Here is a 57671-nt window from a genome sequence, read left to right on the forward strand (position 1 = left end):
AACACAGAATGAATTATTCTTGGAAGATGCTCAGGCTTTGGTTGCTAACGGTGTCTTATGTATTACGGAGGCTGCCAACATGCCTTCCACTTTGGATGCGATTAATTATTTCTTAGACAGCAAAGTTTTATTTTCTCCAGGAAAAGCATCGAACGCTGGTGGTGTAGCAACATCTGGTTTAGAAATGACTCAAAATTCAATTCGTTTGAACTGGTCGTCTGAAGAGGTTGACGCAAGACTGAAAGAAATTATGATCGGCATTCATAAAGCTTGCAGAGACTATGGTAAAGAAGAAGATGGCTACGTAAATTACGTGAAAGGTGCGAATATCGCAGGCTTCGTGAAAGTTGCCGAAGCAATGTTAGCCCAAGGTGTCGTATAAAAATAGAAGCCAGAGTTCACCTCTGGCTTTTTTCATAAAACCTGTCCCGGGTCAATGGGAAAAAGTAAAGTGAAAGGATAAAAAGCATTGAATACTCAATGCTTTTTATTTTTATTTCGGTGGATAACTTATTATCTTTTCAACGGTCTACCCTTTCATAACAGGTTGAGTATTGAGCGTATCCTCGGTAGCTTTCGCATCGTCATTATTTTTCATTTTCATTTGCTCTTCTTTTTTACGATCATCAGCTTTGATTTCTTTTTTCTCGGTTTTCATCATCTCCTCTTCCTTCTTCATTTCCTCTTCCGTCATCATTTCTGTGGATTGCACCTTCGCATCTGATTTTTTCAGAGTCGCCGTTTTTGGCGCTTTTTGCAATTTCGTTGCCTCTTTTTCCTGAGCAGTTGCAAAGGTAATTCCGGCCGCTAAAAACACGATTGCTAACATTGATTTTTTCATAATGATATTTTTTTTTGTTTAATACAGAACAATAACGCAAAAATAAAATTATCTGCACTTACGCTAACAAAGTTTAACGAACTTTAATATAATTTAAGAATCTTTATTTTTTATCTAAATTCTTTTGAAGACGTTCAACAAATTCAAAGGCTGCTGGACAAATAAATGTATTTTGCAAGGTTAGATTGTTAATTTGATAAATCTTTTTTCGGTCTGTATGCGGAAATTCTCTACAAGCTTTCGGGCGTATCTCATAGATTGAACAGGAGTTGTCTTCATTTAAAAACCAGCATGGCAGACTTTGCAAGACCTGATCTTGATCCTCATCAGTGCGTAGGAATTTATCTTCAAATTCGGCAACTTTCATTTTAAAATGCTTGGAAATTCGCTCTACATCTTTTGGTGTAAAAAGCGGCCCGGTTGTTTTGCAGCAGTTGGCGCATTGCAAACAATCTATTTTCTGGAAGACTTCGGTATGAGTTTCCTGAACTTTGTAATCCAGATTTTTAGGAGGTTTCTTTTTCAAACTCTCCAAAAACTTTTTGTGTTCTTTTTGTTTTTGAAGCGCCTGAGTTTTGTAGAATTCTAAATTCATTTTACAAAAGTAGGTGAATTTCTTTTTTAAATTAAAACTTTGTAAAGGTGCAAAATCTGCGGCCGTGATAGTAGTGGTTACCCCGCAAGGAGCCGGCGGAACGAAGTGGAGCAGGCGACTGAGGAGTAGGAACGGATAGCACGAATTGTCCGCCCAAATAAAAAATAATGATTGCAGTCATAATCGTGTGGTTAAATTTTGCCTAATTTTGACCTATGAAAAATTTGGAGACGCGACAGGATATTGAGGATTTAGTGAACCGTTTTTACGATAAAGTACAATCGGACGACACGATTGGTTTCTTCTTCAACGACGTGGCAAAGGTGGATTGGGATCATCACTTACCAAAAATGTATTCTTTCTGGGAAACTCTTTTGTTTGGTCAAATTTCATACAAAGGAAATCCAATGGCCGTTCATTTCCCGATTAACGCTGAAGTGCCCATGGAGAAAGCTCATTTTGAACATTGGGTTAAATTATGGACGGCAACCATTGAAGAAAACTTCGTAGGTGAAATGGCAGAAATGGCTATTTATAAAGCCACGAATATTGCCAACTTAATGAGTCACAAAATGGAAGTTGCGAGAAGGGTTCGTTAGAAGAAATAATTTTTATTTTAAAGAAAGGACGCTATCAAATTTTGGAATGTAAATAATCCTGACGAAGATTTTCATCCAGCCGTTCAATCGCATACCGAAGCGTAGTTCTGGGCATTTCTAGATAGTGAAGGTTTAAATAATCTAAAAGTTCTTGCTCATCTTTTTTTCCCATTTCCCGTAAAAGCCAACCATTTGCTTTGTGCATTAAATCGTGTTCGTGGTTTAGGTTTTTGATTACTAACTTTTTAAGCAAATCAAAAGAAGCTTTTTTCACATGAAACATGGTGGAAACTACGGCAATTCTTTTGCTCCACAGATTTTCTTCCTCGGCCAAGTTTAAGAGAATGGAGTCGTCTTGAATTTCAAAACAGTATCTGCCTAAAATTTTGTAGCAAGACGTATCAACCAAATCCCAATTATTAACTTGATGTTTATTGGATAAATAAAAATCTACTAAATGTTTCTTCTGTTGAAGATCCTTTGACTGCTCAAATTTTGAAACCAAAATCAATAAGGCACAGTGACGGTATTCATGAATGGGTGAATCGATGAGTGTCTGTAATTCTGCTAAGGAAACTTTATCTCTGAATTCTTTGGCAACAAGCCGAAGATTAGGAACGGTGACGCCAATAAATTGGTCGCCTTCTGCATATTCTCCTTTTCCGGTTTTAAAAAATCTTTGTTGAATTTCTCTCTTGTCTAGATTAGATAAGCTTTGTAAATGCTTTTCTATTTGTGAAACAATTGCGGCCATTCAAAATTATTCCGTCAGATTTTCATTCTCTTCGTCATGATATTCGAATAAGAAATCATTGTACGGGAATCGGGCAATGTGAATTTTCAAAACCTCATCGTAAATCATTTTTTTCATTTCGGGGAAATTTTCTTTATTTAAGGCTGAAATAAAGACCGTGGGATATTGTGATTTCGACATCCAGGTTTTCATCCATTCTTCCAGAGAAATATTTTTTCTGGATTCTGGTGTTAAATCATCTTCCTCTTTTTTCTCGTAAGCGAACGCGTCAATTTTATTAAAAACCATAATCATTGGTTTTTGATGCGCGTTTATTTCCATTAATGTTTGATTCACAGAATTAACTTGGTCTTCAAAACTTTCATGCGAGATATCGACCACGTGAATTAATAAGTCTGCTTCGCGAACTTCATCTAAAGTTGATTTAAAACTTTCTACCAATTGCGTCGGTAATTTTCTAATGAATCCAACTGTATCGGTTAACAAGAAGGGTAGGTTGCCGATCACCACTTTTCTGACGGTGGTATCTAAAGTCGCAAATAATTTATCTTCAGCAAAAACATCAGACTTAGAAATGGCGTTCATCAAAGTTGATTTTCCAACATTGGTGTAACCAACCAAAGCGACACGAACCATTTTTCCTCGGTTTTGTCTTTGTGTCGCCATTTGCTTATCTATTGTTTTCAGTTTCTCCTTTAATAAGGTGATTCTGTCGCGAATAATCCTTCTATCCGTTTCAATTTCTGTTTCCCCAGGACCACGCATTCCGATTCCCCCTTTTTGCTTATCCAGGTGAGACCACATTTTACTCAATCTTGGGAGTAAGTATTGATATTGAGCTAGTTCCACCTGGGTTCTGGCGTAAGAGGTTTGGGCTCTTTGGGCGAAGATGTCGAGAATTAAATTGGTTCTGTCGAGAATTTTAACGTCTTCCATTTCCTTCCCAAGATTTTTCAATTGAGAAGGTGAAAGTTCATCATCGAAAATGACGGTTCCTATATTATTTGATTTTACGTATTCCTTGATTTCTTGCGCTTTACCGCTCCCAATAAAAGTTTTGGGATCCTGTTGCGTCAGTTTTTGAATAAATCTTTTGTCAACGGATGCGCCGGCAGTTAAAGCCAAGAATTCTAATTCATCAAGATATTCATCCAGTTTTTCTTCACTTTGATTTTGAGTAACTAAGCCGACTAACACGGCCTTTTCGTATTGGTGTTCTTTTTTGTCTAACATAAATTTCCTTTCGGCATTTGTACAAAGATAATACTTTGAGTTTCATCACTGAAAAATCTCAGCTGAAATAATCTGAGACTCTAACTACTGTTTATAAATTCTTAATCCCAATCAGCAGCCACGAATTTCATTTTCTTTCCGGCAGCATTGCTCAACGTAAGATAATGTCCTTCAACTTTATAATTGGTCATGGTTGGGAGCTCTTTCGAGAACGCGGTTTCTAAGTCCATATTTTTATCGCAATACATCATTGTACTTCCTACATCAGAGAATTTCACTGTTCCGGTAGCACTGAAAATTACTTTGCCAAACATATTGTTACAACCCATATTTGCCGAAAATCGATTCGGTGATGTTTGTTGAGTTAAATTTAGTTGAGCTTTGTTAGTCATCATTAACTCTTTAGTAAAATCCTGAAACTCCACCAACATCCACTCCCGTTTTGTATCTTCCGGGACTTTAATTTGAGTAGCGCAATTTGCTAGAAACAGTAATGTAAATAAAGCTACGAAGGCTGTTATTATCTTTTTCATTTTTAAAAATTTCCTTTACCATTGCTATTTGTGTGCCATGTTTTATTATTTTTGATGAGTGAATTTTTTCATTTAAAGGCATTTCAATTTCACGAAATAATTAAATAAATCAAATGAAAAAGAAAGTAATCTTCGAAACTGAAAGACTTTTTCTGAAATCTGTGAAAATTGAAGATGCACACTTCATTTTAGAACTTTACAATTCTCCAAAATTTTTACAATTTGTTGGCGACCGAAATATTAAAGTAGTTGAAGATGCCGAAAAACACATCAGAGAGAAATTCCTACCACATTACGAAACGCATGGATTTGGAAGTTATATTATTGCTCGGAAATCCGATTCGAAAAAAGTAGGAAATGTAGGAATATCTAAAAGAGATGGTCTGGCCGCTCCAGATATTGGCTTTTCATTGTTACCAGAATTTGAACGCCAAGGTTACGGCTTCGAGTCTTCTAAAAGATTGCTGGAGGCTGGGTTTCACGAGTTTGGTTTGGCAAAAATATCGGCGATTACCATTAAAGAAAATATCGGTTCTCAAAAACTGATTGAAAAACTGGGGCTTCAATTTAAATCCATTATCCAGCTGCCAGACTATCATGAGGAATTGATGTATTATGAAATTGAAAAACCTTAATTTTTGAAATAAAAAAAGAACGTTCCAGTAGAAACGTTCTTCATTATATTTAAAACTAGTTTTAGTTTGGTTTCCAATCTACCACTGCTCTAATAAAAGCTTCGGCATTTTCCAGAGGAATATTGGGTAAAATTCCATGTCCTAGGTTTGCGATATATCGATCTTTTCCAAAACGGTTTATCATCTCGTTTACCATTTTCTTAATCGTCTCCGGTGAAGAATGCAATCTGTTGGGATCAAAATTCCCTTGCAAAGTCATGGTGTGATTGGTCAATGTTCTCGCCAATTCTGGTTTAATCGTCCAGTCAACGCCTAAAGCAGAAACTTTAGACAAAGTCATTTCTTCCAAGGCAAACCAACATCCTTTACCAAAAGCGATCACGTGAGTCAAAGGACTTAACGCTTCGATGATTTGATTGATGTAAGGCCAGGAGAACTCTTGATAATCTTCTGGAGACAACGCGCCACCCCAAGAATCAAATATCTGCACCGCAGAGACTCCCTTCTCTACTTTTCTTTTTAGATAAGCAATGGTGGTATCTGTAATTTTTTGTAATAATAAGTGCGCAGCTTCTGGGTTTCTGAAACAGAAACTCTTTGCAATATCCCAGGCTTTCGAACCTTTTCCTTCAATACAGTAGCAAAGAATCGTCCAGGGTGAACCAGCGAAACCGATCAAGGGAATATCGTTATCTAATTTATGCAACGTCATTTCGATCGCCTCGAAAACATATCCTAAAGTATCATTAACATCAGGAACAATTACATTTTGTACATCTTCTAAAGTGCGAATCGGTTTTTCTAACCAAGGTCCAATTCCGTCTCTCATTTCGAAATCGATTCCCATGGCTTGAGGAACAACTAGGATATCTGAGAATAAAATTGCAGCATCCAACGGATATCTGCGAATTGGCATCATGGTAATTTCTGAAGCCAGTTCAGGCGTGCGACATCTGGTGAAAAAATCATATTCATCACGCATTGCACGAAACTCTGGCAAAAATCTGCCGGCCTGCCTCATCATCCAAACAGGTGGCCGCTCTACGGTTTCACCTCTTAATGCCTTTAGATATAAATCATTTTTAATCATATTCTTTTTAAATTAAAACCGGGAATTGTGGTTCCACATTTTATATTAATCTTTTTTTTCTTCTTGCTTAACGAGTAACAGCAAAGCATTTAAATCATTGTCTTTACCCGTAAATATTTTCTGCGACGTATGCTTACTTATTTCTAAACTGGTAGTTTCACCAATAGAAAAAATATATTTGAAATCCAGCGGATTATTTTGCACGAAACTGCGCACACCACTTGGTGAGAAAAAAGCAATCGCGTCATGCTTTGTTTCTAGTTTTGGATAAATAAGTTCGGTGTCGTAAACAACGACCTTACGATAACCGATATTTTGCAAGGGTAACTTTTTTTGAAGAATATCCATGGCTAGATTTCCACAAAAATGCACGAAACTTTCTTTCGCACAATTTTCAATAATGAATTCTGAAAGTTCTTTTGCGTTCTTTTTCGTCTTAAAAACACCAAAACCATATTTTCGAAGATGTAATTTGGTTTTTTTACCGACGCAGTAAATTTTACTGTAATTTTTTTCGGCGAAGTTTTCATTGGCCTTAAAACCGTTTTTAAAAAACGACTCTACTCCATTTACGCTGGTAAAAATTAAAGATTTTCGCTCTAAGGGAAACGGCGCTACCGTCTTAAGATTGATTTTTATAACTTCTAAGAAGTGAGTTGAAAATTCTGTCCCTAGAATTTTAGAAACTTCTTTGTCGTCTAACTTTTTTGTAAACAGAATATCCATTAAAAATAAATTATCAATAATTTCTATTATTTAATATGAGTGCGAAGTTTATTGAAGATGTAATTTAATTTCTTGCATCAAAGTTCTTCCGCCGTCTTCTAAAACTTTTTGTCCTAAGATTTCTCCAAAATTATCTTGGTCATTCCAAGTGAATATTTCATCAATTTCGATGGATTGTTTACCATCAAGCGAACATAATCTCCCTATAAATCGTACTTCATCTTTTTCATTAATTTCTGCGAAAGCACCAATTGGCGCCGTACAACCTCCTTCTAACGTTCGCAGGAAATTTCTTTCAATGTCAATACAAATTCTGGTTTCACGATGATCAACGTCTTTGAAATATTCTTTGATATCTGCATCATCAGCTCTTGCAGTTACAGCAACTACGCCTTGCGCTGGAGCAGAAATCATGATCGGAAGAAACTCATATTCAATTGATAAGCTCATTCTTTCAATTGCTGCCAAAGAAAACAAAGTAGCATCAAATTCTTGATCTTCTAATTTTTGGAGGCGCGTTTGCACATTTCCTCGGATATCAAAAAATTCAGTTTCCGGATAATGCTTTGCCCAGAAAGCTCGTCGTCTTAAACTGCTAGTCGCAATTTTTAACTCGTGCAATTCCTTATTTTTGGAAGTCGATTTTCTTACCAATACATCTTGTGGATAATCACGCTTTAAAACTGCGATAATCTCTAAATTTTCTGGAAGTTGCGTAGGAATATCTTTCAAAGAATGAACGGCAATATCTACTTCTTTATGCAGTAAAGCGATGTCTAAATCTTTGGTAAAAATACCAGTGATTCCCATCGTATAAAGCGGTTGAGTCAGATTTTTGTCTCCTGATGATATGATAGGAGTGATATCTGTTTTGTAATTATTGTTTTGCAAATTTCTGGCAACTTCCCGTGCCTGCCATAAAGCGAGCGGCGAGTTTCGGGTGCCTATTTTAATGCTTCTCATTGAACTCTTTATTTGGTTGTTCTACTAAAATCTCGTGCATTAATTTACTAATTTCTTCAGCTTTCCAAGGATTATCAATAATAAACTTGGCGAAACGATTTGTAATTTTCTGAATCATTTTGTCAGAAAGTTGCATATCATCAACCTCGACATATTGATGCTTCTTGTGAATTTTATGCATTTCATTTCGCTCCATATTCTTCAATATTGCTTTGAAATGATGAATATTTGGAGCCAATTTTCTTTTCTTTTCCCAGTCTAAGAAATCCCTCGTCATCTCCTTGATAATTATTTCAGCTTTAGGAATTTCCTTTTGACGTTGCACCATCGTCTCATTGATGTGAAGAGATAACTGATCCACATCGACCAAACTTACATTTTCATTATCGGTAATATCTTTTTCCACATTATTTGGAATCGAAAGATCGATCACCAACGTTTCTTTTCCATTGGGGAAATGAGATTTATTAATAATGGGATGCTGAGCGCCAGTCGCGACAATCAAAATATCTGTTTTGCCCAACTCATCTTGAAAACTGTCAAATTCTATGTAAGGAATTTTATATTTTTCAGCGATTTTTTCAGCTTTATCAGAAGAGCGGTTGGCTATTTTAACTCTTGGCTTGTACACATGCTTTACTAAATTTTCCACGGTATTCTGACCAATCTCTCCTACTCCAAGAAGCAGAATGTTTTTGTCGGAAATTTGGGTTTGATTTTTTAGAATATAGTGAACAGCAGCGTAAGAAACTGAGGCTGCACCGTTGGATATCCCAGTTTCGTTCTTAATTCTTTTGGAAATTTGAATGGCTGAATTAATGGCCCTTTCCATAAAAGGATTCGAATATTTTTTTTCTTTTCTAAAACGATGGTAAGCATTTTTAATTTGTCCGATTATTTCAAAATCACCAATGATCTGACTCTCTAATCCAGCAGCCACCCGAAAAAGATGATTAAGTGCTTCTTCTCGTTTTAGAATATGAACATATTGCATAAAATCTGTCAAACTTACGCCGACAATTTTGCAATATAATTCGGCAATCAAAAGATAATTTTGAGTGGTGGTATAAATTTCGGTTCTGTTGCAAGTGGAAACCACGAAAGCATCACCCAAATTCATATCATGAATTTCGTTCACAAAATATTTTACATTGTCATCAAAAAAAGCAAATTTGCCCCGAATTTCCGCATCGGCTTTTTCAAAACTGACGCTGAGAACGGCGAAATTAGCGGTTTGATGAATGTTAGTATCCTTAATCATAGAGCAATCGCAAATTTAAGGTTTTAAATTGAATTGGTAAAGGATCTAAAATATGAAGATTATCACCAAAATCAATGATTCACAGTTATTAACTACTAAAATTTTGTTAAGAGTGAAATATTTTGATAATTAAAAAGTTATCATAGAACAGCCGTGAAATTTTATCAAAATTTTAACCAAAATTAGCAGCAATCTAATTTTTAGAACGGTTCTAAATTTATATCTTTGTACACTTAAAAAAATTAGGACAAAATGGGGTTATTTGATATGTTTACGCAAGATATTGCGATTGACTTAGGAACGGCGAACACACTTATTATACACAACAATAAAATTGTAGTTGATCAGCCATCTATTGTGGCGATTGAGCGCTCAAGTGGAAAACCAATTGCTGTTGGAGAGAAGGCAAAACATATGCAGGGTAAAACCCATGAAGATATAAAAACGATCAGACCTTTGAAAGATGGCGTAATCGCTGATTTTCACGCGTCTGAGCATATGATTAAAGAGTTCATTAAGCAAATTCCTGGTATTAAAGGAAAGTTTTTTCAGCCAACGCTGAAAATTGTAATTTGTATTCCATCTGGCATTACTGAAGTTGAAAAGAGAGCGGTAAGAGATTCTGCCCAAAAAGTAAACGCGAAAGAAGTTCGTTTGATTTATGAACCAATGGCTGCAGCGATCGGTGTCGGAATTGATGTACAAAAACCAGAAGGCAACATGATCATCGACATAGGCGGTGGTACTACAGAAATTGCGGTGGTTGCCCTTGGAGGAATCGTTTGCGACAAATCTGTAAAAATTGCTGGTGATGTATTTACCAATGATATCGCTTATTATCTAAGAACGCATCACAATTTATATATTGGGGAAAGAACTGCGGAGAGAGTGAAAATAGAAGCTGGTTCAGCTGTTGAAGATCTTGACGTGGATATTGAAGATATTCCAGTTCAAGGGCGTGATTTAATTACGGGTAAGCCAAAAGAAATTATGGTAAACTACAAAGAAATCGCCCGAGCTTTGGATAAATCAATTATCAGAATTGAAGATGCCGTAATGGAAACCCTTTCATTAACTCCACCAGAATTAGCTGCTGATATTTACAAAACAGGAATTTATCTTGCTGGTGGTGGCGCATTATTAAGAGGACTTGCAGATCGTCTTCACAAAAAAACTGGTCTACCGGTTTTCGTAGCTGAAGATCCATTAAGAGCCGTAGTTCGTGGAACGGGAATCGCTCTAAAAAACATGGATAAATTCAACTTCTTAATTAGATAATTATAATTTTTTACGAAATTAAAGAATGGGATTTTTGCTGAGATTATTTTCGAAGAACAGTTTATTTGTCTTCTTTATATTTCTGCAACTCATAGCTATCGTATTGATTTTCAGCAGAAACTCAATGCAACAGTCATGGATTGCGGGACAATCTGCGGCATTCAACTCGTGGGTTTCTGGGTATATTGACGAAGGAACATCTTACTTAAAATTGAAGCAAACCAATGATCAATTGGTAGCTCAAAACAAAAGTTTGATGTTGCAACTTTACGGCAAAGAATCTGCAACAAATCCCGAATTTAGAAAGGTTCACGATACCATAGGAGGCGGCCAAATTTACACTTTTGTCGATGGTGACTTGGTTTTCAATAGCATCAACAGAAAAGATAATTACTTTACGATTAACCGCGGAAAGAGAGATGGCGTTATGCCAAAGATGGGCGTGATGGCACCAGGCGGAATTGCAGGAATTGTCATCAACACCACCGATTCTTATTCGTTGGTACAGTCCATTTTAAGTTTAAATAAAATTAAAATTAATGCCTCGTTGAAAAAGTCCGGCTATTTCGGAACCTTAACCTGGCGAGGTGACGATTCCAGATTGATGCATTTATCTGATGTCCCGAAATACGTTCCCTTACAAATTGGTGACACGATAGTTACCGATGGAAAATCAGCTATTTTCCCTCAAGGAATTATGATTGGTAAAGTTGCCGGTTACGAAGTAGACAGCAAAACAGGCTTTTGGGATATCTCTGTAGAACTGAGCGAGAAAATGGGGAACTTGAGTAAAATATACGTCGTGAAAAACCTTAGAAAAGCAGAGGTTCGCAAAATTGAAGATACTTTGCAAGCGACCATCAAAAGAGAGAAATGATAAGTAGAACCCTTTTTACAGATATTCTGATTATTGTTTTGCTTATTGCATTGCAAATTTTTGTGTTGAATAGAATTACGCTTTTCGGAAAATACACTCCAGTTCTATATCCGGTTTTTGTGATGTTTTATCCCTTCTTCAGAAATAAATATCAATTCCTGGCTTTAAGCTTTATCTTAGGATTAGGAATTGACGCCTTTCTTTATACTTGGGGGATTAATGCCTTCGCAACTGTTACAATCGCTTATTTTAGAACGGTGATTTTTAGAACTTCCACAGATACTTCTACGGATTTCTTCTCGTTCCAATCTTTGCAATGGACACAATTTTTGCTCTTTATTTTTGTGAGTATATTCCTTCATCAAGTGCTGGTGCAATATCTCGAAATCTTTAAATTCAGTAAGTTCTTCGATATATTTTTGAATGTTTTGGCAACCAGTGCCATTTCGTTTATCTTTATTTTTATTTACGCTTTGGCATTTAAAATCAAACAAAAAGTTTGAAACCACAATTTTTAAAAATTACCATTCTTCTATCTGTTATTGCTATTATTTTCATAGCACGGCTTGCCTATTTGCAGCTGTTAACAGATCGCTATGCCTTGAACGCGGCCAACACTTCAATTAAAACTGAATACATCATTCCGCAACGTGGAGTTATATTCGATCGAAATGGCAAAATCATGGTGGGAAATCAACCAGCTTACGAAATTTCTTTCACCGAAGCTTTAATGAAGCCTGATTTCGACACCTTAGAATTTTGCAATTTGGTTAGGATTAGTCCTACAGATTTCATTAAAACCATTAAATCTATTAAAAGCGAAAAATACTATTCGAAACTGACTCCAATGACTTTTATGAAAAATATGAGTCGAGAGGAAATTGCAAGAATTCAAGAAATCATTTTTAAATATCCAGCTTTTAGTATCGTTTCGCGACCTCAAAGACAATATGAAGTTTCTACTTCCGGAAATCTCTTAGGTTACACCAATGAAGTCAACGAAAGGGAGTTAAAAAAGGATTCTATCTATTATCTTCCAGGGGATTTCATCGGTAAAACAGGAATTGAAAAGTCTTACGAAAATGACCTTCGCGGTACCAAAGGAATTCAATACATTCAAAAAGATATTCGCTTACGAAGTATTGGCTCCTACAAAGATGGCGCCTTAGACAAAGATGTTATTACGGGGAAAGATATCACGCTGACTATTGATTACGATCTACAACGCATGGCAGAAGAGATGTTGGTCAATAAACAAGGCGCAATTGTCGCGATTGACCCTACAAACGGTGAAATTTTAGCCTTAGCCACCGGTCCAGATATTGATCCCAATCTTTTCTCAGGTCCCCAAAAAACCAAAAATCTTTATCGCTTACAAATGGATACGGTTTATAACAATCGTCCAACATTTGACCGATCATTACAGGCTGCTTATCCACCCGGTTCTACCTTTAAATTATTGACTGCAGCAGCTGCAATGCAAATGGGAGTAATGGATGAAAATACAATTTTTCCTTGTGGTGGAGGTTTTAATTATCGCGGCCTAAGAGTTAAAGGACATGGTGGTGCGGATCCACTAATACCAGCAATTCAGAGTTCAAGTAACTGCTATTTTTCTTACGCTTTTATCGCCATCATGAACAAATATCCTGGCGATCCGACCCGGGGAGTGAATGAATGGAAAAAAATTATGAGCAGTTTCGGCGTGGGAGAATTTCTTAACAATGACTTAGCAGTCGGTTCAAAAGGCAGAATCCCAACCGGTGAATTTTATGAAAAGAGAAGTGGTGGTAAAAAAGATTGGACTTCTGCTTACACCATGAACGGTTCTATCTTTAATGGAATGGGACAAGGAGATGTTTTGCTAACGCCCTTGCAAATGGCGAATTCTACCGCAGCGATTGTAAATAAAGGTTGGTATTTTACTCCACATATCGTAAAGTCGATTGATGGAAAACCAAATCCTGACCCTCGATTTAGGGTGAAACATAAAACAATGGTAGATCCCAAACATTTCGATGCGATCATTAAAGGAATGGAAGCGGTAGTTCTACGCGGAACGGCTCGTGGGTTAAAATCAAATGATTTTACCATGCTGGCAAAAACTGGAACGGCCCAAGTTCCACAAGGAAAAGATAATTCGATATTCGTTTTGGCAGCGCCCGCAGATAATCCTAAAATCGTGGTTGCGGCCGTTATGGAACATGCTGGTTTCGGATCAACCTGGGCAGGACCAGCAGCAGTGGTGATTGCAGAAAGATATTTAACAGGAGATTTAAAACGCGAGCAACTTTATAATAAATTGGTCAACGCGAGCTTTATGCCTGAGTACCAAAGACAGTGGGTCGTTGAACTGAAGAGAAAAGGTCTTTATAAGGAACCCAGCAAGGATTCTGTTTATTTGAATAAAATTCAGAATGAATTAAGAACAGCGACCAACGCGAATCAAAAAGGAAAACTGCTTTATAAGAGAGATTCTATTTTACAGAAATTAAAAAACGGCGCGAAAAGATGAAGTGGGCACAAGGCATTGACAAACTAGGACTTGCTCTTTATTTTCTGCTGTGTACTTTCGCAGTGGCAAATATTTATAGTGTAGATCCTTCCAGCGGCACCAGACAAGCAGTTTGGCTGGCGGTTTCTGTTTTTGTTGGTCTTATTATTTTCGTAACGAGAGCCAAGTTCTTCGAAAACATGGCAGGAATAATTTATATCGCTGGAGTTCTTTTACTCATTGGATTGTTTCCCTTTGGAACAGAAATTCTTGGTCAGAAAAACTGGTACAAATTCGGTGCAGTTAGTTTGCAGCCCGTAGAATTTGCGAAGTTGGGAACTGCGTTAATGTTAGCCAACTATGTTTCTGGTCCTGATTTCAATTTAAAATATAAAAAATCGATCTGGACTTCGGTGGCCATCATCGGAATTCCCGCTATTGTCGTATTAATGATTCCAGATGTTGGTTCCTTACTTGTCTTTATTGCCTTTCTTATCGCATTGTTTCGCGAAGGAATGTCGGGTTGGGTATTTGGTGTGGGATTAATTTTCGCTAGTGTCTTTCTCGTTGCGCTTGCAGTTGATCCACTTTATATTGTGATTGCAATAGTTTTGATCTCAGCGATTGTTCTTTTTCTAAACTCTTATAAGATTCACTGGAATATTTTATCGGTCGCGGCAATTATAGGCGGTGTCGGAATTCTTTGTGGATTAGCTTACGGAGCTCCTCATATATTGGAGAAATTACCCAAACACCAACGAGAAAGAATCGAGGTGTTATATAAAGGAGAAAAAGCCTTTCGTGATACGTCTGGTTATAATTTATTGTATTCCAAAACAGCGATCGGATCTGGTGGTTTTTTTGGTAAGGGGTATCGGGAAGGTTCAGTAACACAAGGGAAATTTGTACCTGAACAAAGTACCGACTATATCTTTTGTACCGTTGGAGAAGAATGGGGATTTTTTGGAAGTTCTTTGCTTGTAATCCTTTATTCAATCTTTATTGGACGAATTTATTACTTATCAGAAAAACAGAAATCCGCTTTTAACCGAGTGTTTGGCTATTGTTTCGCCTCCATCTTACTGATGCACTTCTCTATTAATTTAGGAATGGTGATGGGTCTTTTCCCAACGGTGGGAATTCCGCTTCCATTTTTTAGTTATGGTGGAAGTTCACTCCTAGCATTTTCCATGATGACCTTTATCTTTTTTAAACTGAATTACACCGATCGGAATAGTTTGGTGTAGAACAGGAGTGGCCGTTGATAGTTGATAGTTGATAGTTGATAGTTGATAGTTGATAGTTGATAGTTAAAGGTAGAAAATATAGATTCTCGAAAAAACATTGTTGATTTTTTGAAAATAAATAAGGTTGTGAATTTAGCCGCGATGGAAACGGTATCCTATTTTGAAGCGGAGCGGAACAATAGATATAGTGCACAGCGGGCTGGGTTTTGTAAGAAGCGAAAATAGAGTTGCTTCAGAAAAGAAATAAACCCTGAATCTCCGACACAAAAAAACCACCTTGAATCGGTGGTTTTTTCTAAAATATCAATTATTTTATCTTAATTATTTGCGAAATTATCGTCGAATGCATCTTGCGATAACACTCTTTTGGCGAATCTAAATTTTGGTCCCCAGTACGAATCAGCAAGTGATGAGATCATCACACCTCTTGAGGTGGCTGCATGAATAAATTTGATATCGCCTTCTTCATTTACACTCTCCACGATTCCAACATGAGAAATTCTGCCTCTGCCTTGTGAAAAGAAAACTAAGTCTCCTTTTTGAAGTTCGCTTTTTTCCACTTTCTCACCTTCTTGTGCTTGAGAAGCTGCTACTCTTGGCAAACTCATCCCGGCTGTTGCTCCGAAAACTGACAAAACGAACGCTGAACAGTCGATTCCATTTCTAGTCATTCCTCCATATCTGTAAGGAGTTCCTAAATAAGTTTCTGCTTCAGTTAAAATATCATCGATTTTTTTTGAGAAACGAACTGCTTTTGCAATTTCTTGATTCTTAACAATAGTTTCTAAACTCTTGGTGGCTGCCATTTGTTCATTTTGGAAACTACTTAACAATTGTTCTTTAGCAACTGCCAATTTCTTATTGTCTATAGATGCAAGTTTGGCATTTGATTTGTATTCGTTAACATAAGTTGTAGGAGTTGAAACAACATAGTTGGTAACACACGACTGCATCGAAAATGTTGCAAATGCAGCAGCGCAATAAAACAAGACTCTTTTCTTCATAGATATATAATTATGTGTTAAAACACAATATTTGTTTGTAAAAAGCAATACAAAAGTAGGTATTCAGGCAAAACTGAGGGTGAAAACACCCTAAGCAGTTTGCTATTTTAACACATTTTAACGTTATCATTTCTAATGTTAAAAGAAAAACCCTCGCAATCCCTTTATATATGGCGCTGCGATTTTATTTTTATTGTGATTCGTTAACATTTATACTTTAAATCTATTGGCAATATCGAATTCCTCTATATATAGGAAACCTTAAACAACTGAAAATAAATAAAGCCCCATTCATGGGGCTTTATAGTTAGTATTAGACAAATGTCTATCTTGTAAATAATAGTTCTCGGTACTTGGTCAGTGGCCAAAGTTCGTCATCAACCATCATCTCTAATTCATCGGAGGAATTTCTGATTTTAGCAAAAAACGGAATAACTTCTTCACAAAATGAATCTGCCATTTCACGTGAAGTATTTTTCGATTTAGCATTTTCAATCGCGACGAGTAAATTTTCCACCTCTACTTTAATGATGCTCACGTGACCAGAGATATCTCTGATTAAACTCATCTGCTCTTTCGCCAAGGTTTTATACTCATCGTTTTCGAAAATTTCTTTCAACCCTTTAACGTTATCAATGAGTCTATTCTGATATTTCAGAGCGCAAGGAATAATATGATTTCTCGCAATGTCCGCAATCACTCTTGCTTCAATCGCAATCGTGGTAGAATATTTTTCTAATTTAATTTCGTTTCTCGCTTCCATCTCCCGATGGGTGTAAATGCCAAGCTCTTCATAAAGCTCAACAAATTTGGGATCCAACTCCCTACCTAAAGCTTGTGGTGTTGTTTTTAAATTATTTAATCCACGTTTCGCAGCTTCGATCGCCCAGTCTTCAGAGTAACCGTCGCCTTCAAACATAATGTTTTTCGAAACTTTGATGTATTCTCTCAATACATTAAAAATCGCCTCATCTTTTTTCAGACCACTTTCCACCAAAGTATCGACCTCTACTTTGAAAGTTTTAAATTGTTTAGCTGCAATCGAATTCATCACGGTCATTACTTCCGCACAATTCGCTGAAGACCCAACTGCTCTGATTTCAAATTTATTTCCGGTAAAGGCAAAAGGCGAAGTTCTGTTTCGATCGGTATTGTCTAATAAAATATTAGGAATCTTACCAACCACATTCAGTTTTAAATCAGTTTTTTCTTCGGGAGATAATTTTCCATCTTTCACTTTCTCTAACTCCTCTAAGACGCCAAATAGTTGTGATCCAATAAAAGCAGATATAATAGCAGGAGGCGCCTCATTGGCTCCCAATCTGTGATCATTTCCAGCAGAAGCGATGCTTACTCTTAATAGATCCGCATAATCGTGGACAGCCTTCAAAGTATTGACAAAGAAAGTTAAAAACTGTAAGTTCTTTTTAGGGTTTTTCCCAGGACTTAGAAGGTTTTCACCGGTATCCGTAGCCAAACTCCAGTTGTTGTGTTTTCCACTTCCATTTACTCCAGCGAAAGGTTTCTCATGGAATAGTATATGGAAATGATGTTTGTGCGCAACTCTCGCCATTAAATCCATTAATAATGAATTATGATCAACAGCGACATTCACTTCTTCATACATGGGCGCCAATTCAAACTGATTTGGAGCTACTTCATTATGTCGGGTCGTTACCGGAATTCCCAATTGAATTGCTTTGATTTCTAATTCCTTCATGAAGTTCATCACCCGCGTTGGAATTGACCCAAAATAATGATCGTCCAGTTGCTGACCTTTCGCCGGTGAATGCCCTAAAAGTGTTTTTCCGGTAATTACTAAATCAGGTCTTGAGTTATATAAAGCAGAATCAACCAAGAAATATTCTTGTTCCCAACCTAAGGTCGGAATTACTTTGGTTACATTTTTATCAAAATAAGAGCGACAAATGTCTGTTGCAGCTTCATCTACAGCATTCAATGCTCTAAGCAAAGGTGCTTTATAATCTAAAGTTTCACCCGTGTAAGAAATGAAAATAGATGGAATGCAAAGCGTAGTTCCCATAATGAACGCTGGAGACGTTGGATCCCACGCGGTGTAACCACGTGCTTCAAAAGTATTTCTAATTCCACCGTTCGGGAATGAAGAAGCATCTGGCTCTTGTTGGATTAACATTCCACCAGAAAAACGGTCGATTGCACGGTCATTTTCAAAAGGGGTAAAAAAAGAATCATGTTTTTCAGCGGTGGAGCCTGTCAATGGCTGGAACCAGTGTGTATAATGGGTAACTCCTTTACTTAAAGACCAATCTTTCATTGCCACAGCTATCTGATCTGCAACGTCGCGCTGGATTTTTACGCCACTTTTAATAGCATTTTGAATGGAGGTAAAAGCTTCTTTTGTTAGATACTCGCGCATGGTTTCTTCCGAAAAAACTTTTTCACAAAAAAGAGTCGATAATTTTGGAGGAACTTGTATGGCATTATCTTTTCTAAAATCTTTTTGAGAAATCAATTCTAGCGCTTTAAATCTTAAACTTGACATTGTATAGTATATTTTGTGGGGCAAATTTACAAAAAATATGAAACGAAACGCAATTACCCTTAAAAATAAGGGGGTAGAATTTAAATTTTTTTATAAATGAGTTCTAACGCGAATTTCATTAAATATAATTTCAGACGGATTTAGTGTCGTTTACAGAAAATAAACCTCTTTAAATCAAGAAAAATTAATTTAGGATTTGGAGAACAAAAAATAACATCAACCCAATCTTAATAAATCATTAATTATAAACACCTATTCATGAACAATCGACATATGAGATCTAAATCCTTATATTTGTATGAAATTTTACACTATGGTAAATTCAAGAGCTAGAGAAACCACTGAAGCAATCGAGCGTCTTTATGTTTCTATGCGTCATTTATTCTATCGCGGTTTTTTCAAACCAGCGGGAATCTCCGGAGAAAGCCTTCGGTCACTACTTACGACAATCAACCCAGAAATTTATGGAACCATGGGCGTTCCAAATAAGATAGAGTTAGACGGACTTCTTTATGTTTTAGATCGACTTCCAGAAGGAATTGAGGAATGTTCATTCATTCATCTAACTTCTGATGAAGGATTCGACAAAGGGAGTTTTGAAGTAATTGTTCCAAAGAAAAGAAGAAGAAACTGTTATCGCATCGACGAACATCAAATGAACATCGAGGTTCTATTGGGACGTTCGGAAATTTATGATATTCTAACTCACCTTACCTTCTTATATATAGAAGCAGATAAAATTCGAAAACTAGCCTTCGTTTCTGAACGTGGTGATAAACCAAGCAGAGCCTGGACCATCATTGAAGAGGCAGCCTCAGGAGAGAAAAAACTGAGCAGGAAAGAAAAAGAAGTAGCCCTAATTCATCTTTCTTCACTATTAGGTAGAACGTTTGATGAAACTTTAAACGCTTATAATAATTTCGGCGATGATCAAAATCCTGATCGATTATTTAAAATCATCTATAACTTAGGAAACGAAAGTTTTATTGATTATAAAAAAATAAGAGAGAGAGAAGTTCATTTCTCATCTATTCTTCGAGAACGAGTTGGACATCACTTCTTTGGCGAAAAATGGGCAAATAAAGTAAAACAGGTTTTAGCAGAAAACAATTTGCAGATGAGACCTTTGCACATTATTTCCGCCAACATGCACTCCGTGAAAAATATGCTTTTTGCCAATGATTCCATCGGTAAGAAAGTCACCAAAATGGTAGATTATAAAATGTACGAAGAGATTTCTAATAAAAAATCTCTGCAGGAAAAAATACTCGAGCATTCTCAAGAGGCGGGATTAATATATATCGATGACCAAAGTGGAAGTAATATCGATGTACAGATTATCGATCTTTCAAAAACCGATTTGAAAAACACGCCTTTCGCAGGAATGAAATATGGTGGAGATGACGTGATCATGGTTTTTGATTACGCTTTTGGCGAGCAAGCTTATGAAGTAATGGACGAGCTTTTACGACCATATGACTTCAACGGTGAAATCTATACGATGAAAGTGAAATCCATTTCAATAATGGGGAAAGCCGGAATTTTAATGGGTGGCAAAGGAGACATCATGATTCCAACCTCTCACGTGTTTGAAGGAACTGCCGACAATTATCCTTTTGAAAATGCTTTAAAATTAGCAGATTTTGAAGATGATGAAATTCAGGCTTTTGAAGGTGGAATGGTTACCGTGTTAGGAACTTCCCTTCAGAATAAAGATATTCTTCGTTATTTTATGGATACGTCTTGGAAGGCAATCGGTCTGGAAATGGAAGGTGCGCATTATCAAAAAGCAATTCAAGTTGCTTCGAAAATCCGTCACCATATTTCAGAAGATCTTTTTGTAATGTATGCGTATTATGCTTCAGATAATCCTTTGGAAACGGGATCTACCCTTTCTTCTGGTGGATTGGGACTAACAGGAGTGAAACCAACTTACTTAATTACTTTAAGGATATTAGAGAAAATTTTAGCTTCGTCAGAACCTAAGAAATAATTTTTTTTGGCGCCTTAATCCGCCTTCCGTTCCCGCTTTTTTGCTTCACTTCGTTGCGCAAAAAGAGCTCCACTCAAGTCGGGGCGGAGAGCTAGAATAAACACCAACCCTTTTAGTAATAAGAAATACTGAAAGGGTTTTTTCTTTGTTTAAATCTCTTCATAAAAACAAAAATTCCTATCTTTCCATTTCAAAATTAAAAATACTATGAACAAAGGATTTCTTATTATTCTTACCCTTTTTTTTGGCTTATTGTCCGCACAAAAAAACGCCTACTATCAGCAACATGCTCAATACAAAATGGATATTGATGTCGACGCCAAAAACTTCACTTACAACGGAAATCAAACTTTAATTTACACTAATAATTCACCAGATGAATTGAACGTAGTATATTATCATTTATATTGGAACGCTTTCAAACCCGGCTCTATGATGGATCAAAGAGTGGCCAGCCAAGGAAAAAATGGAGATTCACGTTTACAAAAGAATGGAATTTCTACTTTAGCTTCTATTCCGAAAGAAGAGGAAGGAGCCCAAAACATTCACTGGATCAAACAAAACGGGAAAACCTTGCAATTTGAAATTCAGGGAACGGTGATGAAAGTGTATTTAAATTCACCTATTAAGCCAAATTCGTCAACTACCTTCACCATGGAATGGGATGCCGTAATCCCGATGCAAATTCGTCGCGCAGGTCGGAACAACCGGGAAGGAATCGACATGACCGTAACGCAATGGTACCCGAAAATTGCCGAATACGATTACGACGGCTGGGCAACATTTGATTACATCGGAAGAGAATTTCATGCTCCGTTCGCAGATTTTGAAGTCAACATTAAAATTGATAAAAATTATGTTATTGGCGCTGGTGGAACTTTAGAAAATCCTAACGAAGTAAAAGGATATGATGCAAAAGCAAACATTAAAACCAATAAAGATAACAAAGCAACTTGGAGATGGACCGCGAAGAACATGCTCGATTTCGCTTGGGCGGCTGATCGTGATTATACCGTAGAATCGTTTGTGGTTTTAGATGGACCAAAGATTTATTACGTTTATCAAAAATCAGAAAAAACTAAATATTGGGAAGAGTCGAAACCTTATGTGACCAAGTTTTTCCAGATAATGAATGCGACTTACGGAAGATATGTTTATCCTTCCTACTCCTTTATTCAAGGTGGTGACGGCGGAATGGAATACGGAATGGGCACTATGATGTTGGGTGAAGCAACAAGTTTAAATGGCTTGGTTGGTTTAATGGTACACGAGGGTGGACATTCTTGGAACCAGCAAATGATGGCGTACAACGAAAGCGTTCGTCCGTGGATGGATGAGGGTTTTACCAGTTATTATGACGATTACATTATGCATCAATTGTTCCCACCAAAAACGCCCCAAGCGAATCCTTTCACCGTAAGCATCGACCGATACAGAACTTTTGTGAAAAAAGGAATTGAAGAACCAGCTGGTTGGTTAGGCGATCACCACGATAATGGAACCGCTTATTCGTTCGCAACCTATTATAAAGGCGAACTTTTTCTGGTTCAGTTAGGCTATATCATGGGCGAGCAAAATTTGGCTTTGGTTATGAAAGAATTTTATAACGAATGGAATTTGAAACATCCGACTGATAGAGATTTCATGCATATCGCCCAAAAAATTGCGGGGATGGATTTAAAGTGGTTTCTCCATTATTGGATCAACACCACCAAAACCATTGATTACGGAATTAAAGACGTGAAATACGAAGAAAATTACACCACCATCATTTTAGAAAATAAAGGAACTGTTCCAATGCCTGTTGACTTCTCTATTTTAACAACTGACAAAAAAGTAGTTAATTTTCAAATTCCATTAAACATGACGCACACTTGGAAAACGAAAGATATCTATGGAGATTTCAAAACTGAAGCATATTGGCCATGGACGCAAAAGGAATATACCTTAACAATTCCATACAATAAGTCACAGATTTCTGCTTTGGGCATTGATTTTTCGCAAAGATTAGCCGATGTAAATTTGGAAGATAATCTGGTAGAAGTAAAGTAATAGGGAAGAGAGTCCGCAGAGTTCAATAACGATAACCGTAGGCAAAACCGACGGCAAAATAAAATTAAATGAGTTCCATCGTCATCAATATAGGAAACACCAATATCAGATTCGGATTGTTTGAAAATGACAATTGCGATATCTCGTGGATTCTAAATACCAAACCCTACCGAACCAGCGACGAGATGCAGATGCAGTTTATGATGATGTATCAAACCCATCGAATTGACGCTGAGAAAATTGAAAAAATCATCATCGGGTCGGTCGTGCCGCAATTAACTTACGACGTTTCCCGCGCTATTCAGAAAATTCATAATAAGAAACCCATTATTGTTGACCGAAACACTCCCTCTGGAGTGGAGCCAAAATCGAAACAGATGGGAACTGATATTTATGCTAATTTGGTAGCCGCACATCATCTTTATCCAGCTGATAAAAAGAAACTTGTTTTCGATTTCGGCACGGCATTAACCGCAAGCTGTATTAATGAAAGTGGTGAAACCCTCGGCGTCATCATCGCACCTGGAATTATTACGGCCCTTAATTCTTTGATTCACGACACCGCACAACTACCGGAAATTGAATTAATAAAACCAAAGTCTGTTTTGGGTTTAGATACGGTTTCCTGCATGCAAAGTGGAATGGTATACGGTTACTTGGGAATGGTTGAAGGATTCGTAGACCGCATCAACGAAGAAGTTAAAGCTGACTGTTTCGTAATTGCCACCGGTGGCGTTTCGCATGTTTACAAACCTTTGACCGAGAAAATTCACATTGCAGACCGACTGCATACTTTGAAAGGATTGTATTATTTAGGTAAAGATTTATGATTAGTTGATAGTTGAAGAAATTTAATTCAAAGAGGAGTCGCTATCTTTTATTCTTAAAAAACTCTTTCACAATTACAGAACATTCATGTTCCATCACACCCAGAATAATTTCGGTCTTCGGATGAAGCGTTAAGTGCTTGTTGATAAAACCGCGTTGTTCATCTCGCGCTCCAATTACCACTTTCGAAATCTGTGACCAGTTTAGCGCACCTGAACACATCACACACGGCTCCAGCGTGACATACATGGTACAGTTTTGCAGATATTTTCCGCCAAGATAATTAGCTGCTGAAGTGATTGCCTGCATCTCTGCGTGTGCAGTCACATCATTTAAAGTTTCGGTCAGATTATGTGCTTTCGCCAGAATACGATCGTTTGAAACAATGATGCATCCAATCGGTACCTCCTCTTTTTCTAAAGCAGATTGGGCTTCTTGCAGCGCCATTTTCATGTAATATTTGTCGGTAAACATGTTGAAGTTAGATTTTTGATGTTGGGTGTTGGGTGTTGGAAAGAAGATTTTTATATTTCTATTTAAAATCCATGGCGACAGGAAGTCTGAATTGATAACGGATTGGTGTTCCATTAATAAATGCAGGCGAAAACTTTTCGGGAAGAAGATAAAAAGCAATTTCTGCCTGTTTATTAAAAGAAAAATTATCGCCTTCTGCTTTCACGGAACTTACAGAACCGTCTTTTTCAACGACGAAGAGCAAATCTGCTTTCATCATTTTGTGATCAGTTAAAACAGCATCTGTATAAAATAAATCAATAATTTGCTGCCGCATTAAATTGAAACCACCTGGATAATTTGCGTTACTGCTCAATTGAGATTTTATTGGATTTTGGTTTGAAGTCAAAGTTTGATTTTGTAGTCTGCTGAGATCTTCCCGTATTTTCACGGTCACCAACGCATTGACCATCGCATTATTTTGAATACTATCGAGCTTCAACATAAATTCTTGGAAATCATTTTGAACGGCGATCTTATTCGCATTGTTTGCTTCTCTATCAAATCTCTTTTTGAATTCACGGTTCAGCATTGTTCGTTGATAGTCATAATAGTTTTTCACCATTTTAAACTCTTCAGTCTGCTGTGCGAAAGAAATAGTGAAAAGGAATAAAGAGAAGATGCTGAATAATTTTTTGAACACAGAAATAGGTTTTTATTAAAGTAAAACTAATTAAAAAAATTGACAATGTTGAACGCGTACTATTATATACGATTGAAGTTAAGATACAGATTTTGTTAAAATACCAAATCTGCAGCCCGGCTTGAGTGAAGCTCATTTTTTTTGCGGTGGCAATAGGAAGGGAAAAAAATAGCGGGAACGGAAGACGGATGAAGCTGCCCAAATAATACCGCCAAGAAAGGTGTATAAAAAAATCCCGCTCATTGCTGGGCGGGACTTTATTAATATAAAGTGTAGATTATTCTGCACTTGCTTCTTCAGCTGCTGGAGCTTCTCCTTCCACTGCAGTTTCTTCGTCTTCATCATCACCTGCACCACCTTTGGCTGCAGTTCTAGACATTTTAACAGCAACTACTACTGCATTGTCTGGATGCATAAAGATGAAACCTTCAGCTTTCACATCGCCAACATAAAGTTTGCTGCCAATCTTAAGTGGAGTAACATCTACCACGATTTCGTCTGGCAAGTTTGCTGGGATTGCTTTTACTTTCAGTTTTCTGAATGATTGTCTCATAGAACCACCGGCAACAACACCTTTTGCACGACCTGTAAGTCTTACTGGAACTTCCATAACTACTGGTTTATCATCTGACATCTGATAGAAATCAGCATGTAAAATTTTATCAGTTAATGGGTGAAACTGGATGTCTTGAAGAATACAAGAAATAGTTTTTCCGTCAACTTCAATAGATACCGTGTGTGCTTCAGGAGTGTAAACTAAACCTTTGAAAGATCTTTCTTCTGCAGAAAAATTTAGGGTTTCTTCACCTCCGTAAACAACACAAGGAACTAATTCAGCATCACGTAAGGCTTTAGTAGACTTTTTGCCCACGCTTTCTCTTTTTGTACCTTGAATTGTAATTGATTTCATTATAATATATTAAAAAATTTTAAGTGTGCAAAGATATCATTTTATTTTTAAATAATAAATTTATCGCTAATTGATTTGTTCTCGTGAACCATCTTCATCACATCCGCAAAAAGTTGGGCACAAGACAATACTTTAATCTTCGAGCATAATTCTGTTTTTACAGGAATGGTATCGGTTACGATTACTTCTGACAATTTTGATTTCTCAATATTTTCATAGGCCTTTCCTGAGAGAACTCCGTGGGTGGCCATTGCCCGAACGCTTTTCGCACCGTTTGCCATCACGATATCAGCAGCTTTGCAAAGTGTTCCTGCGGTATCAATCATGTCGTCAATAAGAATTACATTTCTTCCTTCAACATGTCCAATCAAAAACATTTCTTCAATGACGTTAGCCTTTTTTCTTTCTTTGTAGGCAATAACCACATCAGCTCCAAGATGACTCGCGTAATTTTTCGCTCTTTTTGCGCCACCCATATCTGGTGACGCAATGGTGAGATCGCTCAAATTTAATTTTTGGATGTAGTCGATGAAAATGGTGGAAGCGTAAAGATGATCTACAGGAATTTCAAAGAATCCTTGAATTTGATCTGCATGCAAATCCATGGTCATAATTCGTGTTGCTCCGGCTGCAGTCAAAAGATTGGCGACCAACTTCGCTCCAATTGGCGCTCTGGGCTGATCTTTTCGGTCTTGTCTGGCCAACCCATAATAAGGAAGAACAACCGTGACGCTTTTTGCAGATGCTCTTTTCGCAGCATCAATCATGAGCAATAACTCAAGAAGATTGTCTGCTGGTGGAAAAGTAGATCCAATCAAAAAAACCCGCCCACCACGGACGGATTGCTCCAAAATGGGTTCAAACTCACCATCACTAAACTCTTGGAAAATAATTTTCCCCATTTCTTGCCCATAAAATCGGGCAATTTTTTCCGCCAAAACTTTACTTGTTCGGGTAGAGAATAAATAACTCGCCTGCTCAGCCATTTTTACTTTTTTTTAGATGTGCAAATTTAAAAAAATAAAACCACTCGACGGAATTCAAGTGGTTTTATAATTATAAATTTTAAATAAGGATTATGGGAAAGTTACTCCTTGATACTTATTCACGTTTACCATTGGTAAAGTTGATTTGTATTTCTGATTGATCACTCTCAAAAACTCGTTAGCGATTAAAGCGTAACCTCTACCTGTAAGGTGAACACCATCTAAAGAGAATGTTCCGCCTGTTACAAAACTTGCCGTGTATTTTACCCCATCAAACTGAATTCCAGATATTGATGAAAGTTCCATCATTTTAGCATTCGCATCTACAAATGCCAAACCTTTTGCTGTAGCAATAGATTTAATTGAAGCGTTGTACGCTGCAGTTGCTGTTAAAACTTTTGCTGTTTCAGTTTCTGTCAATACATATTGGTTAGCCATCGGATAAGAAATACCATTTACGTTGATGCTTGCTGGCGCACCTGCAACAGTAGCTCCAATTGCAGAGCTCGCTGTTAAAAGAACAAGATCTTTCGAAGTAGCTTGTCTTGCACGACCGTAAATCTGACCGAAAGCTGCAGCTGTTGGCGCTCCTAAAGAAGGCGTTAAAGCAGCAGTAAGTTGTGCAGAAAGATTTGGTAAATCATTATCTACAATTAATAATGGATTTGCTGCTGTAGCAGATAATAGATTTAGTCTACTCCCAGCTCCAAAAGCAGTAAGCGCTTGTTTCAATGGTCCATATAAACTTGTATTTAACGCAGTAATATTAGATCCTAATAACGCTGGTGTTAATGGATTATAAGGTACTCTTGTAAAGAAAGGGATTGAAGTTACATTTGGAATATTAGCAATCACTCCTTTCGCACCTCCTGAAGTTAAAGCAGTTACATAACCGTTAATTACTTGAGTAACAACCGCTGGATCTGTAATATCATTTGAACCATAAGTTGTAGGATTATTGCCCGTACCCGTTTGATCAATTCCTGATCCTCCACTTGTGGCATAAGAAAGAACATCGTTATTCCCAATCCAAAGAGAGAAAAAAGTAGGTGCCTGAGCCATTGCATCACCAATTATAGAAGCATTTGGTCCTGTTGCGAATCTTACAAAGTAAGGATTTGCCGCACCAATTGCTAAACCTGCAGGGTTACCGTATCCAGGAGCTCCTAAGTGGAAAGATTTCGCACCGGGAACACCCATATTGTTAAACATTTTTCCCGGACCACCGATGATATCGATATCTGCAGCAGGAGCGCTTGGCGTTGGAGATAAAGAACCATTCACCACTTTAAGGGTCAATTTTCCGTAGAAATCTTTCATACCAGAAGCAGCAAATAGACTTGTAAATCCACCAACATTATTTGGCATCATTGGTTGTGTAAATACACCACCGCCGGCAAGCTGCATTTGTTGAGCCATCATCGAAGGGAAAGATTCCATCTGCCCATCGCTATACAAAGCGCCATCTCTATAACCTGAACTTAAGGAGTTTCCAACAGAAACAAATTTTGTAAAATTCGCCTCTCCGTTCGTTACCTGAATATTGGTTACATCTGTTTCAAAATCTGTATCACAACTTATTGTAAAAAATAATGCTGAAACAGCTATTGTTGAAATTAATATTTTTTTCATAATTAAATTAAGTCTTAAAATGCGTTATATGATAAACCTAAACCAAAGTAATATGCTTTAGCTTTCGCCTGTCCGTAGAAATTATTGTATGCATTGCTCACCAATCTGCTTTTTGGAAATGCAATCCCACCAGCGATATCAACTCCAAATCCTTTCATAACATTGATTCCTACCCCTGCTGTAAATACGTTCGTATCAAAAGATGGCGTTTCTGCCTGGAAGTCTGTATCAGCATAAGGTGATTGATCATAGTAATATCCGGCACGTGCTGCAAACATATCATTAATTTGGTATTGAGTTCCAACTCTCCATGTCTGGGTGCTTTTGAAGTTTTTCGGACTAACCAAGATCGTTGGATCATTTGGTTGGTTACCAATCGGTGCATTTGCAAAATCCAATGAAAGCTGATTATACTGATCCCAACCAGTGTAGTTGAAATCTCCTGAAACATACCATTTTGGAGTTATCTTGTACGTTACACCGATGGTATATTCGTCTACCAAAGGCAGTGTTGCTTTAAATGAATCTTTTCCAGAAGCATCAAGACCCAAACTAGGATATAATGCCGGAGAAATATCGAAACTTACGGTTCCGTTTTCAGCTTCCATATCAATAGGAGATCGGTAAGCGATACTCACGTCTAACTTATCAGTTGGCTGAAAATAAAACCCTAAACCAAATCCGCTTCCGCTGGCTTTATCATCTTTTAGGTTTAGCGTTCCGCCTAATTGCGTCACCGCCTTATCCCAATTTACAAGTCCCTTTGCATAAATATAGCTACCACCCACAGAAGCCCATGGAGCTAATTTAAATGAAACCATCGGTTGAAAATAAAATGCTTTTAATTCCAAACGCTGAACTATTTCCCGACCTGCCCAATCTGATGGCCATTCGATAGTACTTCCGAAAGGCGTTGAAAAACTGAAACCGACAGAAACGTTATCCAAAACTTTGTATGCAATTGCTGCATAAATTGGAGTTCCAATCGGGTTATTGGTATCGAAAGATTCGAGAGTAGAAAGATTTTGATAAGTTACACTTGATTTTGCGCCAAATCCACCAGCTGCGATACTCAGTTTAGCTGGGATGAAAGACATTCCCGCTGGATTAAAAAAGGTAACACTCGCATCCTCTGCGTGAGCACTAGTGTGCGCCATTGCCAATTGCTTGACACCTTGCAGAGAAACTCTAAAGCCTCCAGCCTGCGCAAGAACACCAGCTAACAATACTGTTGTTAAAACTATTTTTTTCATAAAATCATTATTAATGTGCCAAATATAAAATTATTTTTTAAACAAATGTTAATTATTCTTAAATCATTTTAAACAAATGCTATTTAATGCTTAATGTTTAATTTAAAAGTAAGGGTTGATATTAAAAGATTTCAATGTTAATAAGCCTTTCTTCACTCACATTCCATAATTTCCCACCTTTGTTTAAATTAAATGAAATCAATAAAGCCGTAGAGGTGCTTCTTATTTTAATTATATGATTTACATAATAACTAATACATTAATGAATAATTCACAAGATAACGGCTTAGTTTTGTGTAATTAAAAAATCAATACTGTTAAATTCGCGCTCATTGAAATATACAGAAAAATTTATACTAAATTTGCAACATATAATTAAAATATAAATATGAGTTGTGGATGTAAAACATCCGGCGATTCGTCCCATTCGTGCGGCACAAAATCCTCGAATGGCTGTGAAAGTGTAGATACTTGCGGAAATAGCTATAAATTAAGCGTTTTCGATTGGCTCTCGAATATCAATAACCCATCTCAATCTCAAACAGATTTTGTGGAAGTAAGATTCAAGAACGATCGTAAATTTTTTTATAAAAACGTCAATAAATTACCGCTTCATATGGGAAGCGTCATCACAGTAGAATCTAGTCCGGGTCACGATATAGGTGTAGTAAGCCTTACAGGAGAATTGGTGAAAATTCAGATGAAAAAGAAAAATATCTCTGAAGAAAACCCTCTGAAAATTTACCGATTAGCCAACCAAAAAGACATTGAGGTTTGGCAAGATGCACGAGGAAGAGAGGAAGGGGTGAAAATTCAAGCAAGAAAGATTGCGTACGCCCTGGATCTTGAAATGAAAATCACCGATATTGAATATCAAGGTGATGGTACAAAAGTCACCATCTTCTACACAGCCGAAACCCGCGTAGATTTCCGACAATTGATTAAAGAGTATGCGTCTTTATTCCGTACTAAAATCGACATGAAACAAATTGGTTTTCGTCAGGAAGCTGCAAAAGTTGGTGGTATTGGGTCATGCGGAAGAGAACTTTGCTGTTCGACTTGGTTAACTGATTTCCGTTCTGTAAACACGAATGCGGCGCGTTATCAACAATTGAGTATTAATCCCCAGAAATTAGCCGGACAATGTGGAAAATTAAAATGTTGTTTAAACTACGAACTCGACAGTTATCTGGATGCATTAAGTGACTTCCCACCTTCTTCAACTACCATCGACACAGAGAAAGGAAAAGCTTTCTGTATTAAAATTGATGTTTTCAAAAAGAAAATGTGGTTTGCCTACGCCGATCATTCAATGGCGTGGTATGATCTAGACACCAAAGATGTTAAAATGATGATCGCCAAAAATAAGAATGGTGAAAAGGCTCCGCCTTTAGAGGATGTAAAAGTGCACGATATTCCTGTAAAATCAGTCGATCTTATTCAGGAAAATAATATGGATCGCTTTGAAAGAAGAAATAAAAATTCTGGTAAAAGTCAAAACAAAAGAAAACCCAATCCTCAAAATAGATCGGACAACAGACCTGCGGAAAACTCCGGCGACCGTAGAAACAAACCAGGTGAAAAACCACTTGATAAAACTGTACAACCAAACGCTAAGCCGGCCAATCAGAAACCTAAAAACTTTAAAAAGAAACCACAGCCAAAACGTGATGACAATGCATAAGATAATAGGTGCTTTTTTCGTTTTGTTTTTTCTTGCGAGCTGTAAAAGTGATTCCGAGCAGGTGTTTTTAAATGATCTTAACGGAAAATGGAATAAGAAAGCAGAACAGAAATTTAACTTTAAAGTAGAGGATGCGCAAAATCCAAAAAATATTATATTTGTTGTAAGAAACAACAATGATTATCCTTATAGCAACATCAGATTAATCGTTAATTTTTCAGATCTTAAAGCAAAAAGTAAAAGTACCGATACTTTAAATTATATTTTAGCAAAGCCCAATGGCGCCTGGATTGGAAAAGGATTCGGTGAAACGAAAGAGACTCTTTTTCAATATAAATTAAATTACAAATTCCCGGCAAACGGTAATTATTCCATCGGAGTTATACAGGCGATGAGAAATGATAACTTAGTGGGAATAGAAGATATTGGTGTAAAAATAGAAACGGCTAAACCGTAAACTTATTTATGGAAAACATAAAGAATAAAGGAAATACTCAACAGAAGTTTCCACTTCCTCCGAAGAAAGTCAAAAACACTGGCTGGAAAAAATGGGTGAAATTCATTTGGATGTCAGTAATTGTCTTAATCGTAGGACTTGCGGGCTTATTTTTCGCCGTATCTCAAGGATTTCTGGGCGATATGCCCGATGTGAAACAACTTGAAAATCCCGATATTTATGTGGCCTCAGAAATCTATTCTTCTGATGGAAAAATGCTGGGTAAATTTGAAAAAGAAAAAACCCAACCGGTTACTTACAAGGAGTTACCACCATATTTAATCTATGCTTTACAGGCAAAAGAAGATGAGCGTTTCAAAGAACATTCTGGAATTGATTTACAGTCCATCGCGAGAGCCGTGGCTTATGGGGGAAATCGTGGTGGTGGATCGACGATCACCCAACAGTTAGCTAAACTATTATTTACAGGATTAGCTTCTCAAAATAAATTTCAACGTGTTTTTCAAAAGTTAAAAGAATGGGTTGTGGCGGTAAGCCTGGAGAAAAGATATACCAAAGAAGAAATAATCACCCTCTATTTCAACAAATTTGATTTCGTTAATAATGCCAACGGAATTGAAATGGCCTCCAGAATTTATTTCAATAAAAAAGCTAATAAATTGACATTGCCTGAATCCGCGATGTTTGTTGCGATGTTAGAAGCGCCAGTTGCTAACAATCCGTTACGAAATCCAGAAAGAGCAAAGCGAAGACGCGACGTTGTTTTAGATCAAATGTTAAAAACAGGCTATCTGGATCAGGAAACCTATGGGAAAGCGGTCGCAACTCCGATCACGGTAGACTTTCATCCGATTAAAACTATTGATGATGGCTACTCCGCTTATTACAAATATTATCTTAGAAAAGAAGTAGAGGTTTATATTAAAGATTATGAAAAAAAGACCGGTAAAACTTTAAATCTTTTTAAAGACGGTTTAAAAATTTACATAACGCTTGATTCGAAAATGCAAACCTACGCTGAAGAGGCCATTAAAGAACACCTAACCGATTTACAGAAAAGATTTGATGCCGAGCAAAGAGGAAGAAAGCAACGCCCTTTTTATAAAATTAATGATAATCAGATCAACTCAATCATGCTTAGCGCAATGAAGAGAACTGGAAGATACAAGCAATTAAAAAATGCTGGGGTTTCGGAAGATTCGATAATGCTCGACTTTAAAACTCCTGTTAAAACCTCTCGATTTACCTGGCAAGGTGAGGAAGAAGTAGAAATGACGCCTTGGGATTCTATCCGTTATCACAAGCAAATTGCTCAAGCAGGATTAATGTCGATGGTTCCCGGAACTGGTGAAATTAAAGCTTGGGTTGGTGGAATTAACTGGCAACATTTCCAATACGATCACATTAAACAAGGAAAAAGACAAGTTGGGTCAACCTTCAAACCATTTGTTTATGCGACCGCCATTATGAAATTAGGAATGACGCCATGTTCTACAGTTTCCAACGCTACTTATACGAAAGGCTCTTGGAGCGTTAGAGGAAGAGGTGGAATGTTAACTTTAAAAGATGCTTTAGCGCAGTCCCAAAACCCGGTCGCAGTTCGATTAATTGAAATGACTGGGGTGAAAAGCGTAATTCAAACTGCTCGAGATCTCGGTGTGACTGAAGATATACCAAATGAATATGCGGTTGCTCTAGGCTCCTCGGATATTACCATTTATGAAATGTTAGGCGCTTACAGTACGTTTGCTAATTACGGAAACTACATTAAGCCCGAAATGATTTGGCGGATTGAAGATGCCAATAGCCGTCTCATCAAAGAAGTTAAGCCAGTGCTGAAGGAAGTAATGAATGAATTGTATGCTTATACTATGATTGATTTAATGCGCGGTGTAGCAGATTTCGGTACAGCTTCTGGCGAATTGGGAAGACGAGGTGTTGCGAAAGGAATTGAAATTGCGGGTAAAACAGGAACAACACAGAACAACTCCGATGGTTGGTTTATGGGAATTACACCCAATTTAGCTACAGGTGTTTGGGTTGGTTGGGAAGATCGTGCCACTCACTTCTTTGGAACAGGCGAAGGACAAGGAGCTAAAATGGCCTTACCAATTTGGGCGATTTTTATGAAAAAAGTTTGGGGCGATAAAGAACTGGGTATTTTGCCAGAAGATAAATTCGTAAAACCATCTAACTGGACAGGGAACTGCTCCGATTTACAAGGTTTAGGTGGCTACGGCGATGATGGTGGTTTACAAACTTTAGATCAAATTAAAAATCCAACCATTGTAGAACCGACCAATACGGTAAAAAAACCACCGGCGAAAACCGAAGATAACGTGAATGAAAAAATCAATACCGGCGACGATATTGACTTTAATAAATAGCGGTAATTTATAGATAATATAGAAACATCCTTTCAAACTTTTGGAAGGATGTTTTTTTTAACGAACTTTGGATCATGAATTTAGATCATATCACGCAACAATATTTATACTTATTTCCAGGAGACTTGTCGGGAAATAAGAGGCAAAGGCAAACTCCGAAAATAGTTGTTTCCACCACAGAAATTGCTCATTTTGAAAATCCAGACTTAATTATTTTCAATGAAAAGCTTTCCGCAGAGATTGGTTTAGGTAAAATTGAAAATGAGGAAGATAAAGATTTCCTCAACGCGAAAGCTCTTCCTTCAACGATGAAAACGTACGCAACAGCTTACGCAGGTCATCAGTTTGGAAATTGGGCGGGGCAACTTGGTGATGGTCGCGCAATCTTTGCTGGAGAAATTAAAAATAAGGAAGGCGAAAAAACAGAAATACAATGGAAAGGTGCTGGCGCAACGCCCTATTCCCGTCACGCCGATGGTCGAGCGGTTCTTCGCTCTTCTGTGCGAGAATATTTGATGAGTGAAGCCATGTTTCATTTGGGCGTTTCCACAACGCGCGCCTTGTCACTTTCTTTCAGTGGCGAGCAAGTTGTGCGAGATATGTTATATGATGGAAATGCTGCCTACGAAAAAGGAGCTGTGATGACCAGAGTAGCAGCAAGTTTTTTAAGATTCGGGCATTTCGAATTGTTATCTGCGCAAGGCGAATTTGAAACGCTCAAGCAGCTTACAGATTTTGCGATCGAAAACTATTTTCCACAAATAGAAAAGGATAGTGAAGATAAATATGCAGCATTCTTCCAGTCCGTGGCAGATAAGACAGCCGAAATGATTGTGGATTGGTTTCGGGTCGGATTCGTTCACGGTGTAATGAACACGGATAATATGTCTATTTTGGGATTAACGATTGACTACGGCCCATTTTCCTTTTTAGATGAGTACGATCTCAATTTCACGCCTAATACAACTGATTTACCCGGTCGTCGATATGCTTTCGGAAATCAGGCAAAAATCGCTCAGTGGAATCTTTGGCAATTGGCCAATGCTCTTTTTCCCTTAATTAAAGAAGAAGCGAAATTAGAAACTATTCTCAATAATTTCAACACGACTTTCTGGAAAAAGCACGATGAAATGATGGCTAAGAAATTCGGCTTTGATGAAGTTCAAGAAGCCGATGGAGAATTCTTCACAGAAGCACAGCAGCTGATGCAGGATTTGAAGATCGATTACACCTTATTTTTTAAACAGCTGGAAAGTTATTCCGAAAGCGTCGACTATAAAATCCATTTTAAAGAAGTTTTTTACACAAGAATATCGGAAGAGCAATTTCTACAACTTAGGGAGTTTCTCCAAAGTTATAAAGAGAGATTAACGAAAAACACTATTTCAAAAGAAGACTCTGTAAGATTAATGAAAAAAACAAATCCTAAATTTATTCTGCGAAATTATCTTCTGTTCGAATGTAGTAATGAGTTGAATGAAGGAAAAAAAGATTTGCTCAACAAACTGGTAATCGCGCTAGAAAATCCGTACGAAGAAATCTATCCCGACTTCTCAGTTAAAAGGCCGATCGAATATGATGGACAAACGGGCTGCTCTACGCTTTCTTGTAGTTCTTAAAATTCCTTACTTTTGCCGAAATTTCTTACCTTGAACTTTAAACAAAAATTCTCCGATTTTCTGAAAACTGTTTTCCCAGAAACAAAATTCGAATTGGTGTTGTTTCTATTTTTCCTGACCGCTTATGGGATTTTGGGAACTTCAATTGCCCTGAATTATCGGATTATTTTTGATGATCGAATTCCCTGGGATGCCTATTTTAGTTTTGATAATCGAGCGATTGTCATGACTGGCGGCGGCTATGAAAGACATCCATTGGCCAATTATTTTTTCGACTGGCTTCGTGAATTTGCGTATTTGTTTTCCGGTGGTAGAAAAGATGATGTATTTCGTCTTGTTTTGGCCTGGTGCAGCAATATTGCAATAAGCTTGAGTTTAGTTCAGCTCTACAAATATTTAAAGAATATCATCAACTTACCGAAAAAGATTTCTTTACTCATCTTGTTCTTCTTCTCCTTCTTTACGACGCCCATTTTACTTTCTTTCACACCAGAAACTTACACCTATACTTTACTATTTCTAGTTTTATTTAATTATTATGCCGCCTTAAAATTAAGAAAAGAAGAGAAAATTCCGGCAACTGCATTGGCTCTAACTGGAATTGCTATCGGTGGATTAACCATCACGAATATCGTTAAAGTTTATATCCCACTTCTTTTTGAAAAGCAAGTTTTCCGAAATTGGAAAAAGTTTGGCAATTTGGTTTTACGCGTATTAATCTCGGTTTCGGTTTTTCTGTTGCTGTTTTTTTATCGTTTAGATTTTAAGGTTTTAAACTTACTCAATAAATCAACCCAGCAATATGAAAAATTTTCAACACACAAAGTGACGCCCATTTGGGATATGATTGTTTCCTGGTTTTTTGGCGGAAACATGCTTTTCACCAGTTTTACACTGCGCGATTATCACAATAAAAAAGGTTTTGAGTTCAAAGCTCTTTTTATGGAAACTTATTCGTCTGTACTTCCGTATCTTTTTGTGGCAGTGATTTTATCCTTGGTTATATGGAGTTATGCAAAGAACTTTAGAAATAAATTCGTTCAGATTTTAATGATTTCATTTCTGGTCGACATTTTAATTCACACTGTCTTAAAGTTCGGCCTTCATACTTCCTACATCTATGGCGGCCATTTTATATTTATCGTTCCATTGATGATTGGTTGGCTATTCTTTAGTTATAAAGATTCACCAAAAACACTTAGTTCGCTGTATGTAATCATTTCGATTTCGTTTTTCTATTTGGCAATTACCAACGTTTTCAGAATGGTTGAATTTTTTAATTTCTTGGAAAAATATTATCGGTAATTTTAATTTGAAGAATAGTTCGATAAGCTCAACCTGAGATGAACCAGTTTAATTTGTCAGCGACAATCTTGGCGTAATTTATTCCTTCAAAAATAGTTTTAAACAAAAAAAAACGCACTTTACGGTGCGTTTTGTATTTAGTCAAAATATTACTTCTTTTTAGTCTTTACTTTCTCAACCTCGTCTTTAATGAAAGGATATTTTTGCTGCATATCTTCCAATAGATGCGGATCAAGTTCTAAAGCCGTGGCTAATGCTGTTCGTCCTTTTTTTGGATTATTGAGCTGGAAATAACAATTGCTTAATTGATAAAACAATTCGGCTCGATTGTGCAATTTCGTGGCTTCTACTAACAAGGAAGTCGCATCTTCATATTCGCCAATCAACATCAGCACTTCAGAATAGGCATACCAATTATAAAAACGTGTCGGTTCGAAATCGACTAACTTTTTCAAACATGCCAAGCTCTCTTCAAACTTTCCACCCTCAATGTAGAGAAACGCCAATCTTTTTTGATAATCTAAATTGGAGTCATTCAAAGAAACGGCTTCTTTTGCAAAGTGTAGCGCCTCTTTCATTCCACCCATTTCTTCGTAGATGTAGGATTGCTCCATCATGGAAAGGTAAAACTGTGGATCGTCACGCAACGATTTCTGAAAGGAATTTAGAGCCAAAACTGGCTGCTTGTTTTCTTTATAACACAACCCAATTTTGTAAAACGTAAACGATTTGGTATATTCTAAAGCCAACATTTCTTCATAAACAGCAATAGCTTTCAACCACTCGCCCATCGCTTCAAAACACGCCGCTTTATTGGCATATACGCCCACCGATTGTGGATTAATTGCCAATAAATAGTCGAACCCTTTGATGGCTTCTTCGTATTTCTTTTTGTTGAAATAAAACTGCCCGTATTCATACCAAGCGGTTTCAGAGAAGGCATATTTATCCAAGTATCCGTTCAGGAAATCGATGGCTTCATCGCTTCTCTTGAGTTGGTTGTAACAGAACATGACGTTTTCTAAGGCATATTCGTCTTGCGGATCAAAATTCAAAGCCAGTTTATAATGCTTCAAAGCCTTGAATGGATCTTCTAAATTCACAAATTCATCAGCGATAAAATTGTGCAGAAAATTTTCTTCTTCTTCTAATTCCAATCCTTTTTCACAAAACTCGATGGAGCGTCTCGGGTTTCCTAGATTCGAAAAATATTTGGCGCAACAAACTAAGAAATCGGTATTATCCATACAGCTTTCCTTTAATTCAGCCATCAGTTCCTTAGCCTCAGCGTATTTCTCTAACTCCAAGAAAACTTCGAATTGCTTCACTTTTAAATCCAGAGAATTAGGATGAATTTTCAATCCATATTTTGTTGCCACATCGGCAAAGGAAATATCACCCATTTCAAGGTAATAAATAATGATCTCTTCATACTCTTCGGTTTCGAAGTAGAATTCATCATTATTTTCAATCATTGCTTCGAACTTTTCAACAAGTTCATTTTCAAAAAATTCTTCCAATATATTGTTGTTTTTTTCTCTACCTAACTTATAATTAGATATGAAAAAGTTTTTTAATTAATTTTTAAGTTGCTCGGATCTCTTCTATTATCGAAGAATGATAAGATTTTAATTTCGTCATTCATTAATTTATAGAACAGAGAAAATTCTCTAAAATTAAAATTCTTCTGATTTTTTTAATTTTATTTTCCTCACCAATGTAACTTTGTGAACGTACTAAATTAATCATTCTAAAACTTTCATCAAGAATTTTTTCTGAATATACATTAGACTTATTGTGAAGTGTCCAATAATCATAAACCTCATTTAATTCTTTACTGCCTTTTAGGGACCAACTTACATTTTTCATCTTCCAAAAGATTTCATAACTTCTTCATGTGAAATTACTCTTCCTTCTTCGACATCTTTCAAACCCATTTCGATAGAATGTTTTTCAGAGTCTGAAAGTTCATGCCACCAATCATTTTCTAAAGTGTCTTCGACAAAATCAACCTCAATTGCTTTGAGAATCGCTTTTATCTTTTCAGATTCTTTTTTATTTTTGGGGTTTATTGTAATTGTCATTGCTAAAATTTGAAATAAAGTTACTTAATTCTAATTAAATCAAACTTCTTATTTTTTCTATCATTTCATCGCCAAGACGGTCAGCTTCTTCTTGTGAAAAGGCTTCGGTATAAATTCTGATAATCGGTTCTGTATTCGATTTTCTCAAATGAACCCAATTGTTTTCAAAATCTATTTTCACCCCATCAACAGTCGAAACATCCTCTTTTTGATACTCTTTTTCCATTTTTGTTAAAAGAGAGTCAACATCGATATCTGGAGTTAATTCAATTTTCTTTTTACCCATGAAATAACTCGGGTAAGTTGCTCTCAGCTCAGAAACCGTTTTATTTTCCTTTGCCAAATGGGTTAGAAACAAAGCTACACCAACCAAAGAATCACGACCGTAATGAAGTTCAGGATAGATGATTCCACCATTTCCTTCACCACCAATAACAGCGTTTTTCTCTTTCATTAAAGTAACTACGTTTACTTCTCCAACAGCGCTGGCAAAATATTCAGAACCTAAATTTCTTGCTACATCTCTTAAGGCACGACTTGAAGAAAGATTGGAAATCGCTGCTCCTTTCTGATGTCTTAAAAGATAATCAGCTACGGCAACCAAAGTATATTCCTCACCGAAAAGATCTCCGTTTTCATCGACCAACGCCAAACGGTCAACATCTGGATCGACTACGATTCCAACATCTGCTTTTTCGGTTTTCATGAGCTCGCAAATATCTCCTAAATGTTCCTTTAACGGTTCTGGATTGTGCGGGAAATGACCGTTGGGTTCGCAGTATAATTTCACCACTTCACAGCCGAAATGTTCCAGCAATTGTGGAATAGCAATTCCACCTGTTGAATTTACAGCATCAACAACAACTTTAAATTTCTTGGCTTTAATTGCTTCTGCATCGACCATGGGTAAATCCAGAATCTTTTGAATATGGATATCAAAACCGTCATTCCGAGTTTCATATTTCCCTAAATTATCAACCTGAGCATAATCAAAATCTTGACTTTCTGCTAAACCCAGAACTTCTGTTCCGTTTTCACCTGTTATGAATTCGCCTTTTTCATTTAATAATTTCAAAGCATTCCATTCCTTGGGATTATGAGATGCAGTCAAAATAATTCCTCCATCTGCGTTAAGTTCAGGAACCATTACTTCAACCGTTGGAGTTGTAGAAAGGCCTAAATCAATAACGTGAATTCCCAGTCCCTGCAATGTTGCGGTCACCAATGAGTTCACCATAGATCCAGAAATACGGGCATCACGACCAACGACGATTGTTAAATCTTTTTTATTATTATTGTTCTGAAGCCAGGTTCCAAATGCAGACGTAAATTTTACGACATCAAGCGGCGTTAGGTTTTCATCAACTTTGCCACCGATGGTTCCGCGGATTCCTGAAATAGATTTTATTAAAGCCATAAAATGATTTTTATTTAAATGATTTTCAAGAATAAATAAATTCTCGAAAGTCGGATTTCTCAATCTGCAAAAATACGAATTAAATAGGAGAAAGAATGATAGGCAAAGAGTATTGCTTCAATCTTATTAAAAAAATAGACCTTTGATTTTGAGTGCTTTAACTCAAATCATTTATCCACAACAATCGGAATCGCAGCCAGGTTTTCCTTTCTTTTTAAATTTATTGGAACTGAAATTTTTAGCGATGACTTTAAATAAAGAATAAGCTGCAATCACAACGATTACAGCGATAATAAGGTATTGAACAAGAAGTGAATTATCCATTATTTTAGAATTTGGTAGACAATTAAAGATGCAATATAAGCCAAGCCCGACATGCCGAAAAGTTGCGCCATCGTCCATTTCCAGGACTTTGTTTCTCTATATACAACGGCTAAAGTAGAAACACATTGCATGGCAAAGGCGTAGAAAAATAGGATAGAAATTCCCGTGGCAAAACTATAGACTTTGTCACCATTAGGTTTTCGGTCGCTGCGCATTTTTTCAATGATCGTTCCTTCTGGAGCTTCATCATCTAAACTATATAACGTTGACATGGTTCCGACAAAAACTTCTCTGGCTACGAAACTTGTTAGAATCCCAACACCCATTTTCCAATCGTAACCGAGCGGCGCGATGGCAGGTTCAATGGATTTACCCATTTTGGCAAGGTAAGATTGTTCTAATTTCACATCGGTGGCGACGAATTCATCATCGTTTTGCTTGGGACCAATATAACTGAAGAACCAGATAACGATACTGAACAAGAAAATTATTTTTCCCGCACCCGTGATAAATTCCCAAACTTTACCAAGTACGATTTTGAAATCATACCCGAAAAGCGGCATTTTGTAAGAAGGCAAATCCATCACAAGAAAGGATTTAGCGGTGCTTTTAATAACTTTTTTTAGGATTAAAGCGGCAATTAATGAGGTGAAAAAACCCAGGAAATACATGGCCATTAAAGCAATTGCTTTGTAACTAATTCCGATAAAATATTTATTAGGAATGATCAAGCCAATAATAATACTGTAAACTGGAAGCCGCGCTGAACACGTCATAAAAGGCGTTACCAAGATGGTAATCAAACGTTCTTTTACATTCTCAATATTTCGCGTGGACATGATCGCGGGAATCGCACAGGCCGTCCCGGAAACCAAGGGCACGATACTTTTCCCGTTTAAACCAAAGGGACGAAGAAATCGATCCATTAAAAATATAACTCTAGCCATATATCCTGAATCTTCTAGCAGATAAAGGAAGTAAAGTAAAATACCAATCTGTGGTGCGAAGACCATAATTCCTCCAACTCCAGGAATAATTCCATTTGCTAATAGAGAATTGATCGGTCCGGCCGGAAGGTGCGCATTAGCAAAGGAAGAGAACCAAAGGAAGAATTCTGAAATCCAGTTCATTGGATATTCTGCCAAGAAGAAAACACTTTGGAAAATAATCAGTAAAATAAATCCAAAAATGACATAGCCCCAAATCGGATGAACTAAAACCTTATCTAATTTCTCCGTTAGCAATTCTTTGAACTGAGGTTTCTTAAATAGTACTTTGGTAATTATCTTATCAATTTCCTGATACCTTCTGATGGTTTCCTGAGTCTGCAACCTTTTCGGAACCAAACATTTAACCTCATCATTATTCAGTTGTTCATGAACGGTTTCTATCTTTCCTAAATAAGTGTCAGACGATAATAAGGTCCAGATTTTATACTGATTTTCTTCTTTTGTTTCGGCTAAGATTTTAAAAACCAAACCTTTGTGCTCGGTTGGAATATCGAAAGAGACGGTGTCGGATTTAGTAAAACTGCCTTTATGAATTTCGGCACGAAGCTCTTCAATCCCTTGATTTTCTTTGGCGTTGGCCTGCAGAACGGTGACGTTAAGTTCTTTTGAAAGTTGGTCGATGTCAATTTTGATTCCGCGTCGTTCGGCTTGATCGATTTGATTGACCACCAATAAAGTAGGAATACCTAAATCTTGAATTTGTTGGAAAAGAAGCAATCCTCGTTTAATGCTTAAAGCTTCTAAAATATAGACGACACCTGAATATTGATCTTGCTCTTTGATCAAAAATTTTGATAAAATAGCTTCATCTTCAGAACTCGGGTAAATACTGTAAGAACCCGGCAAATCGATTATTTCTATGTTTTCACCTTGATAGTCGTAGTCGCCAGAATGGCTTGCTACTGTAACTCCGGCGTAATTTCCGGTCTTTTGCTTTTTGTTACAAAGTAAATTAAAGACGGTAGATTTTCCCACGTTGGGATTTCCGACCAGTAGGATTTGTTTCTTGTTTGAAGTTTTCATTCTTCGCTCGATCTATTTTGAGATTTATCGGGACTGCTTAAGATAAAGTTTCCACGATGATAAACTGCGCTTCTTCTTCGCGAAGGGCAATTCTGCTTTTTTCGTCGCCAAATTCTATATACATGGGACCTTTGAAGGGTGCCTGGTACAGGATTTTGAAAACGGTTTCTGGGAGCAGACCCATTTCAATAATTTTATTGGGCATTCTAAGGTCGTCATTTTCGTAACCCAAAATTTTCCCAGATATATTCTTGGGAAAACAGCATAATTTATTTGATTTATCTCCTTTCAACACTAAAATTTTGATGCGCAAATATAGGTTATTTAAATTAAATCTAAATAAGGATTCTCGCCAAAATGACCAGAATCATAAAAAAACCCCAAAACAAAAATTTGTTTTGAGGTTTAAAATATAATTGAGAATCTATGAGTTCTATTTTTTCGCTTTTGCAGCCTGAATTTCGATCGGATTATCATTCGCATTAAAAAAGTCATTCAACATTTTTTCTTGCTGTTTTACCATTTGCCCAATTGTTAAATCACTTCCTGGAATCTTTTGTGAAAGAACTTCCGTCGTGAAATATGGTCTTGCAGTCGCCATAGGATCTTTCTTAAATTCTCCAAAAGTTTTCTCGAACTTTTCACGGGAAACTTCTACAACTTTTCCACCATCGCCACCTGGCGACACGGTCTCGATGTAAGGAATTTCATTAAAATTCTCTACTTTTTTATTCCCTTTTAATTCCCAAGAATAATTGTTTCCATCATCGGATACTTTAACAATTAAACCTGGCAAACCATGAAATTTATAAGGACCATCTTGCAACGGAATGTCAGCAGTAAACCACGCCGTCCATTTACGACCACCATATTCCGTGGTTGCTTTTTGAACATTGTAAGCACCAATTTTTTCTTTTTGAGCGTCAATTTTCCAATTGAACTTTAAATCTTCGTTGTATCCGATATTCATTGGCGTAAATCCATTGGCTACGCGATCAACGTACTGCACTTTAATGCTCGGATAAAACTTATAAATCTTCTCTGAAAATTTCGGCATGGTTATACTCTTAGAAATATCCTTGAAAACTCCAGATTTCTGCATCGCTTCAATTTGAATTTTAAGAATAGAATCTTGAGCAACAATCGTATAATCTCTGTAAATCGATTTATCTTTTACAACATCCAAAATCGTCATCACCTTCTCTACTTTCGCAGAATCTTTCTTCGGCTTAAAGGTTAATTCATAAAAGAATCGGTTAGCTGTTTCTTGCGCATTCAAAGCAAAAAAAATGCTTACGGCAAAAAGAGTGAATAGTTTTTTCATAATTTTTATTTAATGTATTAGTTAACCTACTTAAAGATTTGTTACAGAAATAAAGAAAATTTAATATTTGTTTAACTACAAATTAAAAAGCAACCTTTTACCTTTACTGAAAACATCTATTATGGAAACACTACCGCTTCTCAGAAAAGAATTGACGCAGGAATTTGAAACGACGAAAGAGTTCTTCAATATTTACCCCGACGAACTTAACGAATACCAACCGCACGAAAAAAGCATGAAGATGATTACTCTCGCGATACACATCGCAGAAATTTTTGGGTGGCCTGCCTTTATGATGACGACGGAAAAACTAGACTTTGCAGCGGGAGATTATGTACCTACTTTTCTAAACACAAAAGCGGAGCTTCAACAGAAATTTGAAGAAGATTATCAAAAGAGTAAAGAAATTCTGGAAACTATTAATGAGGAAGATCTACTAGGCAGCTGGAGTATTAATAATGGCGAGCAAGTCATCGCTTCATTTAACAAATATGAAGCAATCAGACATGGGCTGAATCAAATTGCGCATCATAGAGCACAACTTGGCGTTTATTATCGGTTAAATAATATTGCGCTGCCGGGAAGTTATGGGCCCAGCGCAGATGATGGAAGTTTTTAATAATAACCATTTTACCTAAAATAAAAATCCCATCCTGTTGAGACAAGATGGGATTTTTGATAGTAAGTATACAATTATTTAAAATTAAATTTTACCGTAAACATCACTTGACTAGGTCTAATTTCAATGCTATTTCGGGTCGTTGAAAAATAGGTCGTATTATAACTGATGGTTTCGTACAGTTTTTTGTTGCCAATATTTAACCATTTGATTTCAAAATCAATTTTCTTTTTTGCCCAAGTATATTGGTAAGATAGATCGTAGAAGGAGTTTCGAAGATTCGTCGCGCCTTGTGAAGTGGTAACATCATCCCAAACCAAACCAACGGTATGATTTTCTATCGGATAAAGGAACAAGTTTAAATTGTGATTCCACCCAGAATTTTTATTGACATTATTTCTATAATCGTCACTATTTTTATTCCAGTTCAAGGAGATATTATAATCTAAACTCATCCAAGAGAAATAGGTATTATTAAATTTTACCGCGACAGTTTGTGCGTTGTTTTTGCTTTCAATATAGTTGTCGACATTATTTTGATCCACCAAAATACTGAATGAATTAGAATCTCTATTGGTGAAACTTACTGAAGCATTGGTTTTAAATTTCGGGAAATACTTACCAATTTCTGCACTCTCCGTTTGTGAAAAAGAATTGTTATCGATGAATTCTAAAGTCACCGCCGAAGCTCCAGACGCAAAAGGACGAGACTTGGTGATGATGTTTTTCTTGGTATCGTTATAACTATATCGAACATTGAAAAATAAATTATTCAATGGGTTTCTATATTCCAGTCGAGCTGATGAGTTTATATTTCTATTTTCTGGCAAAAGATTACTGTCTCTAAAGTTCAAAGATTTCGGACTTGTTAAAATAGATCCATCGTAAACCGACCCAAAATCTCCGTATCTGTAATTTAAACCACCGTAACCAGAAACTTTCCAGAAAGAGGCAAAGTCGAAACTTCCATAAAAAGTAGGTTCAAAAACAGTTTTGCTGATTTCAGAATCTTTCGATCTCAGTAAATCTTTGTAATCAATGCCGTACATATTTAAAGGTAAATTGATGCTTAGGTTTAAAGCATTGCCTTTATAATTAAAACCAACTTGCGTGTAAGGATTAATCTCATTCCATTTAATATTATTCTGATAGCCGATCCCTAATAAATTTCCATCCGCAAACAATTGGGAATTCATTTCGTTGAAAGAAAGATTCAAACCTACTTCTGGCGTAATGGTTAATCTTTTATAAGAAAACCCAACCGAGGCAGAATGATTTGCATTTAAAGTGGAGGAAGAAATTCTTTGGTCAAAACGGTCGAAACCAGACCCAAGATCTGTAAAGTTTTCATATTCCGCCGACAACGTTTGCCGATCTTTTTGGTAAGAAAGGTAACTCATGAAATTAACCAGTTTTTCTTTCCAGGGAATAATGGTACTTAAAGAGTTTTTGATAATTCCCGTCGGCGCGCTCAGCGATTCATCGATGAAAATATCCTTCAAAGTAGGATCTGGAACTGCCATATTATACCTCGTCGACGTATTCCCACGATCTTCATTCCAGAAGCCATTCCAAGTAGTGGTATTTTTAAAGAATCCTTTCTTGGCATTTTTCGTGATGATGATTTCGCCTTTTGCGGCATTGCTGTAAAGGTTGTTCGATTCTGTAGTTGTTATTTTTCCAGCTTTAAAGAAATCGGTATCAATTTCATAAATGGTTTCCCGGTTAGAATCTCTGTTGATGGCGTTGTTGGTGTAACTCGTGCTCGCCTTCAATTCCCATTCTTTACTTTTAAAAGGGTTGGTCAAAATATTGGCCGAGAAAAAATGAACGTTGTTCATCAGATATCTTTTTTCTGGGATATTAGGCGTGCTGGCTTTATCAACACTCAACCAGTAATTTCCGGCGGATTGTCCTCTTCTGCCTTCCCAACGACTGCCGAACGCCAACATGTTGCCTTCTCTTTCTACGCTCTCACCGTTATTATTGGTTTTATAGTTGACGACCCATTGATTTTTCTGGCCGAAAAACATTGGCGTTAATTTCAAATTATATAAGAATGGTTCCATTCCAACACCGACTTCTCCGCGACCCGTCATGGTAACTGCCTTTTTTAACTTGATGTTGATCGCAGCATTTTCTGAGGGAACTTTATCTTGAAGAATTTTTACAGGCTGGTGATTTTCCATCACTTCTACCTTGGAAACAGCGCCCGTTGGCAATGAGTTATTGATGGTTCCATAACCACCTTCCATTAAATCTTTTCCATTGACATAAAATTTATTGATGGCTTCACCTTGGTAAAGAACCGTTCCATCTTTATTTACATCAATGCCGGGAATTTTCTTTAGAACATCTGCCAGCGTACGGTCAGATTTGCTTTCAAAAGCTTTGATATCGTAAGAAATCGTATCGCCTCTTTTGGTAATCATTTTGGCTTTTAGCTTTACCTCTTTAATTTCTGTAGCGTCTGGCTGCAAAGTAAAGTTCTGAGTTTGATTTTCATTCTTAACCGCTTTTTGCGACGGTTTTTGATTAAAGGCTTTGATCTTTAAATCTACATTTTGCTCAGGTGTGGTAAAAGTAACTTTGTATTCTCCTTTAATATTGGTAATTGAGTAAGCGATAATGGCATCTTTTCCCGGTTCTTCTACGGTTACACTCGCACTGGGAATTGGCTTGCCATCTTCATCAACAATTTTTCCACTAATGGAGGATTGTGCCCACATAAATAGGGAAAAAAATAAGGCAAAAAGAATAGAAAGTTTTCTCATGGAATGATTTATTAATGAGTAAAGGAAACATCCTATTTGTTACACTGCATGGATAGAATTGGCGATGGAGATGATAAATAAAATTATATAATCGCGACTTCTCATTATAAATCGATGTTGGAATCTTTTTTTTATTATTTTTGTTACATTAATAAGAACTCAATATGGGACTTCACTTACAACCAATCGATATTGTAGAATCGATCACAAAGGAAGAATTTAGGGAAAAATACCTGCTTCCAAGAAAACCAGTTGTCCTAAAAAACATGGCAAAAAACTGGCCTGCGTACCAGAAATGGACCATGGAATATATGAAAGAAGTTGTTGGTGATGTAGAAGTTCCGCTCTATGATTCCTCGAAAGCAGATCCTTCAGCACCTATTAATTCTGCAGCGGCAAAGATGAAGTTCAGTGACTATATCGATTTAATTAAAGAAAAACCGACTGATTTAAGAATCTTTCTTTTTGATCCTATTAAACAAGCTCCCAAACTTTTAGAAGATTATATTTCGCCGAAAGAATTGATGGGCGGCTTTCTGGATAAATATCCCAACATGTTTTTTGGCGGGAAAGGTTCGGAAACATTCCTTCATTTTGATATTGATATGGCGCATATTTTCCACACGCATTTTAATGGAGGAAAACATATCATCCTTTTTGATAACAAATGGAAAGACCGATTGTACAAAATTCCGTATGCCACATACGCGCTAGAAGATTATGACATAGCAAATCCAGATTTTGAGAAATTCCCTGCGTTAGACGGTGTGGAGGGAATTGAGTGTTACTTAGAACACGGCGATACTTTGTTTATGCCGACAGGTTGGTGGCATTGGATGAAATATCTGGACGGAAGTTTCTCGATTTCCTTGAGAGCTTGGGATGAATCTTGGATGGTGAAAGCAAAGTCGCTTTATAATTTGACTGTTCAGCGAAACTTCGATAATTTTATGAAGAAAAAATTTAAGAAGAAGTATATGGATTGGAAAGAGCGAAAAGCTATTGAGCGCGCCAATTTTGCTTTAAAGAAAGGATTGCCAAAATAATTGACCGTTAAAATTGATCTAATCTGTTTCTTTTGAAGCAGATTTTTTTGTGAAATAACGTGTAATCACGGGAATAGAAAGCGTGATTTAACGGGTCTACAATACTCAGCTTACCCATAAATTTGTAGTGTAATTAAGGATTAAGCCGAAAACCTTATAGAGTAGGCAAACCAAATTCACTATACCATGAGTTTTATTATCAAAGGAAACTTTTCTGCCCGCTTATGCGAAGATTGTTTCGAAAACCTGAGTCAGGTAAGAGTACGTATTTATCTTCCGTTACGGGAGAATGATGTTGCGGCAGTTTCTGCTGCGGCAATCAAAGACACTTTCAGAGAGCTTAGCGATGAAGAAATTAAAGCTAAACAGAATCGCTTAATCGCTGAAGCAGAAACGGATATGGAAGGAAATTTTGGAATCAATATTGACGAGAAATATTCACGCTCAGCTTTTGAGATTGATATTTATTGCGACAGCGTTCCTCGCCTTCCACATCCGCCAAAAAAAGGAAAAGCGCGACAATTTCACATCACCACTTTCACCCCAGAATGGAAGTTAATAGACGATCAAAATCACGTGTCTAATTTCCAATGCCGACTTCCCTCAAAATGGTGGTGTATGATCAAAGGTAAATATTTCGATGTTTGGTCCATCTGCGGACAGTTAATCGACTGCAAGACAAAAAAAGCCCTACCCGGAATTACCGTTATTGCAATGGATGCCGATTTCATTACCGATGATGAGTTGGGCAGAAATGTGACCGATAGTAATGGCTATTTCAAAATCTTTTACACGTCGGTAGAATTTAAAAAAACCTTTCTCTCACCTGTAATTAATATTGAAACAGATGTTCTTCTGCCATTTGCCAGCGGTCCTGATGTGTACTTTCAATTAGAATATGGCGGCCAGCGATTCGCGCTCGAAACCAAAGCCAATCGACGCAATAATGTAGGATATTGCTTGTGCGTAAAATTATGTGCGAAAGAACTAATTGCGGTAGAATCTGATACACCACCATCTTTCACGCATTTTGGTTTAACGCAACATATCCCGATTCAATCCGGCATCAATCTGGCGACTGGGAAAACCTTGGCGGGCTATGCATTTTTCTCTTCCGTTAATTTAATTGGAACGATTTGTAAAAAAATCAATGCTCAACCGATGGAATATTTATTTGAATTTCAACAATTAGCAAATCCGACCGATGCGATAAACCCCGGAAACTGGAGTCCCATCGTGCCGAATATGATTGATAAAACAGTGATCGGATATCTGTACACTTACACCGGCGATCCTAACAACTTCGTAGATTTCGAAGACTATTACATCAACGGAACCGGCACTGAGAAAACAGTTACCTTCAATGGAAACTGGATTCAAGTCCCGCAGGAGTCCAACTTTATCGGACATGCCGACGGTCAAATCCTGAAACTTAATACCGAAAAATTAGCTGGCGTGACGACTATTGATATGAGCACGCCTACTTCTACAATCGGAAGTGCCACCGTTTCACCAGCAAGACCGCAGGTGAAAAATAAATATTACGCACTACGAATGCGACAAAGACAACAGGGAAATGCCGCAACAGAAATGATTGCGGGAACATCAAAACCAATCGCAATTTATAATGTGCTTTACAAAAATGTAAACAAGAATGGAAGTTGGGCACCATCAACTGTTTCCGATCAATACATCGCTGTTTCAGTTGACCTACAAGAAATTGTGGCAGGCCTCAGCGGTTGTAGCAAAGTAACGAACGCATTACATGTAAAATATGGAGCGAGAAATGAGAATTTAAGCAACGTCAGCCTTTCCATAACTGGACCTCACAAACCGGGACAAAGTTTTGGGTTTGATCCGATCGCGCTACTTGCTGCACCAGAAACATTTGGCAGTACGCAGTTAATATTTACACCACCAACCGATACCGTTGCGGATCTTTTGCCATGCGCTTATACCGTTAGTATTTCAGCGACCGCTTTACTTACAACGGGTGATGGCAATCTTAATTCCTACAATGATTTTGTTTCTTTCTGTAAGGTTTAAAGATTATTTTATATCGAATCATTGATAGGTAGAGATCAACTTTTTGTTGGTCTCTTTTTTATTTCTGAAAATTTCTTACAGAATTCGGTAAATTGGATATAAACCCACGCTTCCTTCGTAATATTCTGAATGCTTATAAATATATTCTAATTGCGCATTGCCGTCTTTTGCAAAATCAGGATTCGCTATTTTCTCAAATTCAAGAGCAGTTCTTAAAACTTGATTATTTTTCAATAATTCTGCGGCGGTATCTTCAAAAACATAATCCGAGAAATACTCTTTTTGTCCCAGAATAGCATCAAAGAAATTCCAGTTGAAGAAGGAATCAGTCGCTTCTGGTTCTAAAGTTTCGAGCAAATATTTCACGCCATATTGTTTGGTTGAAACCAATACATCTCCTTTTCTAAATTTAACGTTTTTATTCTCAGATTTCACTTTAGTGTCATAGTGAAGATAATGTCCCTCGTAAGGATTTTTCACCGTTTTATAATCTGAAACCATGTATTGCTGAGCAAAAATAGTGGAATCTTGCTTGATCACTTTCATCGCTATATTATTGCGCTTCAGATATTGCAGAACTTTTTGTTCGGACTGTGGGATTACATAATAAGAAGGAATTGCAATTTCTTTAGTTGGAATATATTGATCGTAGAATTTCACTTTTCTCGTAAAAGGTTTGTTTCGGTCGTAGAATAATCTTGGTTTTCCAGAAACTAAACTTGGTTTTTGTCCAGCTTCAAATCCTGTGAAATCGATGAGTTTAAATTTCGTGCTGTCCAGTTCCCACTGAATTGGATATTTCATTTTGGGTTGATAATTGGCGAGACTTTCACCCATTAATTTTTGAATTTCCTTGGAGTTTTTCGCAGTGTAATTAATGGAACTCACCATGTTTTCATAAGTCGCTCGCACTCGGTCTTTGTATGGTTTTAGCATGTGAGTTTCGGCCACTGTTCCCATCGTATTAAAAAGGGTCGTGTAACCAGTTGCATATCTTGGAGAATCCATAAAGGTGGGAAATCCTTCGTCCGGAGAATCACCATGAATATTGACATAAGGAGTGGTCAGAATTCCTTTCTTTTCTAAAGTCTGTACTATTTCAGGTTGCATTTTTTGATTAAAATAATTGCCCAAACCTTTTCCTAACCTTTCTTTATTTGTAGAAATATAAGTGAATAAATACTGGTAATCGGCACCATTACTCACATGATTATCTATAAAATAAATGGGTTTAAAATGTTGGAAAATGGTTTGAAAGGATTTCGCATTCTCGGTATCATTTTTAATGAAATCCCGATTCAAGTCATAGTTTCTGGCATTGCCGCGAAAACCATATTCTTCGGGCCCATTTTGGTTGGCTCGGATGTGCGATCCTCTTCTCAACATCCCAGAAATATTATAGGCTTGAATGGCCACAATTCTTAAATTCTTCGCTTCAATTTTTCCAGTGGCGAAATCGCGCATCATCATCATAGTGGCATCAATCCCGTCTGGTTCGCCTGGATGAATACCATTATTGATCAAGATTGTGGGATTGTTTTTATCTACTGTCGCATTGTAAATGACGACTCGTATTGGTTCTCCATTATCATCATTCCCTATGGATCTCACGGTGATCGTTGGGAAATCCTTAGATAAATCATCGTAATATTTCACCATTTCTTCATAGGTCGTGGTTTGGTTACCGTTACCTTTTTCGTAGGGTGTTTGATGGTTGGTTTGGCAGAAAATAAGGTTAGCTGCAAAGAGGAAAATAAAAGAGATATATTTCATTAGGATTAGATTAAGGGTCACGAATTTACAAAAAAGATTATCTTTATTAAATTATGAATTATCTGAAACTTTTATTCATCGTCCTCCTTTTGGTTGGCTGTAAAAAGAAAACTTTTGCAGATGATATTGTTTTAACAAACAATCATAAAAACCAGATGAAAATTCAGGAATTTAATGAAGGAATACACGAATATGGCTCTTCAATAATATACATAGGAAAGATTCAAGACTCCATTCCTCTTAAGTATTATGATTCAATGTTTTCTGCTCCGCCACCTCCTCGACCTCTTGGTTATGTCAAAACAGTAAAAGATATTAATGATTCACTTGTCTTCAATAAAATGCGTGATAAGTATTTTCATAGTGCGTTTGATAGAATGAAATTTTCAAATAAACCGGTCAAGTTTGATTCTCTTACTCACGATTTATTAGAAATTGTCGTGAAACCAAACGATACAATTCCTCATTTTATACTTGATTCTGCGAGAAATATTAAAGCATATCAATCATTTCCAGTATTTGTAAAAAATATTTCTGGAAGAAAAATCATCCTTCCAGAGAATGAGTCGCTAGGAACTTTCGTGCTTAACAAAAAGAATAAGTGGCAATTAATCTGGAATGATAATGCTTTTGTTTGTGGCGATGCTATGTTAAATCGAAGATACTGGACTTTGAATCCCGAAGAAATAATTATCTTTTCTGTGAACTATCTTAAAGGTGAAATGAAAACCAAATTTAAAGTTGGACTTTCTTATTATTTTTTCTCTGAAGAGTTTGAAGGAAATATCAATCCAAAATTATTTCAAGAACAGACTAGAATTTTTGAATTGCCATAAAAAAATTCCTGAACGAATTCAGGAATTTATATTATTACTTATTTTTTGACGAAGCGAAAATCTGCAGCCCGGCTTTAGTGGAGCTCTTTTTATGAGGAGGAACGACGAGCAAAAAAGCGGGAGTGGAAGACGGAAATGTCTGCCCAATTAAAATTAATCGTTCAACTTCAATACCGCCATAAATGCGGATTGTGGAACCTCTACTCTACCGATTTGTTTCATTTTCTTCTTCCCTTCTTTTTGTTTCTCCAACAATTTACGCTTACGGGAAATATCTCCACCGTAACATTTTGCGGTAACATCTTTTCTCAAAGCTTTGATGCTTTCTCTGGCGATAACTTTCGCTCCAAGAGCTGCCTGAACGGCAATATCAAACTGTTGACGTGGAATCAGTTCGCGTAATTTCTCACACATTCTTTTACCGATGTAAAAGGCATTGCTATCGTGAATCAACGAAGAAAGCGCATCGACCATATCGCCATTGATCAGAATATCCATCTTCACTAATTTGGAAGCACGGAAACCGATTGGATGATAATCGAACGAGGCGTAACCTTTGGACACTGATTTTAAACGGTCATAAAAGTCGAAAACAACTTCTGCGAGCGGCATATTGAACACCAACTCTACCCGATCTGAAGTCAAATAACTTTGACCGACAATTTCACCTCGCTTTTCAATACACAAGGTCATTACGGCACCTACATAATCAGATTTGGTAATGATGGATGCTTTGATGAAGGGCTCTTCCACACGATCCATAATCATCGGATCCGTCATTTCTGAGGGATTGTTGATGAGGATCATGGTGTCTGGATCTTTCTTAGTATAACCGTGGTACGAAACGTTGGGCACGGTCGTAATAACGTCCATGTTGAATTCGCGGTCTAATCTTTCCTGTACGATTTCCATGTGTAACATTCCGAGGAATCCACAACGGAAACCGAAACCTAGAGCGGCTGAACTTTCTGGTTCGAAAACAAGAGAAGCATCATTTAATCTTAGCTTCTCTAAAGAGAAACGCAGTTCTTCGAAATCCTCCGATTCAATAGGATAAATCCCAGCGAAAACCATTGGTTTCACTTCTTCAAAACCGTCGATTGCTTCAGTAGCACCTTTTTCGAAAGTAGTGATGGTATCTCCCACTTTTACCTCGCGAGCATCTTTAATTCCAGAAATAATATAACCTACATCACCGGTTTTAATTTCGGCTTTCGGGTTTTGTTTTAATTTTAAAGTTCCTACTTCATCGGCTTCATACATTTTGTTGGTCGCCATGAATTTAATTCGCTGTCCTTTTTTAATGCTTCCGTTGACTACTTTGAAGTAAGCTTCAATTCCACGGAAAGGATTATAAACAGAATCAAAGATTAACGCTTGCAATGGTCCATCTTCATTTCCAACTGGTGCCGGAATTCTATTAACGATATGCTCCAATAATTGATGAACGCCTTCGCCTGTTTTGCCAGAAACGCGTAAAACATCATCGTAATCACAACCGATTAAACCCATGATTTCATCGGTAACTTCTTCAGGATTTGCTGAAGGTAAATCGATTTTATTTAAGATTGGAATGATTGTTAAGTCATTTTCTAAAGCCAAATATAAATTGCTTATAGTTTGTGCCTGAATACTTTGCGCGGCATCAACGATAAGAAGCGCACCTTCGCAGGCAGCGATCGAACGCGAAACTTCATAAGAGAAATCAACGTGCCCTGGAGTATCGATAAGGTTGAGGATATATTTTTCACCATTCATTTCATAATCCATTTGAATGGCGTGTGATTTAATGGTAATTCCACGCTCTTTTTCAATATCCATATCATCCAGCGTTTGGGACTGGAGTTCTCTTTGGGTGACTGTGCCGGTGTACTCTAAAAGTCGGTCTGCCAAAGTAGATTTACCGTGGTCAATATGCGCAATAATGCAAAAATTCCGTATGTTTTTCATCTATATTTATCGTAATCTGCAAATTTAATCTTTTTTGGTGGATATCATCAATGTTTCGAAGGTTGCTTTTGCGATAGGGATCGAAACGGAAATCCCGGAATAAGCGAAGGGAAGGCAACGGCATGAGGAATTGCAGTGGAGAGCCCGACCCGAGGTGCTGGCCAGAGAAGTGGCGAGGGAATCGCCCAAAATATAAAAAGAACGACCTCTACAATAAAATTATAGAGGTCGCTCAAACATTAAAAAATAAACTACTAACGTCGACTGCGCTGCGAACCTGGATTTCTAGGTCCGTCTTGTTTCTTATCTAATATCTTGTTGCGCATTTTCCCTTCGGTTTGATACATTCTTAAAACCTGTTGCGGGGAAATTACTTTCATGAATCTGTCCGCATAATTTTTTCTATTATCGAGAAGCTGCTGACCGACATCGAAACTGTGATTGAGTTGTGTTGATGCTTCCTGATCACTCATGTTTTCGTAATCTTCATTTGGGGTAAACTTCGATTTTATTTCGACCTGCTTCTCTTGATATTCAGAATATAAATTCTTGAACTCTGGTTGATTATTTTCTGGAACCGCAAGCTCCTCAATAATCATTTTCTCGCGAAATTCTTTCAGAAGCGACATCCTATCTTCTGGCTTCATCTTCTGAATAACCTCTTTTCTTTGCTCTGGCTTCATGCTTTTCCAATCATAGCCAAACTGTTGCGCAAAACTGAACTGAACTGCCAAAAGCAAGGTTAATGCTAGTGTTATCTTTTTCATGGTGTTTTATTAATTATACAAATCCAGATAAATGTCTTGTTCTGTATTTCTTCCCAAGTTTGCTAACTCTGCTGAGGTAAAACTTGAAAGAATTTGGTCAACCTGAACCTCAGGATTGATTTTGACTGCTTTTTCTTTTTGAACTGCAAAACTGGCTTTTCCTGGAGCAGAATTCATTTTAGGTTGTGATTTTCTATTTTGATAAATCTGGGAAGCTGAAGTTAAATCTTCTTGTGCCATCTTCAAATCAGTCGCTTCTTTTTTTTCTGGCTGGACTTCTGCGAATGCAGACATGACTGGAGTTTCTTGATGAACTTGTTGAGCAATTGCTTCTGTTTCAACCGCTGACTCTGAATTAAAAAATGCAGTTACGCCTATTAAAAGTGCGATTGCCGCTGCTGCACTGTAGGCCCAATTCAATTTTATAATTTTCCCGCGCGGTACTGGCTTAATTTCTTGCAGCACTTTACTTTGCATATCGTCAAAAAAACCAGCTGGTGTTTTGAAAATATTTTCCCGTTTTAATTTATCAATATCAAACTCTTTCATTTCTAAATGCTCTTATTCTGTGTAATTCTTTTTTAAATAATCCTCTACTTTTTGTTTGGCGTAATGGTAATTGGTTTTCAATGTTCCCACCGACATGTCTAAAATCTGAGAGATATCTTCGTAAGGTAAATCTTCATAATACCTCATGTTAAATACTAGTTTCTGTTTTTCGGGCAAGGTGTTGATCGCATTTTGCAATAAAACCTGAATTTCATCCGCGCTCGGTTGCACATTGTCTGCGACTAAATTTTGCAGATGGTTAGTCACCTCTTCGTCCGATTTTTGCATTTTCTTCATCTTGTTCAATTGCTGCAACGATTCGTTGGTTGCAATTCGATAAAGCCAAGTATATAACTGACTTTCCCTTTTGAACTGATGAAAATTCTGATAAGCTTTGATGAAAGTATCCTGCAAAATATCCTGCGCTAAATCGTGATCAACCACAAACCTTCTGATATGCCAATATAATCTACTCTGATACGCATCCATCATCAAGCGAACTCCTTTTTCACGGGATTTTTCGCTAGACATCAACTCGATAATTTCGGTTTCCTGGATCTTCATGTAGATGCTTTCAGTGTTTGGATGGCAAATATATTTAAAAGTTAAACAACACTTCAACTTTTAGTCCAAACCAAAATAGGTATCTTTGTTCATATCCCTTTATATGAAGATTGTTATCATCGGTTCTGGAAACGTAAGTTACCATTTAGCAAAGGCATTTCAACAAAATAATATCCCAGTTTCCCAAATTTTTGGCAGAAACGAAAGCGATTTAAAATTCATTTCCGACCAACTGCAAATCCCTTTTTCTACGAGCAAATTAAATGATGCTGATTTGTATCTGATTTGTGTAAGTGATGGTTCTGTTGGTGAAGTTTCAAGATTAATAACAAAAGAGAATTGTTTAGTAGCACACACTTCAGGGTCTTTACCTAAAGAAATCTTAGCAGGGAATTATCGAAAAGCCAGCTTTTATCCTTTACAAACTTTCTCAAAATCGAAGAATTTAGATTATAAAGAAATTCCATTTTTTGTAGAGTCAGAAGGTGAGGAGGATTTAGAATTGTTAAAAAATATTGCCTTAAAAATTTCTAAAAAGGTCATGGTTTCGACTTATGAAAAAAGGAAGTATATTCATCTGACTGCCGTCTTTGCGTGTAACTTTGTGAACCATCTTTATGCAAGAGCCAAAGAAATTTCAGATTCGCAA

52 protein-coding genes (2 of these 52 cut by a window edge) are annotated in these 57671 nt (G+C 37.0%); 21 read left to right on the forward strand and 31 right to left on the reverse strand.

Features of this window, described 5'->3' with window-relative positions; genetic code table 11:
- On the forward strand, positions 1-382 hold the 3' portion of the coding sequence (gdhA, locus tag BMX49_RS01410; protein ID WP_034717940.1) for an NADP-specific glutamate dehydrogenase. The gene continues 977 nt to the left of window position 1, outside the view; only the last 382 of its 1359 coding nucleotides appear in the window; the start codon falls outside the window, past its left edge; it ends in the stop codon at positions 380-382.
- A gap of 147 nt (positions 383-529) precedes the next feature.
- Here the strand turns inward: gdhA and BMX49_RS01415 are convergent, their stop codons facing one another.
- A complete protein-coding gene (locus BMX49_RS01415; protein WP_034717942.1) occupies positions 530-841 on the reverse strand; it encodes a hypothetical protein in 312 nt (103 codons plus the stop codon).
- A 103-nt stretch (positions 842-944) separates the two neighbouring features.
- Positions 945-1436, reverse strand: a complete 492-nt coding sequence (locus tag BMX49_RS01420; protein WP_034717944.1) for a YkgJ family cysteine cluster protein — start codon at positions 1434-1436, stop codon at positions 945-947.
- 215 nt (positions 1437-1651) lie between these two features.
- Between BMX49_RS01420 and BMX49_RS01425 the strand changes: the two genes are divergently transcribed.
- Entirely contained in the window at positions 1652-2035 is a 384-nt protein-coding gene (locus BMX49_RS01425; RefSeq protein WP_034717945.1) for a group III truncated hemoglobin, read from the forward strand.
- 34 nt (positions 2036-2069) lie between these two features.
- Here the strand turns inward: BMX49_RS01425 and BMX49_RS01430 are convergent, their stop codons facing one another.
- The 3 genes from BMX49_RS01430 to BMX49_RS01440 form a co-directional block, all read right to left on the reverse strand.
- On the reverse strand, positions 2070-2789 hold the full coding sequence (locus BMX49_RS01430) for a DNA alkylation repair protein (RefSeq protein ID WP_034717948.1): 720 nt from the start codon (positions 2787-2789) through the stop codon (positions 2070-2072).
- 6 nt (positions 2790-2795) lie between these two features.
- The gene (gene hflX, locus BMX49_RS01435) at positions 2796-4022 is read right to left on the reverse strand and encodes a GTPase HflX (RefSeq protein ID WP_034717952.1); all 1227 of its coding nucleotides are present in this window, start codon (positions 4020-4022) and stop codon (positions 2796-2798) included.
- Positions 4023-4123: 101 nt separating this feature from the next.
- Positions 4124-4555 carry an META domain-containing protein gene (locus tag BMX49_RS01440; protein ID WP_034717954.1) on the reverse strand — a complete coding sequence of 144 codons (432 nt, stop codon included), beginning with the start codon at positions 4553-4555 and terminating at the stop codon, positions 4124-4126.
- 113 nt (positions 4556-4668) lie between these two features.
- Between BMX49_RS01440 and BMX49_RS01445 the strand changes: the two genes are divergently transcribed.
- Positions 4669-5190: a GNAT family N-acetyltransferase gene (locus BMX49_RS01445; protein ID WP_034717957.1), complete on the forward strand. Its 522-nt coding sequence runs from the start codon at positions 4669-4671 to the stop codon at positions 5188-5190.
- A gap of 61 nt (positions 5191-5251) precedes the next feature.
- Here BMX49_RS01445 and hemE read toward each other — a convergent pair whose 3' ends face one another.
- From hemE to hemA, 4 genes are read right to left on the reverse strand one after another with little or no spacing between them, the layout of a single operon-like run.
- Positions 5252-6280: a uroporphyrinogen decarboxylase gene (hemE, locus tag BMX49_RS01450; RefSeq protein WP_034717959.1), complete on the reverse strand. Its 1029-nt coding sequence runs from the start codon at positions 6278-6280 to the stop codon at positions 5252-5254.
- A 45-nt stretch (positions 6281-6325) separates the two neighbouring features.
- Entirely contained in the window at positions 6326-7006 is a 681-nt protein-coding gene (locus BMX49_RS01455) for a uroporphyrinogen-III synthase (protein ID WP_034717962.1), read from the reverse strand.
- 48 nt (positions 7007-7054) lie between these two features.
- Positions 7055-7969 (reverse strand): hydroxymethylbilane synthase, encoded by a 915-nt coding sequence (gene hemC, locus BMX49_RS01460; protein ID WP_034717965.1) that lies wholly within the window; start codon positions 7967-7969, stop codon positions 7055-7057.
- Positions 7956-9230, reverse strand: coding sequence for a glutamyl-tRNA reductase (gene hemA / locus BMX49_RS01465; protein ID WP_034717967.1), 1275 nt, complete (start codon positions 9228-9230; stop codon positions 7956-7958). The genes hemC and hemA overlap by 14 nt, the downstream gene beginning before the upstream one ends.
- Before the next feature lie 252 nt (positions 9231-9482).
- Between hemA and BMX49_RS01470 the strand changes: the two genes are divergently transcribed.
- Genes BMX49_RS01470 through rodA form a run of 5 tightly spaced genes read left to right on the forward strand, consistent with a single transcriptional unit; the run spans position 9483 to position 15126 of the window.
- Entirely contained in the window at positions 9483-10508 is a 1026-nt protein-coding gene (locus BMX49_RS01470) for a rod shape-determining protein (RefSeq protein WP_034717969.1), read from the forward strand.
- A gap of 25 nt (positions 10509-10533) precedes the next feature.
- Positions 10534-11385 carry a rod shape-determining protein MreC gene (gene mreC / locus BMX49_RS01475; protein WP_034717971.1) on the forward strand — a complete coding sequence of 284 codons (852 nt, stop codon included), beginning with the start codon at positions 10534-10536 and terminating at the stop codon, positions 11383-11385.
- The gene (locus tag BMX49_RS01480) at positions 11382-11888 is read left to right on the forward strand and encodes a hypothetical protein (protein WP_034717973.1); all 507 of its coding nucleotides are present in this window, start codon (positions 11382-11384) and stop codon (positions 11886-11888) included. Before mreC ends, BMX49_RS01480 begins: the two co-directional genes overlap by 4 nt.
- Positions 11885-13900 (forward strand): penicillin-binding transpeptidase domain-containing protein, encoded by a 2016-nt coding sequence (locus BMX49_RS01485; RefSeq protein WP_034717975.1) that lies wholly within the window; start codon positions 11885-11887, stop codon positions 13898-13900. The genes BMX49_RS01480 and BMX49_RS01485 overlap by 4 nt, the downstream gene beginning before the upstream one ends.
- Complete coding sequence (gene rodA / locus BMX49_RS01490) at positions 13897-15126, forward strand: rod shape-determining protein RodA (protein ID WP_034717977.1); 1230 nt, start codon at positions 13897-13899, stop codon at positions 15124-15126. Before BMX49_RS01485 ends, rodA begins: the two co-directional genes overlap by 4 nt.
- A gap of 317 nt (positions 15127-15443) precedes the next feature.
- Here the strand turns inward: rodA and BMX49_RS01495 are convergent, their stop codons facing one another.
- On the reverse strand, positions 15444-16130 hold the full coding sequence (locus BMX49_RS01495; RefSeq protein ID WP_034717978.1) for a C40 family peptidase: 687 nt from the start codon (positions 16128-16130) through the stop codon (positions 15444-15446).
- A gap of 325 nt (positions 16131-16455) precedes the next feature.
- Positions 16456-18654, reverse strand: coding sequence for a glutamine synthetase III family protein (locus BMX49_RS01500; RefSeq protein ID WP_034717980.1), 2199 nt, complete (start codon positions 18652-18654; stop codon positions 16456-16458).
- Positions 18655-18967: 313 nt separating this feature from the next.
- Between BMX49_RS01500 and BMX49_RS01505 the strand changes: the two genes are divergently transcribed.
- The 3 genes from BMX49_RS01505 (at position 18968) to BMX49_RS01515 (ending at position 23529) form a co-directional block, all read left to right on the forward strand.
- On the forward strand, positions 18968-20647 hold the full coding sequence (locus BMX49_RS01505; RefSeq protein WP_034717984.1) for a DUF6909 family protein: 1680 nt from the start codon (positions 18968-18970) through the stop codon (positions 20645-20647).
- Positions 20648-20854: 207 nt separating this feature from the next.
- Complete coding sequence (locus BMX49_RS01510; RefSeq protein WP_034717985.1) at positions 20855-22699, forward strand: M1 family metallopeptidase; 1845 nt, start codon at positions 20855-20857, stop codon at positions 22697-22699.
- 68 nt (positions 22700-22767) lie between these two features.
- A complete protein-coding gene (locus BMX49_RS01515) occupies positions 22768-23529 on the forward strand; it encodes a type III pantothenate kinase (protein WP_034717986.1) in 762 nt (253 codons plus the stop codon).
- Between the two features lie 40 nt (positions 23530-23569).
- Here the strand turns inward: BMX49_RS01515 and BMX49_RS01520 are convergent, their stop codons facing one another.
- From BMX49_RS01520 to BMX49_RS01545, 6 genes are all read right to left on the reverse strand, one after another.
- Entirely contained in the window at positions 23570-24001 is a 432-nt protein-coding gene (locus BMX49_RS01520) for a nucleoside deaminase (protein WP_034717988.1), read from the reverse strand.
- Positions 24002-24059: 58 nt separating this feature from the next.
- The gene (locus BMX49_RS01525; RefSeq protein ID WP_246005099.1) at positions 24060-24683 is read right to left on the reverse strand and encodes an energy transducer TonB; all 624 of its coding nucleotides are present in this window, start codon (positions 24681-24683) and stop codon (positions 24060-24062) included.
- 277 nt (positions 24684-24960) lie between these two features.
- Complete coding sequence (locus BMX49_RS01530; protein ID WP_034717989.1) at positions 24961-25593, reverse strand: 50S ribosomal protein L25/general stress protein Ctc; 633 nt, start codon at positions 25591-25593, stop codon at positions 24961-24963.
- Between the two features lie 47 nt (positions 25594-25640).
- Positions 25641-26579: a ribose-phosphate pyrophosphokinase gene (locus BMX49_RS01535; RefSeq protein ID WP_034717992.1), complete on the reverse strand. Its 939-nt coding sequence runs from the start codon at positions 26577-26579 to the stop codon at positions 25641-25643.
- A 90-nt stretch (positions 26580-26669) separates the two neighbouring features.
- Positions 26670-28211: an SGNH/GDSL hydrolase family protein gene (locus tag BMX49_RS01540; protein WP_034717994.1), complete on the reverse strand. Its 1542-nt coding sequence runs from the start codon at positions 28209-28211 to the stop codon at positions 26670-26672.
- A 14-nt stretch (positions 28212-28225) separates the two neighbouring features.
- On the reverse strand, positions 28226-29464 hold the full coding sequence (locus BMX49_RS01545) for an OmpP1/FadL family transporter (RefSeq protein ID WP_034717997.1): 1239 nt from the start codon (positions 29462-29464) through the stop codon (positions 28226-28228).
- A gap of 388 nt (positions 29465-29852) precedes the next feature.
- On the opposite strand from BMX49_RS01545, the gene BMX49_RS01550 reads away from it, so the two are divergent.
- The 5 genes from BMX49_RS01550 (at position 29853) to BMX49_RS01570 (ending at position 36916) form a co-directional block, all read left to right on the forward strand.
- Positions 29853-31148: a PSP1 domain-containing protein gene (locus tag BMX49_RS01550; protein ID WP_034717999.1), complete on the forward strand. Its 1296-nt coding sequence runs from the start codon at positions 29853-29855 to the stop codon at positions 31146-31148.
- The gene (locus tag BMX49_RS01555; RefSeq protein ID WP_126337175.1) at positions 31141-31605 is read left to right on the forward strand and encodes a gliding motility lipoprotein GldH; all 465 of its coding nucleotides are present in this window, start codon (positions 31141-31143) and stop codon (positions 31603-31605) included. The genes BMX49_RS01550 and BMX49_RS01555 overlap by 8 nt, the downstream gene beginning before the upstream one ends.
- Positions 31606-31613: 8 nt before the next feature.
- Positions 31614-33992, forward strand: a complete 2379-nt coding sequence (locus BMX49_RS01560; RefSeq protein ID WP_034718002.1) for a penicillin-binding protein 1A — start codon at positions 31614-31616, stop codon at positions 33990-33992.
- Positions 33993-34066: 74 nt separating this feature from the next.
- A complete protein-coding gene (locus BMX49_RS01565) occupies positions 34067-35611 on the forward strand; it encodes a protein adenylyltransferase SelO (protein ID WP_034718004.1) in 1545 nt (514 codons plus the stop codon).
- 12 nt (positions 35612-35623) lie between these two features.
- On the forward strand, positions 35624-36916 hold the full coding sequence (locus tag BMX49_RS01570; protein ID WP_246005100.1) for a DUF6080 domain-containing protein: 1293 nt from the start codon (positions 35624-35626) through the stop codon (positions 36914-36916).
- Positions 36917-37065: 149 nt separating this feature from the next.
- Here the strand turns inward: BMX49_RS01570 and BMX49_RS01575 are convergent, their stop codons facing one another.
- The 8 genes from BMX49_RS01575 to BMX49_RS01605 all read right to left on the reverse strand — a co-directional run bounded on the left by BMX49_RS01575 (position 37066) and on the right by BMX49_RS01605 (position 44098).
- Positions 37066-38436: a tetratricopeptide repeat protein gene (locus BMX49_RS01575; RefSeq protein WP_034718006.1), complete on the reverse strand. Its 1371-nt coding sequence runs from the start codon at positions 38434-38436 to the stop codon at positions 37066-37068.
- Between the two features lie 124 nt (positions 38437-38560).
- The gene (locus BMX49_RS01580; protein WP_034718007.1) at positions 38561-38785 is read right to left on the reverse strand and encodes a hypothetical protein; all 225 of its coding nucleotides are present in this window, start codon (positions 38783-38785) and stop codon (positions 38561-38563) included.
- Positions 38782-39000 (reverse strand): DUF2683 family protein, encoded by a 219-nt coding sequence (locus tag BMX49_RS01585; protein WP_034718009.1) that lies wholly within the window; start codon positions 38998-39000, stop codon positions 38782-38784. The genes BMX49_RS01580 and BMX49_RS01585 overlap by 4 nt, the downstream gene beginning before the upstream one ends.
- 34 nt (positions 39001-39034) lie before the next feature.
- A complete protein-coding gene (gene glmM, locus BMX49_RS01590) occupies positions 39035-40417 on the reverse strand; it encodes a phosphoglucosamine mutase (protein ID WP_034721046.1) in 1383 nt (460 codons plus the stop codon).
- A 171-nt stretch (positions 40418-40588) separates the two neighbouring features.
- Positions 40589-40741: a hypothetical protein gene (locus BMX49_RS14645; RefSeq protein WP_156030675.1), complete on the reverse strand. Its 153-nt coding sequence runs from the start codon at positions 40739-40741 to the stop codon at positions 40589-40591.
- Entirely contained in the window at positions 40741-42774 is a 2034-nt protein-coding gene (feoB, locus tag BMX49_RS01595) for a ferrous iron transport protein B (RefSeq protein ID WP_034718014.1), read from the reverse strand. The genes BMX49_RS14645 and feoB overlap by 1 nt, the downstream gene beginning before the upstream one ends.
- Positions 42775-42811: 37 nt before the next feature.
- A complete protein-coding gene (locus BMX49_RS01600) occupies positions 42812-43087 on the reverse strand; it encodes a FeoA family protein (protein ID WP_375600465.1) in 276 nt (91 codons plus the stop codon).
- A 120-nt stretch (positions 43088-43207) separates the two neighbouring features.
- Positions 43208-44098, reverse strand: a complete 891-nt coding sequence (locus tag BMX49_RS01605; RefSeq protein WP_034718016.1) for a GLPGLI family protein — start codon at positions 44096-44098, stop codon at positions 43208-43210.
- Positions 44099-44219: 121 nt separating this feature from the next.
- Here BMX49_RS01605 and BMX49_RS01610 point away from each other — a divergent pair, with 121 nt between their 5' ends.
- Entirely contained in the window at positions 44220-44717 is a 498-nt protein-coding gene (locus tag BMX49_RS01610; protein WP_034718017.1) for a DinB family protein, read from the forward strand.
- A gap of 74 nt (positions 44718-44791) precedes the next feature.
- Here BMX49_RS01610 and BMX49_RS01615 read toward each other — a convergent pair whose 3' ends face one another.
- Positions 44792-47491, reverse strand: coding sequence for a TonB-dependent receptor (locus tag BMX49_RS01615; protein ID WP_034718018.1), 2700 nt, complete (start codon positions 47489-47491; stop codon positions 44792-44794).
- A 164-nt stretch (positions 47492-47655) separates the two neighbouring features.
- On the opposite strand from BMX49_RS01615, the gene BMX49_RS01620 reads away from it, so the two are divergent.
- Together BMX49_RS01620 and BMX49_RS01625 are read left to right on the forward strand one after the other, a co-directional pair.
- Entirely contained in the window at positions 47656-48537 is an 882-nt protein-coding gene (locus BMX49_RS01620) for a cupin-like domain-containing protein (protein WP_034718020.1), read from the forward strand.
- A gap of 186 nt (positions 48538-48723) precedes the next feature.
- Positions 48724-50583, forward strand: coding sequence for a transthyretin-like family protein (locus BMX49_RS01625; RefSeq protein ID WP_034718022.1), 1860 nt, complete (start codon positions 48724-48726; stop codon positions 50581-50583).
- A 75-nt stretch (positions 50584-50658) separates the two neighbouring features.
- On the opposite strand, the gene BMX49_RS01630 is transcribed toward BMX49_RS01625, so the two are convergent.
- Positions 50659-52356, reverse strand: coding sequence for a M14 family zinc carboxypeptidase (locus BMX49_RS01630; protein WP_034718023.1), 1698 nt, complete (start codon positions 52354-52356; stop codon positions 50659-50661).
- A gap of 155 nt (positions 52357-52511) precedes the next feature.
- Between BMX49_RS01630 and BMX49_RS01635 the strand changes: the two genes are divergently transcribed.
- On the forward strand, positions 52512-53192 hold the full coding sequence (locus BMX49_RS01635) for a hypothetical protein (protein WP_126337176.1): 681 nt from the start codon (positions 52512-52514) through the stop codon (positions 53190-53192).
- Positions 53193-53345: 153 nt separating this feature from the next.
- On the opposite strand, the gene lepA is transcribed toward BMX49_RS01635, so the two are convergent.
- The 4 genes from lepA to BMX49_RS01655 form a co-directional block, all read right to left on the reverse strand.
- Positions 53346-55142: a translation elongation factor 4 gene (gene lepA / locus BMX49_RS01640; RefSeq protein WP_034718027.1), complete on the reverse strand. Its 1797-nt coding sequence runs from the start codon at positions 55140-55142 to the stop codon at positions 53346-53348.
- Between the two features lie 254 nt (positions 55143-55396).
- Positions 55397-55909: a hypothetical protein gene (locus tag BMX49_RS01645; RefSeq protein ID WP_051803637.1), complete on the reverse strand. Its 513-nt coding sequence runs from the start codon at positions 55907-55909 to the stop codon at positions 55397-55399.
- A 9-nt stretch (positions 55910-55918) separates the two neighbouring features.
- A complete protein-coding gene (locus BMX49_RS01650; RefSeq protein WP_034718029.1) occupies positions 55919-56458 on the reverse strand; it encodes a hypothetical protein in 540 nt (179 codons plus the stop codon).
- 12 nt (positions 56459-56470) lie between these two features.
- Positions 56471-57022 (reverse strand): RNA polymerase sigma factor, encoded by a 552-nt coding sequence (locus tag BMX49_RS01655; RefSeq protein ID WP_034718032.1) that lies wholly within the window; start codon positions 57020-57022, stop codon positions 56471-56473.
- 103 nt (positions 57023-57125) lie between these two features.
- On the opposite strand from BMX49_RS01655, the gene BMX49_RS01660 reads away from it, so the two are divergent.
- Positions 57126-57671: the 5' portion of a Rossmann-like and DUF2520 domain-containing protein gene (locus BMX49_RS01660; protein WP_034718034.1), read on the forward strand. It continues 207 nt past the right edge of the window; only the first 546 of its 753 coding nucleotides appear in the window; it begins with the start codon at positions 57126-57128; its stop codon lies beyond the right edge, outside the window.

This window comes from Kaistella antarctica, from assembly GCF_900109615.1.
In the GTDB taxonomy this organism is placed as follows: domain Bacteria; phylum Bacteroidota; class Bacteroidia; order Flavobacteriales; family Weeksellaceae; genus Kaistella; species Kaistella antarctica.

Bases quoted from the DNA above. Each gene is read 5' to 3' on its own strand.
- BMX49_RS01415 (WP_034717942.1), bottom strand. From the start codon at position 841: ATGAAAAAATCAATGTTAGCAATCGTGTTTTTAGCGGCCGGAATTACC.
- BMX49_RS01420 (WP_034717944.1), bottom strand. From the start codon at position 1,436: ATGAATTTAGAATTCTACAAAACTCAGGCGCTTCAAAAACAAAAAGAA.
- BMX49_RS01425 (WP_034717945.1), top strand. From the start codon at position 1,652: ATGAAAAATTTGGAGACGCGACAGGATATTGAGGATTTAGTGAACCGT.
- BMX49_RS01430 (WP_034717948.1), bottom strand. From the start codon at position 2,789: ATGGCCGCAATTGTTTCACAAATAGAAAAGCATTTACAAAGCTTATCT.
- hflX (WP_034717952.1), bottom strand. From the start codon at position 4,022: ATGTTAGACAAAAAAGAACACCAATACGAAAAGGCCGTGTTAGTCGGC.
- BMX49_RS01440 (WP_034717954.1), bottom strand. From the start codon at position 4,555: ATGAAAAAGATAATAACAGCCTTCGTAGCTTTATTTACATTACTGTTT.
- BMX49_RS01445 (WP_034717957.1), top strand. From the start codon at position 4,669: ATGAAAAAGAAAGTAATCTTCGAAACTGAAAGACTTTTTCTGAAATCT.
- hemE (WP_034717959.1), bottom strand. From the start codon at position 6,280: ATGATTAAAAATGATTTATATCTAAAGGCATTAAGAGGTGAAACCGTA.
- BMX49_RS01455 (WP_034717962.1), bottom strand. From the start codon at position 7,006: ATGGATATTCTGTTTACAAAAAAGTTAGACGACAAAGAAGTTTCTAAA.
- hemC (WP_034717965.1), bottom strand. From the start codon at position 7,969: ATGAGAAGCATTAAAATAGGCACCCGAAACTCGCCGCTCGCTTTATGG.
- hemA (WP_034717967.1), bottom strand. From the start codon at position 9,230: ATGATTAAGGATACTAACATTCATCAAACCGCTAATTTCGCCGTTCTC.
- BMX49_RS01470 (WP_034717969.1), top strand. From the start codon at position 9,483: ATGGGGTTATTTGATATGTTTACGCAAGATATTGCGATTGACTTAGGA.
- mreC (WP_034717971.1), top strand. From the start codon at position 10,534: ATGGGATTTTTGCTGAGATTATTTTCGAAGAACAGTTTATTTGTCTTC.
- BMX49_RS01480 (WP_034717973.1), top strand. From the start codon at position 11,382: ATGATAAGTAGAACCCTTTTTACAGATATTCTGATTATTGTTTTGCTT.
- rodA (WP_034717977.1), top strand. From the start codon at position 13,897: ATGAAGTGGGCACAAGGCATTGACAAACTAGGACTTGCTCTTTATTTT.
- BMX49_RS01495 (WP_034717978.1), bottom strand. From the start codon at position 16,130: ATGAAGAAAAGAGTCTTGTTTTATTGCGCTGCTGCATTTGCAACATTT.
- BMX49_RS01500 (WP_034717980.1), bottom strand. From the start codon at position 18,654: ATGTCAAGTTTAAGATTTAAAGCGCTAGAATTGATTTCTCAAAAAGAT.
- BMX49_RS01505 (WP_034717984.1), top strand. From the start codon at position 18,968: ATGGTAAATTCAAGAGCTAGAGAAACCACTGAAGCAATCGAGCGTCTT.
- BMX49_RS01510 (WP_034717985.1), top strand. From the start codon at position 20,855: ATGAACAAAGGATTTCTTATTATTCTTACCCTTTTTTTTGGCTTATTG.
- BMX49_RS01515 (WP_034717986.1), top strand. From the start codon at position 22,768: ATGAGTTCCATCGTCATCAATATAGGAAACACCAATATCAGATTCGGA.
- BMX49_RS01520 (WP_034717988.1), bottom strand. From the start codon at position 24,001: ATGTTTACCGACAAATATTACATGAAAATGGCGCTGCAAGAAGCCCAA.
- BMX49_RS01530 (WP_034717989.1), bottom strand. From the start codon at position 25,593: ATGAAATCAATTACAATTCAAGGTACAAAAAGAGAAAGCGTGGGCAAA.
- BMX49_RS01535 (WP_034717992.1), bottom strand. From the start codon at position 26,579: ATGGCTGAGCAGGCGAGTTATTTATTCTCTACCCGAACAAGTAAAGTT.
- BMX49_RS01540 (WP_034717994.1), bottom strand. From the start codon at position 28,211: ATGAAAAAAATATTAATTTCAACAATAGCTGTTTCAGCATTATTTTTT.
- BMX49_RS01545 (WP_034717997.1), bottom strand. From the start codon at position 29,464: ATGAAAAAAATAGTTTTAACAACAGTATTGTTAGCTGGTGTTCTTGCG.
- BMX49_RS01550 (WP_034717999.1), top strand. From the start codon at position 29,853: ATGAGTTGTGGATGTAAAACATCCGGCGATTCGTCCCATTCGTGCGGC.
- BMX49_RS01555 (WP_126337175.1), top strand. From the start codon at position 31,141: ATGCATAAGATAATAGGTGCTTTTTTCGTTTTGTTTTTTCTTGCGAGC.
- BMX49_RS01560 (WP_034718002.1), top strand. From the start codon at position 31,614: ATGGAAAACATAAAGAATAAAGGAAATACTCAACAGAAGTTTCCACTT.
- BMX49_RS01565 (WP_034718004.1), top strand. From the start codon at position 34,067: ATGAATTTAGATCATATCACGCAACAATATTTATACTTATTTCCAGGA.
- BMX49_RS01580 (WP_034718007.1), bottom strand. From the start codon at position 38,785: ATGAAAAATGTAAGTTGGTCCCTAAAAGGCAGTAAAGAATTAAATGAG.
- BMX49_RS01585 (WP_034718009.1), bottom strand. From the start codon at position 39,000: ATGACAATTACAATAAACCCCAAAAATAAAAAAGAATCTGAAAAGATA.
- glmM (WP_034721046.1), bottom strand. From the start codon at position 40,417: ATGGCTTTAATAAAATCTATTTCAGGAATCCGCGGAACCATCGGTGGC.
- BMX49_RS14645 (WP_156030675.1), bottom strand. From the start codon at position 40,741: ATGGATAATTCACTTCTTGTTCAATACCTTATTATCGCTGTAATCGTT.
- feoB (WP_034718014.1), bottom strand. From the start codon at position 42,774: ATGAAAACTTCAAACAAGAAACAAATCCTACTGGTCGGAAATCCCAAC.
- BMX49_RS01605 (WP_034718016.1), bottom strand. From the start codon at position 44,098: ATGAAAAAACTATTCACTCTTTTTGCCGTAAGCATTTTTTTTGCTTTG.
- BMX49_RS01610 (WP_034718017.1), top strand. From the start codon at position 44,220: ATGGAAACACTACCGCTTCTCAGAAAAGAATTGACGCAGGAATTTGAA.
- BMX49_RS01615 (WP_034718018.1), bottom strand. From the start codon at position 47,491: ATGAGAAAACTTTCTATTCTTTTTGCCTTATTTTTTTCCCTATTTATG.
- BMX49_RS01620 (WP_034718020.1), top strand. From the start codon at position 47,656: ATGGGACTTCACTTACAACCAATCGATATTGTAGAATCGATCACAAAG.
- BMX49_RS01625 (WP_034718022.1), top strand. From the start codon at position 48,724: ATGAGTTTTATTATCAAAGGAAACTTTTCTGCCCGCTTATGCGAAGAT.
- BMX49_RS01630 (WP_034718023.1), bottom strand. From the start codon at position 52,356: ATGAAATATATCTCTTTTATTTTCCTCTTTGCAGCTAACCTTATTTTC.
- BMX49_RS01635 (WP_126337176.1), top strand. From the start codon at position 52,512: ATGAAAATTCAGGAATTTAATGAAGGAATACACGAATATGGCTCTTCA.
- lepA (WP_034718027.1), bottom strand. From the start codon at position 55,142: ATGAAAAACATACGGAATTTTTGCATTATTGCGCATATTGACCACGGT.
- BMX49_RS01645 (WP_051803637.1), bottom strand. From the start codon at position 55,909: ATGAAAAAGATAACACTAGCATTAACCTTGCTTTTGGCAGTTCAGTTC.
- BMX49_RS01650 (WP_034718029.1), bottom strand. From the start codon at position 56,458: ATGAAAGAGTTTGATATTGATAAATTAAAACGGGAAAATATTTTCAAA.
- BMX49_RS01655 (WP_034718032.1), bottom strand. From the start codon at position 57,022: ATGAAGATCCAGGAAACCGAAATTATCGAGTTGATGTCTAGCGAAAAA.